We start from the raw sequence: 56,063 nt of genomic DNA on the forward strand, positions 1-56,063 counted from the left end.
GAGGGCGCCAAGTGCAGGGGGCAATTTTGCCTTGGACAAGGTGGTTGCGCACAGAGGCCTCGGCTGTTGCAGCGATGGCGCCTGCGGCCTTGCGCTGTCCAGGTCGCTACCTGGGCGCGTGAACGGTAGAATTGCCCGACCACCGCAATCCCCAGGCCCGTTTCGCCCATGAACACCCAGAGCATCATCGTCCCTAAACTTTCCACCGTACCTGTGCACGAGGCCCGCGCCCGGGCCATCCTGCGCTGGCTGGTGCGCGAAAAAGTGGTCGAGGAGCAACTGACCACCTGTGGTCGCACCGGCAATCGCATGGGCCATGCCCTGGCCGAAGGTGCGCGCAAAATCGCCCTGCACCCGGAACAACTCCCGATCGGCGTGCCGGTGAACGGCCTTGAAGTGATGCTCAAACGCTGCATCTATACGCCCACCGAGGGTTTCCTCGAAGAAGCCGGCTGCCCCGAGTGCCGGCGCGAGGTGGGCGAACCTTTGTTCGAAAGCCTGGAGGAGTGGATGCCGGGGGTGAGTGACAACTTCACCTGCCCGTTGTGCGGCTTCGAGGACGACATCAATGGCTTCATTTACCTGCAGCCATGTGCCTTTTCCAACCTGGGGTTCATCTTCAACAACTGGGGCGAGGCCGGGTTTACCCAGGCCTTTCTCGACAGCTTCGCCGACTGGCTGGACCAGCCGGTGGCGGTGGTGCAGGTAAAACTGCCAGAACGCTGACCGAAGGCCCTTATTTTGCATTGAGCGGCGCGCCGTGGATGAGTATAATGGCGCGCTTCCATTTTTCCCGCCCGGGAGCCCCCGCGATGCTGCGTATCAGCCAAGAAGCCCTGACTTTCGACGATATCCTCCTTGTACCTGGCTACTCCGAGGTACTGCCCAATGAAGTCAGTCTCAAGACCCGTTTGACTCGTGGCATCGAGCTGAACATTCCTCTGGTTTCCGCCGCCATGGATACCGTGACCGAAGCGCGCCTGGCCATCGCCATGGCCCAGGAAGGCGGCATCGGCATCATCCACAAGAACATGACCATCGAACAGCAGGCCGGCGAAGTCCGCAAGGTCAAGAAGTTCGAGGCTGGCGTGGTCAAGGACCCGATCACCATCGACGCCGACGCCACTGTGCGCGACCTGTTCGACCTGACCCGCCTGAACAACATCTCGGGTGTTCCGGTGCTGGAGAACGGCGACCTGGTCGGTATCGTCACTTCCCGTGACGTGCGCTTCGAAACCCGCCTCGATGCCAAGGTGCGCGACGTGATGACGCCCAAAGAGCGCCTGGTCACCGTGCGCGAAGGCGCCGACAAGAACGAAGTCCGCGAGCTGCTGCACAAGCACCGCCTGGAAAAAGTCCTGATCGTCGACGACAAGTTCACCCTCAAGGGCATGATGACCGTCAAGGACATCGAAAAGGCCAAGGCCTACCCGCTGGCCAGCAAGGACGACCAGGGTCGCCTGCGCGTCGGCGCTGCGGTCGGCACCGGCAAGGACACCGGCGAGCGCGTTGCCGCCCTGGTTGCCGCTGGCGTTGACGTGGTTGTCGTCGATACCGCCCACGGCCACTCCAAAGGCGTGATCGACCGTGTTCGCTGGGTCAAGGAAACCTACCCGCAAGTTCAAGTGATCGGCGGCAACATCGCCACTGGCGCTGCGGCCAAGGCCCTGGCAGAAGCCGGCGCCGACGCCGTGAAGGTCGGTATCGGCCCAGGCTCGATCTGCACCACCCGTATCGTCGCCGGTGTCGGCGTCCCGCAAATCAGTGCCATCGCCAACGTTGCCGCCGCACTGGAAGGTACGGGCGTACCTCTGATCGCCGACGGCGGCATCCGTTTCTCGGGTGACCTGTCCAAGGCCATCGTCGCCGGTGCTTCCTGCGTGATGATGGGGTCGATGTTCGCCGGTACTGAAGAGGCTCCGGGTGAAGTCGAGCTGTTCCAGGGCCGTTCCTACAAGGCCTACCGCGGCATGGGCTCGCTGGGTGCCATGGCGCAGGCGCAAGGCTCCTCCGACCGTTACTTCCAGGACTCCTCGGCCGGTGCCGAGAAGCTGGTGCCGGAAGGTATCGAAGGCCGCGTACCGTACAAGGGCGCCCTGGCCGCGATCATCCACCAGCTGATGGGCGGCCTGCGTTCGTCCATGGGCTACACCGGCAGCGCAACCATCGAAGAGATGCGCACCAAGCCGGAATTCGTGCGCATCACCGGTGCCGGCATGGCCGAGTCCCACGTGCATGACGTGCAGATCACCAAAGAAGCCCCTAATTACCGGGTCGGCTGAAGCCTCCAGTGGTAAGTAGCAAGCTCCAAGCGGTAGTTGCGTTGCAGCAGCTACCGCGTTTTCCCCGATCAACTTGCAGCTTGCAGCTAGACGCTTGCAGCTGCACCAGAGATTGAGTCATGGCCCTCGACATTCACGCTCACCGCATCCTGATCCTCGATTTCGGTTCTCAGTACACCCAGCTGATCGCCCGCCGCGTGCGTGAGATCGGTGTCTACTGCGAACTGCATCCGTTCGACATGGACGATGAAGCGATCCGCGAATTCAACCCGCGCGGCATCATCCTCGCCGGCGGCCCCGAGTCGGTCCACGAAGCCAACAGCCCGCGTGCTCCGCAGGCCGTGTTCGACCTGAACGTACCGCTGCTGGGTATCTGCTACGGCATGCAGACCATGGCCGAGCAACTGGGCGGCAAGGTCGAAGGTTCGGACCTGCGCGAGTTCGGTTATGCCCGTGTTGACGTGGTCGGCAAGAGCCGCCTGCTCGACGGCATCGAAGACCACGTCGATGGCGACGGCGTACTGGGCCTGGACGTGTGGATGAGCCACGGCGACAAGGTCACCCAGATGCCGGGCCACTTCAACATCCTGGCCAGCACCCCGAGCTGCCCGATCGCCGGCATGTTCGACGACGCGCGCGGCTACTACGGTGTGCAGTTCCACCCGGAAGTGACCCACACCAAGCAGGGCGGTCGCATCCTGTCCCGCTTCGTGCAGGACATCTGTGGCTGTGAAGCCCTGTGGACCCCTTCGAACATCGTCGAAGACGCCATCGCCCAGGTGCGTCAGCAAGTCGGCTCGGCCAACGTTCTGCTGGGCCTGTCTGGCGGTGTCGATTCCTCGGTGGTCGCTGCGCTGCTGCACCGCGCCATCGGCGACCAGCTGACCTGCGTCTTTGTCGACAACGGCCTGCTGCGCCTGCACGAAGGCGATCAGGTGATGGCCATGTTCAAAGAGAACATGGGCGTAAAAGTGATCCGTGCCGATGCCGAGAAGCAGTTCCTCGACAACCTGGAAGGCGAAGCCGACCCGGAGAAGAAGCGCAAGATCATCGGCCGTACCTTCATCGACGTGTTCGACGCCGAAGCCAGCAAACTGGAAAACATCCAGTTCCTCGCCCAGGGCACCATCTACCCGGACGTGATCGAGTCGGCCGGCGCCAAGAGCGGCAAGGCTCACGTGATCAAGTCGCACCACAACGTGGGTGGCCTGCCGGAGGAAATGAACCTCAAGCTGGTCGAACCGCTGCGTGAACTGTTCAAGGACGAAGTGCGCAAGATCGGCCTGGAACTCGGCCTGCCGTACGACATGGTCTACCGCCACCCGTTCCCGGGCCCAGGCCTGGGTGTACGGATCCTCGGTGAAGTGAAGAAGGAGTACGCCGACATTCTGCGTCGCGCCGACCACATCTTCATCGAAGAGCTGCGCAAGGCCGACTGGTACCACAAGACCAGCCAGGCGTTCGTGGTGTTCCAGCCGGTGAAGTCGGTGGGTGTCGTGGGCGACGGCCGTCGCTACGCCTGGGTCGTGGCCCTGCGTGCTGTCGAGACCGTGGACTTCATGACCGCGCGCTGGGCGCACCTGCCTTACGACCTGCTGGAGACCGTCAGCGGCCGTATCATCAACGAAATCGACGGTATCTCGCGCGTCACCTACGACGTGTCGAGCAAACCGCCGGCCACTATCGAGTGGGAATGAGTTGAGCCACGAGGGCGCCGCAAGGCGCCCTTGTTGTATCTGGGAAGGGCGATGAGCCCCCTGCGACGAGACTTCACTTAATCTTTCGCATTTGCAGGTGTATCGTATTCGCCCTTCATCGCCAGCCGTGCTGGCAGCTTGATTGCGCTCAAACGAGGTACCCGCACCGATGTCCTTCACCCGTCGACAAATGCTCAAGGGCCTCACTGGCCTGGTTGTAGTAGGCCTGGGCGCCGGAGGCGCAGCGCGGTACTGGCTGGGCAAGGTCGAGGATGAGAATGCCGGGCACGACTACGAACTGATCGCGGCGCCTCTGGAGGTCGAGCTCGTGCCTGGCTTCAAGACCGAGGCCTGGGCCTTCGGCCCGTCGGCACCCGGTACCGAGCTGCGGGTCCGCCAGGGCACCTGGTTGCGGGTGCGCTTCATCAACCACCTGCCGGTGGAAACCACCATTCACTGGCATGGCATCCGCCTGCCGCTGGAGATGGACGGTGTGCCGTATGTGTCGCAGTTGCCGGTCAAGCCCGGCGAGTACTTCGACTACAAGTTCCGCGTGCCTGACGCCGGCAGTTACTGGTATCACCCGCACGTCAGCAGCTCTGAAGAGCTCGGGCGCGGCCTGGTCGGCCCATTGATCGTCGAGGAGCGCGAGCCCACCGGTTTTTTGCATGAGCGCACGCTGAGCCTGAAGAACTGGCACGTGGACGAGCAGGGTGCCTGGCTGCCGTTCAGCATCCCCCGCGAAGCGGCGCGCAACGGCACCGCTGGCCGGCTGATCACCATCAATGGCCAGGCTGATGCGGTAACCGAATTACCGGCCGGGCAGGTTGTGCGCCTGCGTCTGCTCAACCTGGACAACACCTGGACCTATCGCCTGAACCTCAAGGGCGGTGATCACGAGGCCAGAATCTATGCCCTCGATGGCAATCCGGTCACCCCGCGTGTGCTCGATGACGAGTACTGGCTGGGGCCAGGCATGCGTATCTGTCTGGCGATCCGCATCCCCCAGGCAGGTGAAGAAATTTCCCTGCGCGATGGCTTCGTCCGCTTGGGCACGTTGCGCTCGGTGCCCAGCAATGATGCGCCCAGCGACTGGCCGCCTGCCTTGCCACCGAACCCGGTGGCCGAGCCGGACCTGGAGAATGCCGAAAAGCTGAACTTCAATTTCGAATGGGTGGGCAAGGTTTCGGTCAACACCGACAATGGCAGGCCGCCTAGCCTGTGGCAGATCAATGGTCAGGCCTGGGACATCACCGACAAGACCTGCGCCGACCGGCCGATCGCCACGCTGCAAAAAGGCAAGAGCTACATCTTCGAGTTGAAGAACATGACCCAGTACCAGCATCCGATTCACCTGCATGGCATGAGCTTCAAGGTGATTGCCTCCAACAGGCACAAGATCGTCGAGCCGTGGTTCACCGATACCTACCTGCTGGGCAAGAACGAGCGGGCCCAAGTGGCGCTGGTGGCCGATAATCCAGGTACCTGGATGTTCCACTGCCACGTCATCGACCACATGGAAACCGGCCTGATGGCCGCGATTGCGGTGGTCTGATGCGCCCACAGATCATCGATCGCAGCCATGATCAGGCGTTCATGCGCCTGGCCCTGGACCTGGCTGCACAAGGTGCAGCGCTGGGCGAGGTGCCGGTCGGGGCGGTGCTGGTGCAGCACGGCCAGGTCATCGGGCAGGGCTTCAACCGGCCTATCATCGACAGCGACCCCAGTGCCCATGCCGAAATGGTCGCCATCCGCGCGGCGGCGAAATCCGCCAGCAATTACCGGCTGCCGGGCAGCACCTTGTACGTGACCCTGGAGCCTTGCAGCATGTGCGCGGGGTTGATCGTGCATTCGCGGGTGGCGCGGGTGGTCTACGGTGCGCTGGAGCCCAAGGCGGGCATCGTGCAGAGCCAGGGGCAGTTCTTCAGCCAGGGCTTTCTGAACCATCGGGTGATGTTCGAGGGCGGGGTGCTGGCTGAAGAATGCGGGCAGATCCTCAGCGACTTCTTCAAGGCCCGGCGGGCCAAGGCCTAGCCTGTTCTGGCCGCATCGCCGGCAAACCGGTCTACAGGTGCGGCGCTACGACAAGACTGGCGCTGACCCTATGAGCACCGGCTTGCCGGCGATAGGGCCTTGAGCGTCACATCGGCGGCGACTGCTCTGCCGGCTTGTCCTTGTTCACGCCAGGCACATGCAGGCTGCCCTCGGCCACCTGGCCTTCCAACTGCGGCTGGGTCACCCAGGTGAGGATGTCGTAGTAACGGCGGATGTTGGCCACGAAATGTACCGGCTCGCCACCCCGGGCGTAACCGTACTTGGTCTGGCGGTACCACTGTTTCTGCGCCAGGCGCGGCAGCATCTTCTTCACGTCCAGCCACTTGTTCGGGTTGAGCTTTTCCCGCTTGGCCAGCGTGCGCGCGTCTTCAAGGTGGCCGCTGCCGACGTTGTACGCCGCCAGGGCGAACCAGGTGCGGTCTGGCTCCTTGATGCTGTCATCGAGCTGCTGCTTGACCAGCATGAAGTATTTGGCGCCACCTTTGATGCTCTGCCTGGGGTCCAGGCGGTTGGACACGCCCATCGCCTGGGCCGTGCGCTGGGTCAGCATCATCAGGCCGCGTACGCCGGTCTTGGACGTGACTTCCGGTTGCCACAGCGATTCCTGATAACCGATCGCGGCCAGGAGGCGCCAGTCCACCTGTTCGACCTTGGCGTAGCTCTTGAAGTATTTTTCGTACTTGGGCAGGCGCTGCTGCAAATGCTGCGCAAATGTGTAGGCGCCCACGTAACCGAGCACGTCGACGTGGCCGTAATAACGGTCTTTCAAGCGCTGCAGCGTGCCATTTTTCTGGGATTTGTCGAGGAACTCGTTGACTTCGTTCAGCAGGCTGTTGTCTTCGCCTGGGGCCACTGCCCAGCGTTGGTTGCGGGTTTCGCCAAGGTCGAAGGCTACCCGCACGTTGGGGAAGTACACCTGGTTCATCGCCAGTTCATTGGAGTCGACCAGGGTCAGGTCGATCTGCCCTTCATCGACCATGCGCAACAGGTCGACCACCTCGACCGCGTCGGACTCTTCGTATTCCAGGCCCGGATACCGCCTTTTCAATTCGGCCAGCTGGTCGGCATGGCTGCTGCCTTTGAGCACCATGATCTTCTTGCCGACCAGGCCCTGGGGGTCGGTGGGGCGCGAGCGGCCGTTGCGATAGATGACTTGAGGGGTCACTTCCAGGTAGGGATGGGAGAACCTTGCCTGGGTCTTGCGCCGTTCGCTGCTGACCAGGCCGGCCGCTGCCAGCACAGGGCCTGACGGTTTGCCCAGGTCGTCGAACAATTCGTCGAGGTTGTCGGCGGTCTCGATCTCCAGCTTCACGCCAAGATCGTCGGCGAAACGCTTGACCAGCTCGTACTCGAAGCCGGTTTCGCCGTTGCGGTCCTGGAAGTAAGTGGCCGGGCTGTTGCGGGTGATCACGCGCAGCACGCCGTCCTCCTTCACGCGCTCGAGGGTGCTGGGTTTTTCAACGCAGGCACCGAGCAACAGAAAGAGACCGGTTGCGAAAAGCCATTTGGCGCAACGCTGGCGCAAAGCAGTATGGGCGAACATAGCTTGCAGTATACGCAAAGGACGGGGGGCGCCATATCTCGACAACTGCCAGGTTGTCTGGTAGCGCGTTCTGTGATGCTGGCTCCCGGAAGCACGGCGCAAGCGGCAGGAAAAAAGCGACCTGCGCGGCACCTGTTTTTTCCTGCAGGGTGCAGCGTGCGGACTGTCGCTTTTTTTGACCCCGAAGTCCGGTTCCGCCGCCCGGCAGCATTGCCCTCTGGCGGGTGCCGCAAGCCGCGGAATTAGGCTAGAATGCACGGCCTCTAAGCACACCCCTTCCTGAGGCTGTCCCGACGATGTTGATCCTGCGCGGCGCTCCTGCCCTTTCTGCCTTTCGCCACGGTAAATTACTCGAGCAACTGAGCCAGAAAGTCCCCGCTGTTACTGGTTTGTATGCCGAATTTGCCCACTTCGCCGATGTCGACGGCGAGCTGACCGCCGACCAGCAGCAGGTGCTGGGCCGTCTGCTCAAGTACGGCCCGAGCGTGCCGGTGCAGGAGCCGACTGGCCGCCTGTTCCTGGTCGTGCCGCGCCTGGGCACCATCTCGCCTTGGGCCAGCAAGGCCAGCGACATCGCCCACAACTGCGGCCTGCAGTCGATCCAGCGCCTGGAGCGCGGCATCGCCTACTACGTTGCCGGTGAGCTGAGCGATGCCGACGCCGCCGTGGTCGCCGCCGAGCTGCATGACCGCATGACCCAGCGCGTGCTGGCCCAGCTGGAGCAGGCGAGCGACCTGTTCAGCCACGCCCAGCCCAAGCCGATGACGTCGGTCGATATCCTGGCCGGTGGCCGCGACGCGCTGGCCAAGGCCAACATCGAGCTGGGCCTGGCCCTGGCCGAAGACGAGATCGACTACCTGGTCAACGCCTTCCAGGGCCTCAAGCGCAACCCGAACGACATCGAGCTGATGATGTTCGCCCAGGCCAACTCCGAACACTGCCGGCACAAGATCTTCAACGCCAGTTGGGACATCGACGGCCAGGCTCAGGAAAAGAGCCTGTTCGGCATGATCAAGAACACCTACCAGATGCACAGCGAAGGCGTGCTGTCTGCGTACAAGGACAACGCCTCGGTGATCGTCGGCAACGTTGCCGGCCGCTTCTTCCCGAACCCTGAAACCCGCCAGTACGGCGCGGTGCAGGAGCCGGTGCACATCCTGATGAAGGTCGAGACGCACAACCACCCGACCGCCATCGCGCCGTTCTCCGGTGCCTCCACCGGCTCGGGCGGCGAAATCCGTGACGAAGGTGCTACCGGCCGTGGCGCCAAGCCCAAAGCCGGCCTGACCGGCTTCACCGTGTCTAACCTGCGTATCCCGGGCTTCGAACAGCCATGGGAGCAGGCCTACGGTAAACCTGAACGTATCGTTGACGCCCTCGACATCATGATCGAAGGCCCGCTGGGTGGCGCAGCGTTCAACAACGAATTCGGTCGCCCGGCGCTGACCGGCTACTTCCGTACCTTCGAGCAGGCCATCAACACCCCGCACGGTGAAGAAGTGCGCGGCTACCACAAGCCGATCATGCTGGCTGGCGGTATGGGCAACATCCGTGAAGACCACGTACAGAAGGGCGAAATCACCGTCGGCGCCAAGCTGATCGTGCTCGGTGGCCCGGCCATGCTGATCGGCCTGGGCGGCGGCGCCGCTTCGTCGGTGGCCACCGGTGCCAGCTCCGCAGACCTGGACTTCGCCTCGGTGCAGCGCGAAAACCCGGAAATGGAGCGTCGTTGCCAGGAGGTCATCGACCGTTGCTGGCAGTTGGGCGACAACAACCCGATCGCCTTCATCCATGACGTCGGCGCTGGTGGTATTTCCAACGCCTTCCCTGAGCTGGTGAACGACGGTGGCCGCGGTGGCCGCTTCGAACTGCGCAACGTGCCCAACGACGAGCCGGGCATGGCCCCGCACGAAATCTGGAGCAACGAATCGCAAGAGCGTTATGTGCTGGCCGTCAGCGCCGTCGACTTCGAACGCTTCCAGGCCATCTGTGAGCGCGAGCGCTGCCCGTTCGCCGTCGTTGGCGAGGCCACCGAAGAGCCGCACCTGACCGTGACCGACAGCCACTTCGGCAATACGCCGGTGGACATGCCGCTTGACGTGCTGCTGGGCAAGCCGCCGCGCATGCACCGTTCGGTCACGCGCGAAGCCGAGCTGGGCGATGATTTCGACCCGAGCAAGGTGGACCTGGACAGCGCCGTGCAGCGTGTTCTGAACCACCCGGCGGTCGCCAGCAAGAGCTTCCTGATCACCATCGGCGACCGCACCATCACCGGCCTGGTGGCCCGCGACCAGATGGTCGGCCCGTGGCAGGTTCCGGTGGCCGACTGCGCCGTCACGGCCACCAGCTTCGACGTGTACACCGGTGAAGCCATGGCCATGGGTGAGCGCACGCCGCTGGCAGTGCTCGACGCGCCTGCGTCCGGGCGCATGGCGATCGGTGAAACCCTGACCAACCTGGCTGCCGCGCAGATTGAAAAGCTGTCCGACATCAAACTGTCAGCCAACTGGATGTCCGCTGCCGGCCACCCAGGCGAAGACGCCCGTCTGTACGACACCGTCAAGGCTGTCGGCATGGAGCTGTGCCCGGAGTTGGGCCTGACCATTCCGGTCGGCAAGGACTCCATGTCGATGAAGACCAAGTGGAGTGAAGAGGGCGTCGAGAAGAGCGTCACTTCGCCAATGTCGCTGATCATCACCGGCTTCGCCCCGGTCAGTGACATCCGCAAGACCCTGACCCCGCAACTGCGCATGGACAAGGGCGAGACTGACCTGATCCTGATCGACCTGGGCCGCGGCAAGAACCGCATGGGTGCTTCGATCCTGGCCCAGACCTACGGCAAGATCGCCGCCCAGGCGCCGGACGTCGACGACGCCGAAGACCTCAAGGCGTTCTTCGCCGTGATCCAGGGCCTGAACGCCGACGGCCACCTGCTGGCCTACCACGACCGGTCCGACGGCGGCCTGCTGACCACCGTGCTGGAAATGGCCTTCGCCGGCCACTGCGGCCTCGACCTGCAACTGGACCCGCTGACCGACAACAGCAAGGACGTACCGGCCATCCTCTTCAACGAAGAGCTGGGCGCTGTCATCCAGGTTCGCCAGGATGCCACCCCGGACGTGCTGGCGCAGTTCAGTGCCGCTGGCCTGGGCGAAGGTTGCGTGGCGGTGATTGGCAAACCGGTCAACAACGCCGAGGTGTCCATCAGCCTGAACGGCCAAGTGCTGTTCGACGACGACCGCCGCATGCTGCAGCGCCAGTGGGCTGAGACCAGCTACCAGGTCCAGCGCCTGCGCGACAACGCCGACTGCGCCGACCAGGAGTTCGACGCCCTGCTCGAAGAAGACAACCCTGGCCTGTCGGTCAAGGTGGGCTACGACGTCAACGAGGACATCGCTGCGCCGTACATCAAAAAAGGCGTGCGCCCGCAAGTGGCGATCCTGCGTGAGCAGGGCGTCAACGGCCAGGTCGAGATGGCTGCCGCCTTCGACCGCGCCGGCTTCGCCGCCATCGACGTGCACATGAGCGATATTCTCGCTGGCCGCGTCGACTTCGAAGCCTTCAAGGGCCTGGTTGCCTGCGGTGGCTTCTCCTACGGTGACGTGCTGGGGGCCGGTGAAGGCTGGGCCAAGTCGGCCTTGTTCAACGCCCGTGCCCGTGATGCCTTCCAGGCCTTCTTCGAGCGTACCGACAGCTTCGCCCTGGGCGTGTGCAATGGTTGCCAGATGATGTCCAACCTTCACGAGCTGATCCCTGGCACCGAGTACTGGCCGCACTTCGTGCGCAACCGTTCGGAGCAGTTCGAAGCCCGTGTGGCCATGGTCGAGGTGCAGAAGTCCAACTCGATCTTCCTGCAGGGCATGGCGGGTTCGCGCATGCCGATCGCCATCGCCCACGGCGAAGGCCATGCCGAATTCGCCAGCGAAGAGGCACTGCTGGAAGCCGACCTGTCCGGTTGTGTGGCCCTGCGCTACGTCGACAACCACGGCAAGGTCACCGAGGCCTACCCGGCGAACCCGAACGGCTCGCCACGTGGTATCACCGGCCTGACCAGCCGCGACGGCCGCGTGACCATCATGATGCCGCACCCGGAGCGTGTGTTCCGCGCCGTGCAGAACTCCTGGCGCCCGGATGAGTGGCAGGAAGATGCCGCGCTGATGCGTATGTTCCGTAACGCGCGCGTCTGGGTGAACTAAGGCGTGTACAAGCTCGCCTTCTTCGTCCCGGCCAGCCACGTCGACGTGGTCAAGGCCGCCGTATTCGCCGCCGGTGGCGGGCGTATCGGCGACTACGACCACTGCGCCTGGCAAACCCTCGGCCAGGGCCAGTTTCGCCCGTTGGACGGCAGCCAGCCGTTCCTCGGGCAAACCGGCCAGGTCGAGGTGGTCGAGGAGTGGAAGGTGGAGCTGGTGGTGGCTGATGACCTGATCGCTCAGGTCGTCGCTGCGCTGCGGCTGAGCCATCCGTACGAGACGCCGGCCTTTGAGGTCTGGCGCCTGCTGGATTTCTGAAACCGGTGGTTTTCAGCCAAAGGGCGAAGGGCCCGCGTCCGGGCTGTTGACGATGCTCCAGAAGCTCGTATCGGTTATCTGTTCTATTTCCTCGACGTGCTTGACGACAGTCTCCAGCGCCTCCCCTATACCCTTCATTGCTTCTGCCAATTCGTCTGTCTGCAACTGCCTGAGCGTTTCGACGGACGCCCCCTGCTCGATCCGTTGTGGATTGGCGAGCGCCCAGTCCTTGACGATCTGATCGAATCGGTCGGTGTCGTAGGGGTGAACAATCATGCCCTCAGCCAATACACGGGGGTCGCCAGACGCTGCGCTGTTTTCCTGCCAGTGATCGAACATCGCTTGGCCTACGACCTTCACGGCTTCTGTTGCCAACTGTACCGCCAGGGTGTGGAAGGGATGCGTGTCGTGGTCCTTGGCCAGTTGTGAATGGGTTGCCAGGGCGCTGGCATCGCTGTTGGGGTCAGTGTCCAGCAGCGTTTGCAGGGTTGCGATGTGATCGCCTGCCCATTTGAGCAGGGGCTTCTTGATCAGGTTGGTGGCGTAGCCAATCGCCTCGTTGGGCAACTGAGCGACTTTTGTCACCTGGTTGATCCAGCGGTAGATCTCGTTTTTACGTACGTTGTCGCGGGCCTTCAGGTAGAGCTCATACGCATTGCGCAGCAGAGGATCCTCATCCTCGAGCAATATCAGCATGACCTGGTCGAAATCGCTGCGCTCGCCAGGCTCGGGCGTGGGGGATGACGCATCACCATAGAGCAAGTTGGCCAGCGGGTCGGCGACGCTACCGACGATGTCCAGAGCGCCGAACATGCCGGTGACCACAGGCCAGGCATGCCTGCTGTTTTCTCTGGCCTCGATCCCCGTGGTCCAGACCAGCACCTTGTCGTGCCCCAGTTTTTTCAAGCTGAGCTCGACAAAGTTCGAATGGGCAAAGTAGTCCTCGAGCACGTGCAAGGCCTCGCCAAAGTGGCGCATGCCCTCGGTAGTCATGCCCTCCTTCTTGGCCGCCTCCAGCTGTTTGACCATGTAGGCGATCGATCGGCGGATGTAACGTTTCATCGAACGCTTGGGCAGCACCGCATTCTGCTTGTGTTCAGGGAACACAAGGGCAGTGAAGTCTTTGTCGATGCTGCGCGGGTCGAAGGCATTGCGGTCCAGTGTGGTCGGGTTGTCGATGTGTTCGTGGGCCCGGTAGACCCCAAGCATCTGTGGGGTTACCCGGTAGTGTGCGCGGTCTTCGGGTGTCTGCTGCAGGCTATGGAATTCCTTCAGGGCAAACAGGTCGACAATGGCTGTCAGCTTCTTGCGCGAGACTCTCGGCAGTTGGCCTTTGGCGATGCTCTGAATGATTTCAGCGGTATCGACGCCTGCACCTTGCACCGGATGAACCAGTTTTGGGTCAATCAGTTGCGAGTAGTCCCGCAACCAGTTGCCGAAGTAGATGGCCTTGCGCTGGGCGCTGTCGAAGCCGGCGACCTCCAGTGCGTCCTCAATCGATTCATGGCCGAAGGATCTATGGCTGGCTTTCTTGTCGCCCCGGCCGGCACCGAATTCGTCGGTGTGGGGTGGCTCCTGGGTCGGGAACGCCACAACCAACGGTGTTTCAGTGCCTGAGTGGGTGAAGATCGCGAACGTCCTACCCGCTTCGATCGGCTCATTGTAGAAGAGCAGCGTCTGGGCAAAGGCGACCCCGAGGTTTTCTGGTGGGGGCTCGGTTGCCGGTTCGGTGCCTGCTGCGCCCTCATATCGACGAAGCAGCTTGTGAACATGCAGGGCAAAAATCTGCATCAGCGCCAACAGCAACGTGGCGGTGATCTCCGGGTTTTCAAGTGCCTGATCTATGACTTCGCGCTGTACCTGGATCTGTTCCGCGTCCGGGTCATAGGCGGTCCATGTCGGCAGGCCCGTCTCGACCCTGAATGCGGGGTTGGCCAGCGTGTCGTCAGCCAGATGCCGTTGCAACTCGACAAATACCGCAGGCGCAAAGCCGCTGCCGAACACCGACCTGAAGAGGTGGGTGAACAGCTGGGCATCGAGGGTTTTGGCGAGATTGCCCAGCTGCTCCAGGGCAAGGCTGCTGCTGAATGTGGTGTCGTCAATGACGTCTGAAGTTTCAAGGGGCTCGTTCATGGTGTTCCTCGTGATGGGATCGGATGAACAAGCAGCATGTAGACGAGGCATTACGAAGTTAACGAGGCAGCGCTACCGAATCAGCTGATGCCCCTCTCAGGTTGTCGGCCCACCCGCCTTGCTGTGGACCAGCGCGCAGGCCACCAGGCCCAGTTCGAACAGTATCCACATGGGCACCGCCAGCATCGTCTGCGAAAACACGTCCGGCGGTGTAAGAATCATCCCCACCCCAAAGCACCCAACGATCACGTAGGGCCTGCTACGGCGCAACGTGGCTACATCGGCCAGCCCCACCCACACCACGATGAACGTTGCCACCGGGATTTCGAATGCCAGGCCGAACGCCAGGAACAGCGCCATGATGAAATCCAGGTACTGGCTGATGTCCGTCATCATCGCCACGCCATCGGGCGTCACGCTGGCAAAGAAACCGAACATCATGGGGAATACCAGGTAGAACGCGAAGGCCATGCCGGCGTAGAACAGCACGATGCTCGACACCAGCAAGGGCAGGGCGATGCGCCGTTCGCGGCGGTAAAGGCCCGGTGCAAGGAAGCCCCAGGCCTGGTGCAGCAGCAGCGGCATGGCCAGGAACAGCGCGCACATCGCCGTCAGCTTGAACGGTGTGAGAAAGGGCGAGGTGACACTGGTGGCGATCATGCTGGCGCCTTCCGGGAGGAAGCGGCGCAGCGGTTCGGAAATCAGTGTGTAGAGCTGTTGGGCGAAGGGGAACAAGCCGGCGAACACTACCGCGACCAATAGCAGGCAGCGCACCAGGCGCTTGCGCAGGTCGCGCAGGTGCCCGGTGAGCGGCATGTGTGCCGCTGGGTCCAGGGCGATGCTCATGAGGTGGTCTCCCGAATGACGGTAACGGGTGCAGCGTCAGGTGCCGGTTCCGCCTTCAGGCTGATGCCCTGGCGCAGTTGCTGTTCGAGGCGCTGCAGTGGCGCGCTGTCGAGGTCGGGCATGTCGATTTCCCGTTCCATCTGCGCGCGCAGCCCCCGCATTGCCCGGCGCGCCTGGCCCAGGCCACGGCCCAGCGTACGCGCAGCGACGGGCAAGCGTTCCGGGCCAAGCACCAGCAGCGCGACGATGCCTACCAGCAGCATCTCGCTGAAGCCTACCTCGAACATCAGGCCTGCCGATCCGCGTGCGGTTGTGGGGCGGGCGAACGGGTCAGTGGCTCCTGTTGTACCTGCTGTGGTGTGGCTGCGGTGCTGGCATCGCTGTCACCGCCCATGGACTTGCGAAAGCCCTGGATCGCTTCGCCAACATCACTGCCCAGGCCCTTGAGGCGCTTGGTGCCAAACAGCAGAAACACGATCAGCAGTACGATCACCAGTTGCCAGATTCCGATGCCACCCATAACGACCACTCCTGTAAGGCCATGAAAAGAAAGGCCAATCCTGCCTCGCGCAGATGACGCGAACATGACTGCAAGGTATTTGCAATCTGCCTGCAACAACGCCCCTGTTGACTGGCGCCTTGTCTGGTAAGAGGAGTGCTGCGCCATGGGTGGCAAGCGACAGCAGGGCGCCGCACTGCTGATGGTGTTGGTGGTACTGGCGATGCTCGCGGCGGGGATGGCCTGGCTGGTGGAGGATGGGCGGCGTCAGGTCGATGACGTGCAGTTGCTGCGCCAGCGGGTACAGGTGCGGGCCATGGAACAGGCTGGCCTGGCCTATGCCGAGCAGGCCTTGCGTGACCCCGCCTGGCGGCTTAGCCCGCTGTTCTGGCAGGCGCTGCGGGGGCAACCGCTGAAATACGACTTTGGCGCCGGCCAGGCACAGCTGCGGGTGTACGACCAGCACACCTGTTTCAACGTCAATGCGTTGCTGGGGGATGACGGTGAACGTGCCGAACGCCAGCTACGGCGTTTGCTGGGTGACAACATGGCCGCCCAGCGTCTGGTCGACGCCTTGGCGGACTGGCTCGACAGCGACAGCGATGCGCGCCTGCAGGGGGCCGAAAGTGCCCAGTATCTGCGCCAGCAGCCACCTCGTCTGGCGGCCAACCAGCCGATGCTCGATACCAGTGAGTTGAACCTGCTGCTCGAACCAGATGCCTCGCGCCAGCGCCGTTATCCAATGTTGTGTGCGTTGCCGCAGACCACCGGCTGGCGCCTGAATGCCAATGCCGTAGGGCTGGAGCATCTGCCATTGCTCGAAGCGCTTTATGAAGGGCGGTATCCCCGTTCGTTGCTCAGCCGCATCGTCAGTGGTCGGCCGGCGTCGGGCTATGTAGATGCTGCGGCATTGCGCCAGGCGCTGGGGGCGGTGGACGACGAAACATTCGAGCGGTTGAGCGAGGGGTTGCTGCTCAACAGTGGGCATTTTCAGTTGCAGCTTTCGTTCGAAGAACAGGGCAGGACGATACGCAGCGCGTTTGAGCTGGAGGCGGTGGGGGTGGTGCAGTGGCATGCACGGGTGCCGGCGCAGCAGGTGCGGGTGAAGAGTCGGGCGCCGATGGTCTGGTGATCATGTTCAATGGCTGCCGTGCAGCCCATCGCCGGCAAGCCGACTCCCACCCCGACCGCGCAGTTTCTTCAGGCCTGCGCTTTACCTATTGAAGCGACCGCCTTGCGCAATTTCTAAAAGCCGGCGCGACCATGTGGGGGCAACTGTCTTGCTCAACTTCTAAAAGTTGGCGCGCTCCCGGTGGGAGCCGGCTTGCCTGCGATTGGGCCGCAAAGCGGCCCTGATGCACAAGCCGATCAGGCAGTCCCGATTTCCCCGCCATCATCACGCTGGATCACCACGGTCGAAGCTCTCGGCCGTACCGTGGTCCCGGCCGGGGTCACATCGGTGGCCTTGTCGGTGTAAGGCCAGTTCTGCGGGTGCTGGATGTTGACGAACATCGACTTGTTGTCCGGGCTGAAGGCAATGCCGGTCACCTCGCAGCCGTTAGGCCCGACGAAGAAGCGACGTAAATCCACCTGGTTCTGGGCATTGACCGGTATCTGTTTGCCAGTGGCATCCACCAGGTCGGTAGGGATCACCGCCAGCACCTGATCATTGGTGTAATCGGTGACCGTGCTCTCGCCGTTGTCCGTCTCGAACCACAACACGCCACGGCTATCGAAGCTCATGCCGTCAGGGCTGGCGAACTGGTTGAGCTCGGTCAGGCCCGAGCGGTTGATATCGGCGGTACCGGCAGCGTTGGCGCCGAACACGAAGATGTCCCAGGTGAAGCTCAGGTGATCGTCGCTGTCGTGCCAGCGGATGATGTGGCCGTGGCGGTTCGGGCCACGCGGGTTGGCCGCATCGACTTTGTCCGGAGTGCGCGCGCTGTTGTTGGTCAGCGTCAGGTAGACATCGCCATTGAGCGGGTGGACCGCTGTCCATTCCGGGCGGTCCATCGGCGTTGCACCCACTGCATCGCCCGCCCCGCGGGTGTTGAGGATGATGCCTGCCAGGTTACCGTACAGCGCCCCGAGGGTGCTGCCGCCAGTGGTGGCGGTGGCCACGTCGAGCAGAATCCACTCGCCTGTGCCGTCTGCATTGAAGCGGGCCACGTAGAGGTTGCCCTGGTCCATGTACTTGGCGCCGGTGGCCAGGCGGTCGGCCGGGGTTGCGTCGGCGGCATCCCACAGCGCGGTGGAGACGAACTTGTACAGGTACTCGTTGTTGGAGTCGTCGCCCATGTACCAGACCAGCGGTTTACCGGCCACCGCCAGGCCCGGGCAGCAGCCCTCGTGGCGGAAGCGGCCGAGCGCGGTACGCTTGGTGGCCAAGGTGCTGCTGTTGTACGGATCGATCTCGACGATGTAGCCATAGGTGCTGGCTTCGTTGCGGTAGTCGTCGGTGGCGCTGGCCCCTTTGATGGTCACGTCGAAGCGGGCGAACTCATCGCTTTGTTCGGTGCTGTCACCGGCAGCGGTCTCCCACTTGTACTGGCCGCTGGAGGTGCCGACGCCGATGCGTCGCTGGTCTTCCGGGCGAGTGTCTTTGTTGACGAAGATGCCAGGCCAGTTCTCTTCGCAGGTCAGGTAAGTGCCCCACGGGGTGTAGCCGTTGCCGCAGTTGTTGTTGGTGCCGCGGCAGTGGGTACCGTCAGCCGAGTACTTGGTCTTGACGTGGTCGGTACCACGCATGGGGCCGGTGATTTCCATGCGTGAGGCGGTCGTGAAGCGGCGGTTGAGCGGGTCGTTGTCGACCACCTGCCAGCGCCCGTTGAGCTTCTGCAGGCGCACCACGCCAGCACCGTGGGCGTTGATTTCCTTGCGCACTTCTTCGGCCGGGCGATTGCCGCTGGCGTCGGTGGTCGGGCCGTTGGGATGCAGGGCGGCGGCATCGATGTATTCGAAGTTGATCGCCAGCAGGCCGTCTTCGGAGCTGCCATTGATAGGGAAGAAATGCATGCCGTCATGGTGCATGCCCATGGCGTTGGCCTGGTCGCTGGAGGTATTGCTGCCGTCCGACTTCCACGGGTTGCCGTTGCTGTTGATCGGCGTGCCCCACGGTGCCAGCACGTAGGCGCTGTAGCCTGCGGCGACGACACAGGCATCGGTGCGTGAGCCCGCGATGGACTGGAAGCCCAGTGCCAGTTTCGGTACTTCAGGTTCGGTAACCGGCGGCTCGGTTGCCGGGTCATCGTTGTCGGAATCGCCACTGTCGAAGCAGCCGGTCAGGCCGGTACCGGCAATCATGGCGATAGCGGCACCCAGGCTGCCACGCATCACGCTGCGACGGCTTAGGTAGGCGTCCATGACGCTGGCCATCGGCAGGTTGCCACTGTGGTTGCGGTCCAGGTTGTCGCCGGTTTCTCGACTCATCAGGGTGTCCTTGTATTGGCTGAGTTGGAGGAAACCGCGACTTTAGAGCGCAAAGATGATGATTCTTTGGCAGAAATATTAACGTCGCTTTAAAACTTTAAGTTCTTATCGCTTGGCCAGACAGAACAATCTGGAATGGTTGTCGGATTTCTGCCATCAAACTGTAATGCCAACGCCGCAACATCCGGGGCCGAGAAAGAACTCGATAAGGATGGCGGGCCCGATGGTAAGCAGTGTGTACAGGCGCGAGATGATCAGATGGATGGGTGTCGGTGCCCTGGCACCGTTGCTCGGTGCCTGTTCTGCATTCCCGGGCCAGCGCGGCGGCAATGCCAGCCTGGACCTGTTGTACGTCGCCGACACCCTCGATGCGCGCCAGCCCGGCCGGCCCGTGGTGCCGGCAACGCGCCTGGGCCCGGTCAGCCACCTGGGCCGGGCACCGTGGATGACCGGCGCCAGCGCCAGCGCGGCTCACCCTGAACTCGCGCCTTTGCTCGATGCCAGCCAGGCGGCCAGCGTGCAACTGGGTGGCTATGCCGTGCTCGCGGCCCTGTTGGAACAACTGCGCGCCGAGGCGGGGCCGGGCAATAGCCTGACCCTCGAGAATGGCCAGGGCTGGAACGGAAGTGGCCTGGCCTATCTGACCCAGGGCGAGAGCGGTGTGCAGGGTAGCCAACTCTTGGGTAGCGAAGCCCGTGTGAGCAGTGATGAGCGCGTGCTCTGGCCACAGCGCAGCGCCGCGCTTTACCACCAGTCTTCGGCGATGACGCTTGCTGCAGGCATTGCCGATGAACAACGCAAAACCTTGGGCCTGGAGCCTTTGCACGTCTTCGAGCGCGGCGGTGCACGCATCGCCGTGGTGGGCGTCACCGACCCTTACGCCCAGGACCAGAAAGCCTCGCTCAAGCAGTGGTACCAATCGCTGCTGCCGACCTTCGAGCAGGCCCGCCGCGAAGCGGACCTGGTGGTGGCGCTAGCGGATGTCGGCACCGGCCCAGGCCTGTGGCTGGCCGAGCGCGTGGCGCAGATCGATGTGCTGCTCTGCGCGCGGGGCCAGGACCTGTGGCCCACACCGGTACAGGCGACCCAGGCCAGTGGCCGGCGCATACCGGTGTTGTTTGCCGGTTGCCGGGGCAGCGGTGCGTTCCGCCTGCGTTGCCAACAGGTCGCTGGGCAATGGCAGTTCGATGGGCGTTTTGTTCCGGCAGTGGCCCAGCAACTCTCAGCCGCAGCGCAGTTGCGCGCCAGCCAGTTGCAGGCCGAGTTGCGTCAGCAGCGTGCAGGCCATGCAGCGTGGCTCGACCAGCCGCTTGCGCTTGCGCCCCAGGCGCTGTGGCGTCGCGACACCCGTGGCGGCAGTTGGGACGCGTTGCTGCACCAGGCCCTGGCCGATGACAGCAGTATGCCGGTGCTGTTGCCGGGCCTTCGCTATGACTACCCATTGGCCGCTGGCGAGGCCATCACGCGCGAGCACCTGATCAGCCTCACCGGTGGCTACCCGGCACCGGTGGTCGAGGCGCCGGCCCGGCAGGTCGAGCAGGTGCTGGAAAACGCGGCCGAGCAACTGTTCGGTGACCCTTTGCTGCTGGACAACAGCCAGGACCTGCCCCGCTGGCAGAGCCAGGCCTGGGGGGTGAGCTACAGCCCACAAGGTAAACGCATCACTGGCCTGGAGCCGGTGCAGGGCCTGTGCCGCACCTTTGGCCTGCAATTCGAGCAGCAGGCGGGTGAGCCGTTGTGGCAGCGGGTCGAGGCCTGGCTCGGGCGACAGCGGCCGGGTTGGCAACTGGCGGCCTTGCAGGTACCGCAGGTGCGCTACGTGCAAGGCCACCCAGGCTGGCACCCACGGCAGCTGGTGTCATGACACTCGCCGCTCGCCTGATGACCGGCAGCCTGCTCACGCTGGCCGGGTGGCTTGCCGCCCAATGCGTACTGCAACTGGCGCGTCAGCCGCAACCGGCCAGCGCCCCGGTCACCCTCGACGCGCCGCTGCCGGGGTTGCTGGTCGGCCATTGGCAGGCCCCAGGCGACGATGACTCGATTGCGCTCACCCGCTTGCCATTGCAGTACCTCGGCGGCCTCAAGGCACAGCCGTTGTCGGCCAGCGTCGTGGTGCTGCGCTATGGCCAGCAGGTGCGTACCTTGGGCCGTGGCCAGCGCCTGGCACCAGGGATCGTATTGCAGGACATCGACGCCGATGGCCTGATTTTCGACAACCAGGGGCGGCGCGAACGCTTGCCCTGGCCGCCACGCCCCGTCGTGACCGGCTTCAAGCGGCAAGGATGAACGATGCGGGTGAAATATTGCGTGGCCGCTGCCTTGGCCCTGGCCCTGTCTGCGGCCTGGGCAGAGGAACCGGAAACCTTCGATGACAACGGCACACCGCTTTACGAGGTGAACTTCGTCGACACCGAGCTGGGCGAGTTCATCGACAGCGTGTCGCGCATCACCGGCACCACCTTCATCGTCGACCCGCGGGTCAAAGGCAAGGTCACGGTGCGTACCGTCGACCGCCACGATGCCGATGCCATCTACGATATCTTTCTTGCCCAGCTGCGTGCCCAAGGCTATGCCGCGGTCGATCTGCCCAATGGCAGCGTGAAGATCGTCCCCGACCAGGCCGCGCGCCTTGAGCCGGTGCCGGTGGAGGCCGCCGGCAAGCCCAGCGAAGGCAGCGATGGCGTGGCCACCCGCGTATTCAATGTGCGTAACGCCGCCAGCGAGCAGATGCTCGGTATTCTCAAGCCGCTGATCGACCCCCGTGTCGGTGTGATCACCCCTTATCCTGCGGCAAACCTGCTGGTGGTCACTGATTGGCGCAGCAACCTCGAACGCATCGACAGCCTGTTGCGCCAGCTGGACCAGGTCAGTGACGAACCCCTGAAGGTCATGCCGCTGCGCCATGCCAGCGCCGCCGATACCGCCCAGTTGCTGACCCGCCTGTTGGCCCGCGAGCAGGGCGCAGATAGCACCCAGGTGGTGGCTGACCCGCGCAGCAATGCCTTGCTGGTACGTGGCAGCACCGACCGTGTGCGAGCCTTGTTGGGCCAGCTCGATCAGCCCAGTGAAAACCGGCACAGCAGCAACACCCAGGTGATCTACCTGCGCCATGCCAATGCTGGCGAGGTGGTGAAGGTGCTGCGCGGGTTGAGCCAGGAAGGCGTCGTGCCCAGCGAGGGAACAGGCGAGGGCGAGGCCAAGGACCAGCCGGTGATGGCCGCCGCCAGCGATTCGGGCATACGCCTGGAGTACGAGGAGGGCACCAATGCCGTTGTCATGGTCGGCCCCGACAGCGAACTGGCCGCCTACCGCTCCATCGTCGAGCAGTTGGACATTCGCCGCGCCCAGGTAGTGGTCGAAGCTATCATCGCCGAAGTGTCCGACAGCCGCGCCCAGGAGCTTGGCGTGCAATGGCTGTTCGCCGACGAAAAGTTCGGCGCTGGCATCGTCAACTTCGGCAGCAACGGGGTGAACATCGCCAACATCGCGGGCGCCGCCGCCAGTGGCGACAACGAAGCGCTGGGCGACCTGCTGTCGGCCACCACAGGCGTGACGGCCGGTATCGGCCACTTCGGCGGTGGCTTCAACTTCGCCATGCTGATCAACGCACTGAAGGGCAAGAGCGGCTTCAACCTCTTGTCCACGCCAACCCTGCTGACCCTGGACAACGCCGAAGCATCGATCCTGGTCGGCCAGGAAGTGCCCTTCGTCACCGGCTCCGTGACGCAGAACAACGCCAACCCCTACCAGACCATCGAGCGCAAGGAAGTAGGGGTGAAGCTGCGCATAAAACCGCAGATCAATATCGATAACAGCGTACGCCTGGATATCGTTCAGGAAGTCTCATCGATCGCCGACTCCAGCGCCGCCAGCGACGTGATCACCAACAAGCGCGAGATCAAGACCAAGGTCATGGTCGAGGACAATGGCCTGGTGATCCTTGGCGGGCTGATCAGCGATGAGCTGAGCACCAGCGATCAACGTGTACCGTTTCTCGGTGATATTCCAGGGCTGGGCCGGCTGTTCCGGTCCGAGGCCAGCAAGAACACCAAGCAGAACCTGATGGTTTTCATCCGCCCGCGGATCCTGCGTGACGGGCCGAGCCTGGCGGGGTTGAGCGAAGACAAGTACCGCACCCTGCAGCAGACCACGCCGCTCAAGCTGCCAGGCCTTGCGCAGGACGGCCAGCTGCTGCGGGTGTTCCCCGCCAGCCGCGCACGCCTGGACGGGGGGGACTGGTGATGTTGCCCTATCGCCTTGCGCGTCAGGCCGGGCTGGCCATGGCCCCGACCGAGGCTGGCTGGCAGTTGTGGCTGCGCCGCGATGCCGACAGTAACCAGCTGCAGGAGCTGCTGCGTGTGCACGGCCAGCCCGTGGCCCTGCACTACCTGGAAGCTGCGGCGTTCGACGAACGCCTCGGGCAGTTGTATCAGGCCGGGGATGCCGCCACCGAAGCACTGATCGAAGGCATCGGCGAACAGGTCGACCTGGACAGCCTGATGAGCGAGATGCCGCGCATCGAGGACCTGCTCGAAAGCGATGATGAAGCGCCGGTAATCCGCCTGATCAACGGCCTGTTCGGCCAGGCCCTGCGCCTGCGCGCTTCGGACATCCATATCGAGACCTTCGAGCAGAGCCTGGTGGTGCGGCTGCGTGTCGACGGCCACCTGCGCGAGGTGTTGCGCCCGCCACGCGCGTTGTCGGCCATGCTGGTGTCGCGGATCAAGGTCATGGCGCGCCTGGACATCGCCGAGAAACGCCAGCCCCAGGACGGCCGTATCACCTTGCGCGCCGCCGGGCGTGAGGTGGACGTGCGCGTCTCGACCTTGCCCGGCATCCACGGCGAGCGCGTGGTCATGCGTGTGCTCGACAAACAGGCCAGCTTGCTGGCGTTGGACAACCTGGGCATGCCCCCGGCAGTACTGCGCGGCCTGCGCAGCTGCCTGACAAGGCCAAACGGCATCGTGCTGTCCACCGGGCCGACCGGGTCGGGCAAGACCACCACCCTGTACGCCAGCCTCAACAGCCTCAATGACGGCAGCCGCAATATCCTCACCGTGGAGGACCCGGTGGAATACGCCATCGCCGGCATCGGCCAGACGGCCATCAACCCGCGCGCCGGGCTGACCTTCGCCAGCGGCCTGCGTGCCATCCTGCGCCAGGACCCGGATGTGATCATGCTCGGCGAAATCCGCGACCAGGAAACTGCGCAGATCGCCGTGCAGGCGAGCCTCACCGGCCACCTGGTACTGTCGACGTTGCACACCAACAGCGCAGTGGGCGCGGTCACCCGCTTGCGCGACATGGGCGTCGAGCCGTTCCTGATCGCATCGTGCCTGCGCGGTGTACTGGCCCAGCGCCTGGTGCGGCGGTTGTGCCATTGCGCCGTGGCGCAGCCCCTGCAGCCGGCCGAACGTGCGCTGTGGCCTGAGCTGGCGGCGCTGGGCAGCAGTTACCACGCGGTGGGCTGCGAGCAGTGCCAGGGCACTGGCTATATCGGCCGTTTGGGCCTGTACGAATTCATCGAACTGGACGCCGGTCTCATCGGCCTGCTGTATGACGGCGCCAGTGAACTGGCCATGCAGGACTACCTGGCCGAGCGCCGCCAGAGCCTGGTGGCGATGGCCAGTGACTGCCTGGCCCGCGGCGAGACCAGCCTGGCCGAAGTACTGCGTGTGGTGCAGGGCTGACCCATGCCGACCTTTCGTTACCAGGCCGTTGATCTGGCCGGCAAGACCCACAAAGCCAGCCTGCAGGCCGATAGCGAACGCCACGCACGCCAGTTGCTGCGCGAGCAGGGTTTGTTCCCCCGCCAGTTGCAGCGCTTGGAAAACGGTGCCCGACAGCCTCGCCGACAACGCTTGAGCCGTGCCCAGCTGTGTGAGCTGACACGCCAGCTGGCGACCTTGACCGGCGCGGGCATCCCCCTGGTCGATGCCTTGGCGACGCTTGAACGCCAGTTGCGTCAGCCAGCCCTGCACGGGGTGCTGGTGGCTGTGCGTGGCTCGCTCGCCGAAGGCCTCGGCCTGGCCCGCAGCCTGGCCCGCCAGGGCGCGCCTTTCACCGGCCTGTACTGCGCGCTGGTCGAAGCCGGTGAGCGCTCGGGGCGGTTGGCCCAGGTGCTTACCCGGCTTGCAGACCACCTTGAACAGGTACAGCGCCAGCAGCACAAGGCGCGGACCGCACTGATCTACCCCTGCGTGCTGATGGGGGTGTCGCTGGCGGTGGTGATCGGCCTGATGACCTTCGTCGTACCCAAGCTCACCGAACAGTTTGCCCATGCCGGGCAGAGCCTGCCGCTGATCACCTCCTTGCTGATCGGCCTGAGCCAGGGCCTGGTGCACGCCGGCCCCTGGCTGCTGGGGCTGGCTGCCCTCACGTCGCTGCTGGCCAGCTGGTTGCTGCGCAAGCCGCACTGGTGCCTGCGCCGCGACGACCTGCTGTTGCGCCTGCCGCGCGCAGGCGGGCTGTTGCAGGTGCTGGAAAGTGCCCGCCTGGCGCGCAGCCTGGCGATCCTCACCAGCAGCGGCGTCGCGCTGCTCGAAGCCTTGCAGGTGGCCACTGAAACCGTCGGCAACCGGCGCATCCGCCTGGCCATGGAGCAGGTGCGCCAGCAGGTGCAGGGCGGCACCAGCCTGCACCGGGCGCTGGACGCCTGCCAGCAGTTCCCGCCCTTGCTGGTGAACATGGTCGGCAGTGGCGAGGCCAGCGGCACCTTGGCCGACATGCTCGAGCGGGTGGCCGACGACCAGGAGCGTGGCTTTGCCCGCCAGGTGGATACGGCCATGGCGCTTTTCGAACCCCTGATGATCCTGGTGATGGGCGCCGTCGTGCTGTTCATCGTGCTGGCGGTGCTGCTGCCGATCATGCAACTCAACCAGGGCCTGCAACTGTAGATGACTAGGAGCAACCCCATGCAGCATCGACGCAAGCGCCAACACGGCTTCACCCTGATGGAAATCATGGTGGTGATTTTCATCATCGGCCTGCTGATCGCCGTGGTCGCGCCCAGCGTGCTGGGCAACCAGGACAAGGCCATGCGGCAGAAAGTCATGGCCGACCTGAGCACGCTCGAGCAGGCGCTGGACATGTACCGGCTGGACAACCTGCGCTTTCCCAGCAATGAGCAAGGCCTGGCTGCGCTGGTGAAAAAACCGGCCCAGGAGCCGCTGCCGCGTGCCTGGCGCAGCGATGGTTATGTACGCCGCCTGCCGGATGACCCGTGGGGCACCCCGTATCAGTACCGTATGCCTGGCGAGCATGGCCGGGTCGATGTGTATTCGTTGGGTGCCGATGGTGTGCCGGGCGGCGAAGGCCAGGACGCCGACCTGGGCAACTGGGCGCTGTGAGCGATGCGCCTGCAGCGCGGTTTCAGCCTGCTCGAATTGCTGGTGGTGCTGGCCATTGCCGGCCTCATGACCGGGCTTGCCGTGGCCTGGCTGGACAGCGGCAAGGCCAGCGTCGATCAGGCGTTGCAGCGGCTGGCTGCGCAGGTCCGCTCCCAGGCTGCGCTGGCCCGGCATGCCGGGCAACTGCGCGGGTTGCGCTGGACCGGCCAGCGCCCAGAGTTCGTGCGGCGTGAGCGCGAGGGTTGGGTGGTCGAACCCGCGAGCGTTGGGGACTGGCCCAAAGGGCTGCGCCCTGACTGGCCGGCCAGCCTGCAGCCGCCTCTGCAGTTCACGCCGCAAGGGTGGGCTCAACCGGGTTCGGTGCGCTGGCACTGGGCGGGCGGCAGTCAGCGCTGGGCGTGGGGGCGTAACGGCCAGTTGCGTGTGGGGCTGGAACCATGAAGCGCAGGCAACAGGGCTTCACCCTGCTGGAGGTGACCGTGGCCCTGGCGATTGCCGCCGTGCTGGCGGTGATCACCAGCCAGGTTCTGCGCCAGCGCCTGGCCGTTCAGGACAGTGTGCAATGGCATCGCCTTGGCGTGCTGTGCGCTCGCGAGCTGCAAGCACGCTTTGCCGTGGAGCAGTACTGGCCGGCCAGCAACCAGCCCAGTGGTGTGTTGAACCAGGGCGGGCGGGCGTGCCACTGGCAGCTGCAGCTGCGCCGTACCGGTGTGCGCGACCTGCGTCGCGGCGAGATGCAACTGTATGCCGACCGCGATCAGCGCCTGCCGCTGGGCCAGTACACGGTTTTTCTGGAGCGTCCATGAAGCGGCGGCAGGCAGGCTTGACCCTGATCGAACTGATGGTGGCCATGGCCTTGACCGCGCTGCTTGGGGTCATGCTCGCAGCGCTGGTCAATGGCTGGCTCAAGGTTCGCGAGCGGCTGCAGGTGACGGGCCAGGAGAACAGTGTGCTGGAGTTCTGCCTGGCCCTGGAGCGGCGCTTCGACAGCCCGGTATTGCGCCGGGTGTATGAGCAACGCCTGCCACTGGCCAGCCGCTGGCTCGACTGGCAGCCCGACCGCCAGCAGTTGCTCTGGGTGGCAGCCACGGCTGTGCCTGAGGCCGAAGGTGGCTCGCGCCTGCAGCGCCAACGCCTGCGCTTCGACGCCCGTGAGCAGCGCCTGATACTGGAAACCTCGGCAGACTTGTACGCGGCCAGCGAACCCCGTTGGGTCATGCGTGAGCAACTGCAGCAGGTCAGTGCGTTGAATGTGTTTTATCACCAGGGAGGCCGCTGGCTGCCCTGGCCTTCTGATCAACCCGCGCACCCCGGCCGGGGTGTGCGCGTGCAATTGCAGCGCGACGGAGCCCCCTATGTCTGCACCTTCACGCTCCCCTGGGGGCGTTCATGAAGCTTGAATGGCGTCGACGTGTGCCAGCGCGGCCATGGTTGCTGCTGCGCCCGGGCGTCGTCTGGGACTGGCTGTTGGTCGAAAACGGTGTGGCCCAACGGCAAGGGCAGGGCGAGCCCCCGGCGAACCTGGGCGCACGGGTAGCGCTGATCATCCCGGGCGAGCGGTGCAGCCAGTTTCAGCTGGCCGCACCGCCAGGCCTCAAACGTGACGAGTGGCCCATGCTGCTGGAAGACCACTTGCTGGAGAACGCCGAACAGGTGCAGTGCGCTTGCCTCGCTCGCCAGGCAGGGCAGTTGCGCCTGTTGGCGGTAGCGCGGGCAGCGCTGGAGGGATGGCGTGGGCAGTGCAGCCAATGGGGGCTTGAGATCGAGCGCTGTTGGGCCGAGTTCCAGCTGTTGCCCACGCCTGAGCCCGGGACGGGCTGGCAGTGGCAGCGCGCACCTGGCTTGTGCCTGTACCTGGGGCACAGCGAAGAGGGGCATGCCCATTGGCTGGCCTGGCCTGACGCGCTGGGTGAGGTGCCGCAGCAGCCCTGGGGTAGCCTGCGTAATGCCAGCCAGGTCGGGCGCTGGCCAGGTACCCTGGCGCCGCTCGACACCCTCCCAAGCCTGTTCCAGCGCACCCGTCAGGCACGCTCCGCGCCCCGTATGCCTGCCCTGCCGCGTGGGCTTGTTGTCGCCTGCCTGGTGCTGGCCGTGGTGTGGTGCGGGCTATGGGCGGGCCAGCAATGGCGGCAGGTGCACACCTGGCGCGCGCAGGTGCTGGCCGTCACCGGCGCCCAGGCCAGCCCTGGGCAAGCGGCGCAGGCCCTCAAGCGCCTGCGCGAAAGCGAGCTGCAACAGCACCTGCGCGAGCGCCAGCTTCAAGACCTGCAGGCACGTCTGCAGGCCTGGCTGCATGAGCACCCAGGCTGGCGCTTGCAAGCGGTGCGCTTTGACGGCCAGCGCTGGCACCTGCGCCTGCAGGGCGAGGGGGGCGAGCCGCCCTGGCACGAAATGGCCAGCGCCGCCGCAGCGGCGGTGCAGGTACTGAGCGCTGCACCCTCGGCACACGTGGTTTTCGATCTGGGAGCGCCAACATGACCCGCGAGTGGTTTGAGCGTCATCGAATGTTGCTTGCCGGGTGCCTGATCGGCGTTCTGCTGGCGTTGCTGGCCCTGCGTCAGGGTGTGTCGCAATGGCGCGAGCTCAGCCAGTGGCATGGGCTGGCAGTGCAGGCCGCCGCCTTCCACAGCGGCCCAGCCGTGAGCCTGGAGCGGCTGCGCCAGTCTGCCCAGGCCCGGCGCATCGACGTGGCCGAGGTCGAGGTGCAAGGCAAGGTGTGGCAGCTGCGCGGCCTGGTGGCCGATGAGCAGGTGTTGCAGCGCTGGCTGCAGGCGTTGCGCGCAGAGGGGGCTCAACCGCTGCAGTGGGGCTTGGAGCAGGATGCCAAAGGCCTGCGTTTCGACGTGGTGGTGCAGCCATGAGCAGCCGTGGTCTGCTGTGGGCCGGGCTGGTGTTCAGCCTGACGTTGCTGGTGTATTTGCCGGCATCCTGGGTTGCACTGGGCTTTGGCCTGCCGATGCAGGGGGTCAGCGGCAGCCTGTGGCAGGGCCAGGCGCAGCAGATCGGGCCTGTCGGGCCGGTGCGCTGGGCGTTGCAGCCGTGGCGCTTGCAGGCCAACGCACAGCTGGGCTTTCAGGGCCAGGGCTGGCAGTTGCAGGCTGAAGGCTGGCCATGGCGCTGGCGGATGCACGTGACCGCAGAGGCTCCCCAGGTGAGTGTGCAGACCGCCTACCGCCTGGCCGGGCAGTGGCAGGGCACGCTGCGCCTGCAAGGCGCGGGGCGGCAGTGCCGTACCAGCGAAGGCCGCATCGCGGTCACTGACCTGGCTTTGAGCGAACCTTGGTCGCTGGGGTTGGGGCAGGGCTGGGTAGAAATGGATTGCCGCACAGGCTGGCGCCTGCATGGGCAGCTGATACAACAGCGTGAGCATCGGTTGGCGCTGGATGCAGACCTTCTGGGGCGCCAGGCAGTGATAGCGGCCGAACTGCAGCCAGACGCCGCACTTACACCGCTGCTGCGTGCTGCTCGGCTGCTGGGGCCGCAGGCATTGACGGGGCAACGGAAGTGGCGTTGGTAAGCAGCGGTTGCCGGGCAGCTCATGCCCCTGTCGCCGGTTTGCCGGCGACAGGGGCTCTGGGTCAGTTGGCGTTGCCTTCAACCCCCGCAGCCCATTGCTCACTGCGGCTATGCCCACTGGTGCGTAGCAGGCCTAAGTCCAGTGCATTTTCGCCGTCTGCGGCGCCTTTGCCTTTGCTGATCTGGGCAATGGCGGTACCCAGGTCTACCGGCGAATTCGACGCATCGATCGATACATCGCGGCGGTAATCATTGCCGCTCAGCGTTTGCTGGGTCACCGCGCTGGCGGTGAGTGTGACGTCACCCATGGCCGATTGCACGCGTGCGCCCGTCAGGTGAGCGTCACCACCCACCGCAAGGTCTACCCCTTCGCTGCCCTTGAGCGTCGTCTGCTGGGCAACGCCATCACGCTGAACATGCGACACATCGAGACTGAAGGTTGGCGAAACGCCCGGGTCTACTTTGGCCAGGGCAGAACCTGCTTTTTCCCTGACCTTGCCTCCCAGCGGCCCCGCGACGGCCGTGGCAGCGTTCACATAGCCCTGCGGGTTTTGCTCTTTGCTCAGCCGTGCATCGCCGTTTACGGTCAGGGTATCGACGCTGTCCTTGCGGCTGGCGATGCGCAGGTCGCCATCGATTGCGCCGCTGATGCGCCCGGCCTCCAGGCTCACGCCTTCGATGCGGGTATCGCCGCGGCTTTGCAGGCCGATACGCTCGGCGCGCAGGTTGCCGGCGTTCCAGATCAGGTTGTCGCGTTTGTCCAGGTCGACCCGGGCACGCCCATGCAGCCCAAGGGTGTCGGTGTCGCCCTTGGACGTGTTGAAACCGGCGCCAGCGGTGATGTCCAGGTTGTCGTGGCGCTCGACAGTGGATGACGCTTCGACCAGCACACCGCCCTTGGCGGCGTCGATGTCGATGTACTCGGCCGATGCCTGCAGGCCCGCCAGGTGCACAGCGATGTCCTCGCGAGCGCGGCTGCCGAGGGTCAGTTTGCCCGCGCTTTGCAACTGCGCATCGATTGCCTGGCGAGCATCCTCGTTCTTCTTGCCGTGGTTGAAGTGGCCCCCGATGGCGCCACCTTGGGTGGTGCCGGTCTTCACGGCCAGCTCCAGGCCGCCGCCCAGGCCCCCGCCGGTGGCCTGTTGGGTATTGCTCGCAGCCTTGATGTGCAAGCGGCCAGCGCTTTGCAGGAGGGTGTCACCGACCTTGGCCTCGCGGCTGCCGATACGCGTGCCTTCGAGCAGCATGTCGCCCCCGCTGGACAGGCGCACTTGGCCTTTGCCGTCGATCTGCGCCACCTGGGCATGGGTTTGGGTTGCCTGCTCCCAGGCATGGTTGAGATAGCCCCGGCCGTCGACGCCAGTGCTGCCCGGGCGGTTGCCGACCTTGGCCCAGGCGTTGCCATCGAGCTGGCGTGAGCGCTGTTGGGTGTGGTCGGTGGCTTGGGGCAGTGACAGGGTACCGGCACTCTGGATCAGCACATCACCTTCACCGCCCTCGATGCGCGTGCCTTCGTAGCGGCCATCGCTGCCCAGCTGAACCTGAATACCCTGTTGCCCATACAGGCTGCCCGGCACTGCAGTGCGGGCGACCGCCTGTTTGTCCTGCGAGCCGCCCTTGCCGGAAACGCGTACGTTCAGGTCACTCCCCGAACTGGTATCCACGCGCAGGTCGCCACCGTAGGACAGGCGCTGGAGGCTATCCTCCCGGGTGTTTTCGGCGGCGCGCAGTTGGTGGTGCTGTGCGTCGACCTGCAGGGCGCCGGCGTTGGCGCGCCAAACGGTGCCCTGGTCAGCGAGGGTATCGGCCTTGACCTTCACGCTTGCCCCTGCCAGTTCGCTCACCTGGGCAAAGCCACGGCGCTGGTTTTCCAAGCGCTTGAGGTGGTCGAGGGTCATGTCGCCGCCACCGCTCGGTGCCACCATTGCGTCTTCGGGCGAGGCCTGCTGGAAGCGCGCTGCTTCTTCACCCTGGACCAAGCGTTCGATCGGCCGGGTCACGTCACGGTACTCCAGGCTGGCGCCGAGGCTGCCTGACCCGTCATTGCGTTGCACTTCACGGTCATGGGTGTCCTGCACGGCACGGTTGTCGATGCGTTTGGCAGTGATCTCGAGGGTGTTGCCTGCGTTGGCGCTTGCCGCTTCGGTGATCAATTCGTCGGCGCTGAGCTTCAGGTCGCCGCTGGCCTGCAAACGGGTGCGTTGCGTCTTGCTGTCGCGTTCGGTGATGACTTCGTTGTTGCGATGGCCTTCGAACAGGCTGCCTAGCCGGTCGATACCGCCAGTCACCTTCAGGCCGCCGCCGCTGTGGGTAGAGCCGCTGGACGACTCGCGCTCGTTGCGTGTCGCGCCAAGGGTCAGCTGTTTGGCCTGCACGTCCAGGTCGCCGGCTTTGGCCTGTACGTTGGAGCCGTTGACCTGCAGGTGCGCGCCGCTGTTCAGGCCAACCGTAGCGCCCGTCAATTCGCTGGCCACCTGCGATGTTTCACGCTGTTGGCCTGTGGTGGTGACCACTTCGTAAGCGACGCCTGCGGCGTACTGGCGCGACTCGGGCTTGCCGTCTTCGGCCGTTTCGGTCTGTTTGGCGCTGGCCGTGAAACCGCGTCGCTGGCTGCTTGTTCGGCTTTCATCGCGTGACGGTGTGCTGCCAATCGACAGGCCGCCCTTGGCCTCGACCTGCAGATGCCCGCCGGCCGTCACTTTCGAACCCTGGATACGCAATTCTTCAGCACTGGCCAGCCGCAGGTTGCTGGCAGAGCTGACGTCACTGCTCAACACCTGCTGCTTGTGTTGCATGCGCTCGCGATCGTTGCCGATCAGGCCGAACAGCTTGCTGTTGCTGTCGCGCTCGGTGGCAACGGTGCTGGCGTGGTCTGCCTCGATCGCCAAGGCGCCTTTGTCGCTGTGCAGCACCGCGTCTTGGGCGCCGTGGACGTTGCTGCCCTTGATGCTCACCTGTTCGGCCGCAACCTTCAGCTTGGCATCGGCCGTGACCGCGCTGCCGGCCAGGCGCTGCCCTTGGGTATCGTTGCCCTTGCGGCCACCAAAGAAAGTGCCCGATACCAGGTCGCCTCTGTAGTTGCGGCCTGTGCCCTGCTCCTGCAGCGCCGTAGTGCCGATGTCGACGTTCCTGGCAGTGATGTCCAGGTCGGCACGGCTGTGCAGCTTGCTACCTTGCACGGTAAGGGTGTCATTGGCCTTGACCGTCATGCGCGCGGCATTGAGCGTGCTGCCTTGTGCCGACTCCTGGTACTGGCTGGTATCACTGTCGCCGCGCCACAGGTCTTTGCGGTGGCGTACCTGCTCCTCGATACGTTGGCTGGTGGTGCCAGCGGCAATGCCCAGGTCGGCAGCGCTGTCGAGCGTCAGGTCGCCGCCTGCAGCCACGTCGGCTGCCACCAGGCGCATGTCGGCGCCGGACTTCAACAGCACGCTGTCACTGGCTTGCAGCTGTGTGCCGCGCACGTGCTGGTCGGTGGTGGTTCGTTCGCGTTGGTAGGTCTCGCGGGTGATGAACAAAAACTTCTTGTTCCAGCTTTCCTGCTCGCGGGCGATGCTCTGGCGGCTTTCGGCGTCCAGGGTGAGCTTCTTGCCTGCCTTTATCTCGATGCGCTCGGCCTTGCCGTCGACGGCGCCAAGGCGCAGGTCATCGGCGGCGGTGAGTTGCAAGGCGCCGTGGTCGGTGGTCAGTTCCCCTGGCTGGTCTGCATGGCCGCTGACCTGCAGCGCGCCGGCAGACTGCAGGGTGATGCCCTGGTCGGCCTTGAGCTGCACCGGCCCCACCCGCACCCCCGCGCCCTCGGCAGTGCTGACGACACGAATGCGCCCGGCGCGCATGGCGCCGAAGAGGTTGGCGTCGATGCTCGACGGCGTATCCGGCAGGTGCTCGATGACCTGCCCATCGTCGTGGCGCAGGCGGTTACGACCAACGGTGACGTTGAGGTCGCCCTGGGCCAGGAGTACGCCTTTGCTGTCGAGCTGTGGCGCGATCAGGTCAAGCGCACCTTCGGCATTGCGCTGCCCGCCTGCGAGCACTTGCAGAGTGCCGCTGGCATTGAGGGTGTTGAGGTGTTTGAGCTGTTCGTCCTGCAACTCCGGCGTACCGACCAGGAACCCGGCCCGGGTGGTGTTGATGAAGCTCCCGCCGTTGAGGGTGATGCCGTTCGGGTTGGCCAGGATGTAATCGGCCGGGCGGCCGAAGATCTCCTGTGGGCCCTCGATCAGCGAGGCGTTGCGGCTGATCACCTCGTTGAGGATGGTCGAGGCTGCGTGGCCCTGGAACTGGGGGTTGGCCGCCAGCGCGCCGGCCAGTTGCGACTGCCCGGCCTGGAGCGCGTTGTTCAATACCACGCCGGGGCGGGCGACGTTGTAATCGAGGAACTGGTTGTGCGACAGGCCGCTGGCATTGGGCGCGACGATGTCGATAACCGGTACGCCATGGTTGTTGTTGATGAGCGGTGTACCCCCAGGGCCGATGGCCGCCTCCAGGCCGTTCTGGGCCAGCGCACTGGTGGAGGCGAGCAGGGCGAGAAAAATGGCCCAGCGCAAGGTATCGGGACGGATAGCGGGTATCTGCGAGCGTGTAAGCATGTTCTCGTTCTCTTTGTTGTGGGTCAGTCAGATGTTCAGGGCCCACTCAACTACCCAGAATCCGGGTTCGAGCATCGGGCGGTGCAGGTCGCTGGCATAGAGGGCGCGCTGATAGTCCAGGCGCAGACGGCTGTGCGGCAGGGTCACTTCGATACCCGCCGTGGCACCTGCCAGCCGGCGCGGCGAAGCGCCTTGCGCCAGCCGTTCCCAGCCCAGGTCCAGGCCCAGGTAGGGGCGCACCGTAGCCGGTGTGGCCCAGGGCAGTGGCAGCGGTTGGCTGAAGGTATTGCGCCAGGCGGCGGCGCTGGCGCCACTGTAGGTACGCAGGCGAAAGCCACGCACGGCCGAATCGTCGCTCAACAACATCTGCTCGACGGCCGGCAAGGCATCGGTGCTGTACTGCAGGCCAAGCTCGCTTTGCCAGCGCCACGGCCAGTTCGCAGGGCCCTGGCGCAGGTGCAGCAGGCTGGCGCGGTATTTTCGATAGTCGGGCTTTGGCGCTGTCGCGTGCCTGGCGGGTTGCTCGGCACCCAGCCAGTGGGTGCCTTGGGCGACGCCGATGTAGGCGTGCCACAGGCCGTGGTCCAGCCAGAGCAGGTTGAGCCCGGCCTCCACGCTGGTCAGGGTGGGGCTCTGCAGGCCGATGACGGCAGAGCCGGCGCGGTTGATCAGGCGTTTGCGGTCCAGCCGGGCGCTGGCGCTGAGCATGCCGTACTGGTTGCGCCAGAGCATGCGCTCGGCGCTGACGCTCTGGTAGCTGCTGCTGCCGTTGCTGTCGTACCGCCCCTGCGGAATCGGCGCGTTGTAGCGCAGCTGGCCGACATTCAGCGTGAAGGTCCATGGGCCGTAGGGCAGGCTGTAGTAGAGGGCGACGCCCTGGCTGCGCCCCGGCGCATCGATGACCGTGGTCGACAGCGACAGGCGCAGGTCGTCGTTCAGGCCCAAGGGGCTGTCCACGCCAAGGCCGAGGTTCAGGCGGTGACGCCCGGTCAACGGGCTGCCCCGGTTATCGAAGCGGCTGTCCAGGTGCCAGCGTGAAGCCACGTGGCGAGGCTGCAGCAGCACCCGCGTGCCGCCCTGCAGTTCGCCTGGTAGCAGGTCGACACTGAGCTCGTAGGCGCGCAGGCGGTTGAGCTGGTCCAGCCCCTGCTCGAGGTCTGGCAGGTACAGGGGGTTGCCCAGCAGATCGGGGAATGCGTTGTGCAGGGAAAGCGGCAGCTCGGCATCCAGCTCGATCGATTCGACGAAGCCTTCGATGATGACGATATCCAGCGGCGCATCATGTGCTGGTGCTTGCCGCAAGTAGGGGCGGCTGGCCGGGTAACCGGCGAGCACGTAGCGCTGGGTGATGGCCTTGAGCACGCGATTGATGTCGGCGATGCCCATGCAGGGTTTTGTCAGTGCCTGGATGGCCGGCTCAAGGGCCTGTGCCGAAAGCTGCCGGTTGCCGGCCAGACGAACGCCGGTGATCGCCCAGCAGTGGCTGTCGCGGTGTGGGTTCGGCGGGAGGGGGGCGTCGGGTTGCGCCGCTGGAGGGCGTTGCCAGCGCTGCAGCCGTTGCTGCTGCTCGAACTGGCGCAGTGTGCGCTGTTGATCCCGCAGTTGCAGGCTGGCAGGGTCGTCCGCCAATGCTTGTGGCAGGGCCAGCAAGCTGGTCATGCAGCAGGCAAGCAGCCTGCTGGCGATGTGGCGGTATCGGGATGGCATTGGGGATCCCCGCAAATGGCGTACGGCCTGCGTACTCGTTTGCGTGGATGCTAAAAATTTTGCCAGTCGATTGGATGCAGTCTGCTACCTACACTGCGGTAGGGCAGATGCTTGATTGAAGTGGGAAGGTTCCTACAGCATCAACCGGAATGCCGGACTATCAGGGCCGAATCTCGATCAATGTGCCGTCTGGTACCAGGTCCCAGACCTCGCGCATGTCCGAGTTGCGCATGGCGATACAGCCATCGGTCCAGTCAAGCGTATGGAAATACCATTCGGGATACTCGTCGTTGATCGGGGTGCCGTGGATCATGATCATGCTGCCGGCGCTCCAGCCTTCGCGTGTGGCACGGGCGGCGTCGCTGATGTTCGGGTAGGTGATGTGCATGGACAGGTTGAAACGGTCGCTTTGCTTGCGCCAGTCCAGCCAGTACAGGCCCTCGGGGGTTTTCTTGTCGCCCTCGCGCTGCTTGGCGCCCTTGGGCTGCTTGCCCAGCGAAATACGGTAGGTTTTCAGCGGTTCGCCACGGCTGATCAGTTGCAGGCGGCGCTCGGACTTGATCACCAGCACCTTGTCGATCAGCGGCTGCATGGCTGCCTGCGATTGCGATGTTGCTGGCAAAGGCGGCTGCGGCTTGCGAATGATGGTTTCGGTGAAGGCCGCCTGGGACACCGAGGTAACGCAAAGGCAGAAAAGGGCAAACAACCAGCGCATGAAGCGGTACCTGCAAGCTTAAGTGGTGGGCGAAACGTTCATCGGTGGCAGGTACTCATGGCCTATGGGGTAATGCTGCCCGATGCGGTCGCGATAATAGCATTCTAGTGTGCGTGTGACGGTCCGGAAAGCCAGCTCGCCCCACGGTATTTCGTGTTCGTCGAACAACCGCACCTCCAGGCTTTCGGTGCCGATGTCGAAGTCCAGGTCGGCCAGCTCGGCGCGGAAGAACACATGCACCTGGTTGATGTGCGGCAGGTCGAACAACTGGTACAGGGCCATCGCGCCGACCCGGGCGCAGGCTTCTTCGACAGTTTCACGGCGGGCGGCCTGGTCCAGTGTTTCGCCGTTCTCCATGAAGCCGGCGGGCAAGGTCCAGAAGCCGCGGCGGGGCTCGATGGCTCGCCGGCACAGCAGCACCTGGCTGCCCCACACCGGCAACACCCCGGCAACGATGTTCGGGTTCTGGTAGTGAATGGTCTGGCAATGATCGCAGACATACCGCGGGCGGCTGTCGCCTTCGGGTATCCGCTGAATGACCGGCTGGCCGCACGCGCTGCAGAATTTCATGCTGTTCTTCCCTTGAGCCCAGGCTATCTTGGCGCGCCAGGCATGCCTGCCGCAAGCGTACAGGGCTTGGGTGCTTCGCGGCTTTGGTGCATCATGCAGGGCAGGCCTTGGAAACGAGAGTGCGCAATGCTGGACGAGCTACTTCGCCGAATGAGCAACCACCAACCAGCTTCACTGGAAACCGACCGACGGTTCCCCGAGGCTGCGGTACTTTTGCCCATTACCCGCAGCGAAGCGCCCGAACTGGTCTTGACCCTGCGTGCCAAGGGCCTTTCCACCCATGGCGGCGAAGTCGCCTTCCCCGGTGGCCGGCGCGACCCGGAAGACCCCGACCTGGTGTTCACCGCGCTGCGCGAGGCCGAAGAAGAGATCGGCCTGCCGCCAGGCCTGGTGGAAGTACTCGGCCCCCTGAGCCCGCTGATTTCCCTGCATGGGCTGAAAGTGACGCCATTCGTCGGGGTTATCCCCGATTTCGTCGAATACCGCGCCAATGATGCAGAGATCGCGGCAGTATTCAGCGTGCCGCTCGAATTCTTCCGCCAGGACCCGCGTGACCACACCCACCGTATCGATTACCAGGGCCGCAGCTGGTATGTGCCCAGCTATCGATATGGCGAATACAAGATCTGGGGGCTGTCGGCGATCATGATCGTCGAACTGGTCAACTTGCTGTATGACGCAGGCATCAGCCTGCATCAGCCCCCCGAGCGTTATGTAGAGATCTGAACGGCGCCCCCCTTCGCCGCTGATACCCTGAGGAGCGAGAATGAAATACCGCCTGGGCGACCTGCGGGTCGAGAGCCATGCCACCAGTTGGGCCGCCCCCAATGCCATGCTGATTGGCAAGGTGCGCCTGCAGGCGCGCGCCAGTGTGTGGTTCGGCGCGGTGCTGCGCGGTGACAACGAGTTGATCGACATCGGCGAGGACAGCAACGTCCAGGACGGTACCGTGATGCATACCGACATGGGTTCGCCGCTGACCTTGGGCAAGGGCGTGACCATCGGCCACAACGCCATGCTGCATGGCTGCACGGTTGGCGACTACAGCCTGGTCGGCATCAATGCGGTGATCCTCAACGGTGCGCGCATCGGCAAGCACTGCATCATCGGCGCCAATGCGCTGATCCCCGAGGGCAAGGAAATCCCCGATGGTTCGCTGGTAATGGGTTCGCCTGGCAAGGTCGTGCGCGAGCTCACCGAGCAGCAAAAACGCATGCTCGAGGCCAGCGCCGCGCACTATGTGCACAACGCCCAGCGCTATGCGCGGGACTTGGAGGTGGACGATGAGTGAGGTGATCGCCACTGAGCGCCCGGTCGCTTCGCCCTGCGTGAGCATCTGCGCGCTGGACGAGCAGGATGTGTGCACCGGGTGCCAGCGTACCGTGGCAGAGATCGGCCGTTGGGGGCGGATGGACAATACCGAACGCCGGGCGGTGCTCAAGCGTTGCCACGAGCGGGCGGTGGCTGCCGGATTGATCATGTAAGCGCTGCGGTTGACTCGAAAATCAGGTAATCTGTGCCGCTTGCCGGACGGTCACTGCCCATGTTCTTTCTAATCGCTTACATCAGCAGCGTTGTACTGATCAACTTTGCCTTTTCCAGCGCCCCGCATCTGGACGTGATCTGGTCCGCCTGGGGCGGGCTGGTGTTCATCCTGCGTGACATGGTGCAGACCCGCTACGGCCATGGCGCGCTGATCGCCATGCTGCTGGCCCTGGTGCTGTCGTACGTGACGTCCGAGCCGGCCATTGCCCTGGCCAGTGCCACTGCGTTCTTCGTCTCCGAGCTGATCGACTGGCTGGTGTTCAGCATTACCCGGCGCCCCTTGCGTGACCGCTTGTGGTTGAGCTCGGCACTGAGCATCCCGGTCGATACCTTCATTTTCTTCGGCATGATCGGTGCCCTGACACCGGCCGTGATCGGCACCGCAATGGCCTCCAAGTTCGCCGGCGTGACTGCGGTGTGGCTGGCCATGGCATTTCGTGCGCGGCGGGCTGCCGTGGCCGGCTGATGGTGTAGAATACCGGTCCTTTTTCAGCGGGCGGCGCTAAGACTGGCGCGGCCCCGGACGCCTTCGAGGACCTGAAATGACCCGTATCGGAACCCCATTGTCGCCTACCGCGACCCGTGTACTGCTCTGCGGCTGTGGCGAGCTGGGCAAGGAAGTGGTGATCGAGCTGCAGCGCCTGGGCGTCGAAGTGATCGCCGTGGACCGCTACGCCAACGCACCGGCCATGCAGGTCGCGCACCGCAGCCACGTGGTCAACATGCTCGATGGTGTCGCCCTGCGCGCCATTATCGAGGCTGAAAAACCGCATTACATCGTCCCCGAAATCGAAGCCATCGCCACCGCTACGCTGGTCGAGCTGGAGAACGAAGGGTTCAACGTCGTGCCGACCGCCCGCGCCACCCAGCTGACCATGAACCGCGAGGGCATTCGCCGCCTGGCGGCCGAAGAGCTGGACCTGCCAACTTCGCCGTACCACTTCGCCGACACCTTTGAAGACTACGCCAAGGCTGTGGCCGATGTCGGTTACCCGTGCGTGGTCAAGCCGGTGATGAGTTCGTCCGGCAAGGGCCAGAGCCTGCTGCGCAGCGATGCCGACCTGCAGAAGTCGTGGGACTACGCTCAGGAGGGTGGCCGCGCCGGCAAGGGCCGCGTGATCATCGAAGGCTTCATCGACTTCGACTACGAGATCACCCTGCTGACCGTGCGCCATGTTGGCGGCACCACGTATCTTGCGCCAGTCGGCCACCGTCAGGAGAAGGGCGACTATCAGGAGTCGTGGCAGCCCCAGGCGATGAGCCCGAAAGCCTTGGCCGAGTCGCAGCGTGTGGCGAAGGCGGTCACCGATGCGTTGGGCGGCCGTGGTTTGTTCGGCGTCGAGCTGTTCGTCAAGGGCGATCAGGTGTGGTTCAGCGAAGTCTCGCCACGCCCGCACGATACGGGCCTGGTCACTCTGATTTCCCAGGACCTCTCGCAGTTCGCGCTGCATGCCCGTGCCATTCTGGGCCTGCCGATCCCGGTGGTACGCCAGTTCGGCCCTAGCGCTTCGGCGGTGATCCTGCCTGAAGGCCAGTCGCAGCAGACCAGCTTCGCCAACCTCGGCGCAGCGTTGAGCGAGCCGGATACTGCGATCCGCCTGTTCGGTAAGCCGGAAATCAACGGCCAGCGCCGCATGGGTGTGTGCCTGGCACGTGATGAGTCGATCGAAGCGGCGCGCGCCAAGGCGACCCGCGCGGCGCAGGCGGTCAAGGTCGAGTTCTAAGCTTTGAGCTGCAAGCTGCAAGCTGCAAGCTCCAAGCTCCAAGGGGATGCCTTTGCTTGCAGCTTGAGGCTTGAAGCTTGCAGCTTCAAGCCTTCAAAGCTCCGTGTGGCGGGTCTCTTTCAGGCACAGCACAGCGATCAGGCTGATTACCGCCGCAACCGATACATACCCACCCACCCAGCTCAGCCCGCCCATGCTCACCAGCTTCTGAGCAAAGAACGGCGCCGCCGAAGCCCCGACGATGCCGCCCAGGTTATACGCCGCCGATGCGCCGGTGTAACGCACGTGAGTAGGGAACAGCTCTGGCAGCAATGCGCCCATCGGTGCGAACGTCACGCCCATCAGAAACAGCTCGATGGCCAGGAACAACGCAACACCTGTGGTCGAGCCAGAGGTCAGCAAAGGCTCCATGGTGAAGCCCGAGGCCACCGCCAGCAGGCCGCCGACGATCAGCACCGGCTTGCGCCCGTAACGGTCGCTGAGCCAGGCCGACAGCGGCGTGGCCAGGGCCATGAAGACCACGGCCAAGCACAGCAGGCCAAGGAAGGTCTCGCGGCTGTAGCCCAACGTCGTGACGCCGTAGCTCAGCGAGAATACCGTCGAGATGTAGAACAGCGCATAGCACACCACCATGGCCGCGGCCCCCAGCAGTGTCGGCAGCCAGTACTTGCTGAACAGGTCCACCACCGGCATTTTCACCCGCTCGTGGCGGGCCACGGCCTTGGCGAACACCGGGCTTTCTTCAAGCTTGAGGCGTACGTACAGGCCTACCAGCACCAGCGCGGCACTGAGCAGGAACGGAATGCGCCAGCCCCACTCACGGAACTGCTCGTCGCTGAGCAGCAGGGCCAAGGTCAGGAACAGGCCGTTGGCCGCCAGGAAGCCGATCGAAGGGCCTAGCTGCGGGAACATCCCGAACCAGGCACGCTTGCCCGCCGGCGCGTTCTCGGTGGCCAGCAACGCCGCACCACCCCATTCCCCGCCCAGGCCAAGGCCCTGGCCGAAGCGCAGCAGGCACAGGATGATCGGTGCCCACACACCGATGCTGTCGTAGCCTGGCAGCACGCCTATCAGCGTGGTGGATACCCCCATCAGCAGCAGCGAGGCGACCAGCGTCGACTTGCGCCCGATGCGGTCACCGAAGTGCCCGAACAGTGCGGAACCCAGCGGGCGGGCGAGGAAGGCGATGCCGAAGGTAAGAAAGGCCGCCAGCATCTGCGCGGTGCCCGACCCCGAAGGGAAGAACACGGGCCCGATCACCAGCGCAGCGGCAGTGGCATAAACGTAGAAATCGTAGAACTCGATGGCGGTGCCGATGAAACTGGCAGTGGCGACCCGCGCGGGGGAGTTGACCGGCGCGTCAGGCGCCTGGGCATACGTGCTACTGGTTGTCATTAAGTAGGTCCCTAACAGTCTGGTCGTGCTCCATGGGCTTTGCCCGCGAAGGTTTCCGCCGGCCAATAAAGGGCAGGTACGGTTCGCGGACGCCGGAGCGTATTGTTCTTGTGCGCCCGACTGACGATAGCCCAAGGGGGATAGGGGCGGGAGCGGGCACTGTTCAGGGTGTTGAAGCAGGACCGCAGGGCGCATCAGTGGGGCGCGCTGGCCGTGAGGCGCCGGGTGCGGGTAGCGGGCGGGACGGCAGGGCTGGGTAAGCGTGACCCGAGTATAGCTAGCGGGTCACGGTCCACACCAGTACCTTGCTGGCGCAATTGTCCTCTGTTTCGAGGATTTCCAGGCGATAGCGGCCGATCTTCAGGCACACAGCGCTTTCCGGGATGCTTTCCAAGGCCTCGGTGACCAAGCCGTTCAGGGTCTTCGGCCCACCGTCGCTGGGCAGGTGCCAGCCCAGGGTGCGGTTGATTTCGCGCAGCGAAGCGGCGCCCTCGATGACGAAGGTGCCATCGGGCTGTGGGTGAACATGGGGGTTGTCGAGGCTGTGCTCTTCCTCGAACTCGCCGACGATCTCTTCGAGTATGTCTTCCAGCGTGACGATACCCAGTACCTCACCGTATTCGTCTACCACCACGCCTAGCCGGCGCTGCTGCTTGTGGAAGTTCAGCAGCTGCAATTGCAGTGGCGTGCTTTCGGGGACGAAGTAGGGCTCGTAGCAGGCATCGTGGAGTTTCTCCAGCGTCAGCTCGGCCTTGGGCAGCAGGTGGCTGATCAGCTTGGTGTTCAGGATGGCTTCGACCTGGTTGATATCGTTGTGATACACCGGCAGGCGCGTGTGGCGGCTGAGGATCAACTGCTCGATGATGCGCTCGATTGGCTCGTCGAGGTTGATGCCGTCGACCTCGTTGCGCGGCACCAGAATGTCGTTGACGGTGACCTTGTTCAGCGAGTGCAGGCCATCGAGCAGGCCGTGGCGCGGCATGTCGTGGTCTTCATCGTCGCTGAAGTCATCATCTGCCTGCGGGTGCAGGGCCACTGCGGTGGGCGGCACGCGAAACGGCCGCAACAGCAGCCTGGCGCAGCCGTCCAGCAGGCAGGCCAAGGGTTGCAGCAGCGCCAATGGCAGCTTCAGCAGGCTGACGCCCAGGCTGATGAAGGCCTGCGGATTGCGCCGCGCCAGGCGCCGCGGCAGGTACTCGGCAAAAATCAGCAAGCCAGCGGTGGCGGCCAGGCCTGCCAGCCAGAAACCGTGCTCGCCGTTGAAGCGTTGGCCCATCAGGCAGGCCAGGCCCAGCACCAGAAGCTTGCCCGCGCTGGCACACAGTACCAGGGCCTGGGCTGGTAATACGGGGTGCTCGTCATGACCGGGGCGTAACGAGCCGTTGAGCTGCAGGCGGGCGGCATCTACCGCGCTAAACAGCGCCGACCACAGCAGCGCCAGTGCCAGAGTGCCGAGTAGCGGAGCGTACGGCAGGGTGTCCATGGGCGACCGTCAGATATGCAGGATGAATTCGCGAACCAGCTTGCTGCCGAAATAGGCCAGCATCAGCAGGCAGAAACCGGCCAGCGTCCAGCGGATCGCCTTGTGGCCACGCCAGCCCAGGCGGGTGCGCCCCCACAGCAGTACGCTGAAGACGATCCAGGCCACGCAGGCCAGCAGGGTTTTGTGCACCAGGTGCTGGGCAAAGAGGTTGTCCAGGAACAGCCAGCCGGAGATCAGCGACAGCGACAACAGGCACCAGCCCGCCCAAAGGAAGCCGAACAGCAGGCTTTCCATCGTCTGCAACGGTGGGAAGTTGCGGATCAGCCCGGAAGGGTGCTTGTTTTTCAGCTGGTGGTCCTGCAGCAGCAGGAGCAGCGACTGGAACACCGCGATGGTGAACAGCCCATAGGCCAGGATCGACAGCAGGATATGGGCGAGAATCCCCGGCTCTTCATCGATCAGCGGAACGGTGCCGGGTGGGGCGAACTGGGCCAGCAGGGCCGTGATGGCGCCGAGCGGGAACAGCAGCACCAACAGGTTTTCCACCGGTATGCGCAGGCAGGCCAGCAGGGTCAGGGTAATGACCGCCACGGCGATCAGGCTGGCGGCGCTGAAGAAGTCCAGGCTCAGCCCCAGCGGGGTGATCAGTTGAAAGAACAGTGCGCCGCTCTGGGCGATCACGGCGAGGGCGCCGAGCAGGCCGAGCAGCCGTTTGTCGGCTTTGTTCGACTGGGCCAGGCGCGAACCCTGATAAACGGTCGCCGCTATATATAGGCCGGCGGCGATCAGGTTGGGGATGAGGCTGGGTGAGGAGACCATAAGTCCTGGTGGGCAAGCCTTAAAGAAACGGAGTTTGGCATAGATCGCGCTGGGGGGGCTAGTGAGCTGCAAGCTTCAAGCTGCACGCCGCAAACGAAGGCAGATGCGTGTGGGGAGGGGATTTTCTGATGGTTCGCGGCTTGCGCCTTGCAGCTTCAAAGGTGCCGCCGGGAAGCTGAGGTGTGCGCCGCCGCCGCTCTTCGCTATAATCGCCGCCTTGCTGTGCCCAGCGCGTGTGCATATTCATCTGGGCGCCTGACAAACCTCGGCTTTTACTTGGCCTGAAAGGATCACCATGTTCGAAAACCTGACCGACCGCCTGTCACAGACGCTGCGCCATGTCACCGGCAAGGCCAAGCTGACTGAAGACAACATCAAGGATACGTTGCGCGAAGTGCGCATGGCCCTGCTCGAGGCCGACGTTGCCCTGCCGGTGGTCAAGGATTTTGTCAACAGCGTGAAAGAACGCGCCGTCGGCACCGAGGTGTCGCGCAGCCTGACCCCGGGCCAGGCGTTCGTGAAGATCGTCCAGGCCGAGCTGGAAAGCCTGATGGGCGCGGCCAACGAGGACCTCGCGCTCAATGCTGCCCCGCCTGCCGTGGTGCTGATGGCCGGCTTGCAGGGTGCGGGCAAGACCACCACCGCCGGCAAGCTGGCGCGCTTCCTCAAGGAGCGCAAGAAGAAAAGCGTGATGGTCGTTTCGGCCGACGTTTACCGCCCGGCAGCCATCAAGCAGCTGGAAACGCTGGCCAACGACATCGGTGTGACCTTCTTCCCGTCCGATATCAGCCAGAAGCCTGTCGCCATTGCCGAAGCGGCGATCCGCGAGGCCAAGCTCAAGTTCATCGACGTGGTCATCGTCGACACCGCCGGCCGTTTGCACATCGACGCCGACATGATGGACGAGATCAAGGCGTTGCATGCTTCGGTCAAGCCGGTCGAGACCCTGTTCGTGGTCGATGCCATGACCGGCCAGGACGCCGCCAATACCGCCAAGGCCTTCGGTGAAGCCCTGCCGCTGACCGGCGTGGTGCTGACCAAGGTCGACGGTGATGCCCGTGGCGGTGCTGCGCTTTCGGTGCGTGCCATCACCGGCAAGCCGATCAAGTTCATCGGTATGGGTGAGAAAACCGAGGCGCTCGAGCCCTTCCACCCGGACCGTGTGGCATCGCGCATCCTCGGCATGGGTGACGTGCTCAGCCTGATCGAGCAGGCCGAGCAGACCATCGACAAGGCCAAGGCCGACAAGCTGGCCAAGAAACTGAAGAAGGGCAAGGGCTTCGACCTCGAAGACTTCCGCGATCAGCTGCTACAGATGAAGAACATGGGCGGCCTGGGCGGCCTGATGGACAAGCTGCCGAGCATCGGCGGGGTGAACCTGTCGCAGATGGGCAATGCCCAGGGCGCGGCCGAGAAGCAGTTCAAGCAGATGGAGGCGATCATCAACTCCATGACCCCGGCCGAGCGTCGCGACCCTGACCTGATCAGCGGTTCGCGCAAGCGCCGGATCGCCCTGGGTTCTGGTACCCAGGTGCAGGATATCGGGCGGCTGATCAAGCAGCACAAGCAGATGCAGAAGATGATGAAGAAATTCTCCGCCAAGGGCGGCATGGCCAAGATGATGCGCGGCCTGGGCGGGATGCTGCCGGGTGGCGGCATGCCTAAGCTGTAACCCTTATTCCGGGCGCTTGTCTTTTGCAGGATGAGCGCTCAGAACCCCCGCTGCGGCGGGGCAACGGCCACGCAATCCGTGGCTCAACCGGCAAATCTGGACGGCAGGGCGAGGCCTTGTCGAAAAAGTCATTTGCAAATGTCCGTGTATTCCCCGAGAATATGCGGCCTTTTGGGCACCCGTGTGCCTATTTGGCATTCAGATTTGCAGCACCGACTATAGGAACGATGTTCACATGGTAACCATCCGTCTTGCCCGTGGCGGCTCGAAAAAGCGCCCTTTCTACCACCTGACCGTGACCAACTCGCGTAACGCCCGTGACGGCCGTTTCGTTGAGCGCGTAGGTTTCTTCAACCCGATCGCTGCTGGCGCTGAAGTCAAGCTGTCGGTCAACCAAGAGCGCGTCAGCTACTGGCTGAGCCAAGGCGCACAGCCGTCTGAGCGTGTTGCTCAGCTGCTGAAGGACGCTGCCAAGGCCGCTGCCTGAGCAATATGAACGCGACGCCAGAAAAGGCTGACGACCTCATCGTCGTTGGCAAGATTTTTTCGGTTCACGGCGTTCGCGGCGAGGTGAAGGTGTATTCCTTTACCGATCCGATTGAAAACCTGTTGGATTATCCACGCTGGACGCTTCGGCACGAAGGCAAGGTAAAGCAGGTCGAGCTGGTCAGCGGTCGTGGCTCCCAAAAGGGCCTGGTCGTTAAACTGAAAGGCCTCGATGATCGTGATGAAGCGCGTCTTCTGAGCGGCTACGAAATCTGCATTGCGCGGAGCCTTTTGCCCAACCTGGCCGCAGACGAGTACTACTGGTACCAGCTGCAGGGCCTGAAGGTCATCAACCAGGACGAACAGCTGTTCGGCAAGGTCGATCACCTGTTGGAGACCGGTGCGAACGATGTCATGGTGGTCAAGCCCTGCGCAGGCAGCCTGGATGATCGCGAGCGTCTGTTGCCCTATACGGGGCAATGTGTGCTGGCAATCGACCTGGAAGCAGGCGTGATGCGGGTTGAATGGGACGCGGACTTCTAAACGATGGGTAACCTTCGCGTAGACGTCATCACGTTGTTCCCCGAGATGTTCTCGGCCATCACGGAGTACGGCATTACCAGCCGCGCGGTAAAACAGGGGTTGCTTCAGGTGACCTGCTGGAACCCGCGGGACTACACCACAGATCGCCACCACACGGTGGATGATCGGCCGTTTGGCGGTGGCCCGGGCATGGTGATGAAAATCAAGCCTCTGGAAGACGCCCTGGTTAGCGCCAGGCAAGCGACCGGAGCATCGGCAAAGGTGATTTACCTTTCGCCGCAAGGCCGCAAGCTGACTCAGCAAGCGGTCAAAGGCCTGGCCGAACAGGAATCGCTGATCCTGATCGCCGGTCGTTATGAAGGCATCGACGAGCGTTTTATCGAAGCTCATGTCGATGAGGAGTGGTCGATTGGCGACTATGTGCTTTCCGGTGGCGAGCTGCCGGCCATGGTACTGATCGATGCGGTTACACGGCTGCTGCCCGGAGCTTTAGGGCATGTGGACTCGGCGGAGGAAGACTCCTTCACCGACGGTCTGCTCGATTGCCCGCACTACACCCGACCTGAGGTGTATGCGGATCAGCGTGTTCCCGACGTGTTGCTAAGTGGCAACCATGCACACATCCGGCGTTGGAGGATGAAGCAGTCCCTTGGTAGGACCTTCGAACGACGCGCCGATCTTCTGGAAAGTCGCTCGCTTTCTGGAGAAGAGAAGAAGCTGCTCGAGGAATATCTCCGCGAGCGGGACGATAGTTAAACGTATCGATGGTGGATCACGTATCCATCTTAGGAGCACAGCATGACCAACAAGATCATCCAGCAGCTCGAAGCCGAGCAGATGAGCAAGGAAATCCCGACCTTCGCACCAGGCGACACCATCGTCGTTCAGGTTAAAGTGAAGGAAGGTGAGCGTTCCCGTCTGCAGGCGTTCGAAGGCGTCGTTATCGCCAAGCGTAACCGTGGCCTGAACAGCGCCTTCACCGTGCGCAAAATCTCCAGCGGCGTTGGCGTTGAGCGTACCTTCCAGACCTACAGCCCGCAGATCGACAGCCTGGCCGTGAAACGTCGTGGTGACGTGCGTAAAGCCAAGCTGTACTACCTGCGCGACCTGTCCGGCAAAGCCGCTCGCATCAAGGAAAAACTGTCCTGAGTACAGTTTGCCCGGTGGCTCTGGCCGCCTAGCGAGAAAAAAGCAGCCTTCGGGCTGCTTTTTTGCGTTTTGAAACCCGAAAGAAGTGACGGACATGACCAGCCGAGACCAGGAAATTCAGCGCCGCACCGAGTTGTCGGTGACCCGCGTGACCAAAGCGGTATTCCCCAGCACCACCAACCACCACAACACCTTGTTCGGCGGCACTGCGCTGGCCTGGATGGACGAAGTGTCGTTCATCGCCGCTACGCGCTTTTGCCGGTTGCCGCTGGTGACCGTCTCCACCGACCGCATTGACTTCAAGCACCCGATCCCGGCGGGCACTATCGTCGAGCTGGTGGGCACGGTGATCAAGGTCGGAAACACCAGCCTGCAGGTTCAAGTGGACGTATTCGTCGAGAACATGTACCTGGATGGGCGCGAGCGTGCGATCCATGGTGTGTTCAGCTTTGTCGCCATCGACGAGGACAAGCGCCCGGTGCCGGTGTTGCCACAGGCCTGAGGGCTCAACCCGGCGCGGCAGTCGTCTCGGTGACGGGGGCCGGTTCTACCAGTGCTACCAAGGTCCAGCCAGGTTGCGGCGCAAGCGGGTTCTCCGGGCTTGATACATGCACCCAGCCCTGGGTATCCCGGGCAAACAGCAGATGTGCGCGCTCGCCATGCAGCGCCTGGTAATTGCCCCAGTCGAAGCCCTCGGTCAGGGTGGTGCTGTACAGCTCCGCGCCATGATGCAGGCGATTGGCCATTTGCTGGTAGGTCATCGGGCTGGAGCCCAGCAGTTGGCCGCGGTGCTCTTCGCTGGCCCGGTGTTTGTCGCTGCGCTGCTTCTCCAGGCCGCTGGCCAGCACATACAAACGGCCGTGGCCGAAGTCATGGCGAAAGCGCGCACAGGCCAAGGCGTTGATTTCCCCAGCAGGTGACAGCCCTAGCAGGTGGCCGAGGCCTACCAGGTCCAGGTGCGCGTCGGCATGTTGCGAAGCCGGGTTGCCAAAGTAGGTCGGCAGCCCCTCCATGCGTGCCGCACGAATGTTTTCCCAGCTCGAGTCGGTCAGCAACACACGGCAACCCAGTTGTTGCAGAGCCTTGCCGAGGGTGCGTGCAGGCTCGTTGGCGCCGACGATGAGAAAACCGCTGGGCGCAGGCTCCGCCACTTTCAGCAGGCGCGCCAGGGGGCGCGCCGTCGCGCTCTGCAGCACGACCGTGCCGATGATCACTGCGAAGGTGAGCGGCACCAGCAGCAGCGCGTCCTGATGCCCGGCCTCATCCAGGCGGATGGCGAATATCGCCGACACTGCGGCGGCTACGATGCCGCGCGGTGCGATCCAGGCCAGCAGCGCCCGTTCCCGCCAGTTCAGCGTGGACCCCAGCGTTGACAGCAAGACATTCAACGGCCGCGCCACCAGCTGGATCACCAGCAGCAGTGCCAGTACGGCCGGGCCCAGCCCCAGCAGGGCGTGCAGGTCGAGCCGTGCGGCCAGCAGGATGAACAGGCCAGAGATCAGCAGTACGCTGAGGTTCTCCTTGAAGTGCAGGATCTGCCGTACATCCACGCCACGCATGTTGGCCAGCCACATGCCCATGACCGTCACCGCCAGCAGCCCGGACTCGTGAACGATCTGGTTGGCGGCGATGAAAATACCCAGTACGGCAGCCAGCGACGCCAGGTTGTGCAGGTATTCCGGCAGCCATTGCTCGCGCATGATCTGCCCCAGTAGCCAGCCGCCGGCGGCGCCCAGGGCGCTGCCGCAGAAGATCACCCCGGCAAAGGTGCCCAGGCTCTGGCTCAGGCCATCGCCATCGGCGCTGGCGATGATGAAGCTGTACACCACGACGGCGAGCAGGGCACCGATCGGGTCGATGACGATGCCTTCCCAACGCAGGATGTTGGCAATGGTCGCCTTGGGCCGTACCACGCGCAGCATCGGTACGATGACCGTAGGGCCTGTGACCAGGGTCAAGGTGCCGAACAGGATTGCCAGCGGCCAGTCGAACGCCAGCAGCCAGTGCGTGGCCAGGGCGATCACCAGCCAGGTCGACAGGGCGCCGACGGTGACCAGTCGGTGCACCACGCTGCCGATCTCCCGCCATTGCGAGAGGTGCAGGGTCAGGCTGCCTTCGAACAGGATCAGTGCCACCGCCAGTGACACCAGAGGCATCAGCAACGGGCCGAACAGCGCTTGCGGGTCGAGCCAGCCGAGCAACGGCCCCAGCGTTATGCCGGCCAGCAGCAGAAAGAGAATGGCTGGAAGCTTCAGGCGCCAGGCCAGCCACTGGCAGGCGAGGGCGGCGGCACCGATACCGCCCACACTAAGAAGGATCTGCTGTTCGTTCATGTGGGCTCCCTATGCCGGCGTTGTTATGAAAGACTAAGCGTCATTTCGTCGTTTGCCACCGAGTTTTCATGCCTGCCCTTGACCACCCCTTGATCGACCAGTTCCTTGATGCCCTGTGGCTGGAAAAAGGCCTTTCAGACAACACTCGCCAGTCCTATCGCAGTGACCTGGCGCTGTTCAATGGCTGGCTGCAGGATCACGGCCTGGCCTTGCCTGAGGCCGGTCGGGAGCTGATCCTCGATCACCTGGCCTGGCGCCTGGATCAGGGTTACAAACCCCGTTCTACAGCGCGTTTTCTCTCCGGTCTGCGTGGCTTTTTTCGCTACTTGCTGCGGGAAAAGCTCATTGCCGTCGACCCGACCCTGCAGATAGAAATGCCGCAGCTGGGCAAGCCCTTGCCCAAGTCGCTGTCGGAAGCCGACGTCGAGGCCCTGTTGCAGGCCCCTGACCTTGGCGAAGCCATTGGCCAGCGCGACCGCGCCATGCTTGAGGTGCTGTATGCCTGTGGTCTGCGCGTTACCGAACTGGTCAGCCTTGCCCTGGACCAGGTGAACCTGCGCCAGGGCGTGCTCCGGGTGATGGGCAAGGGCAGCAAGGAGCGCCTGGTGCCCATGGGCGAAGAGGCGGTGCTGTGGCTGCAGCGCTATCTGCGCGACGGGCGCGCCGAGCTGCTCAGCGGGCGCCCGAGCGATGTGTTGTTCCCCAGCTTGCGCGGGGAGCAGATGACCCGCCAGACGTTCTGGCACCGCATCAAGCATCACGCGCGGGTAGCCGGTATCGACAAGCCCCTGTCGCCGCACACCTTGCGTCACGCCTTCGCCACTCATCTGCTCAACCACGGTGCCGACCTGCGCGTGGTGCAGATGCTGCTGGGGCACAGCGATCTGTCGACCACGCAAATCTATACCCATGTGGCCAAGGCCCGCCTGCAGCAACTGCACGCACAGCACCACCCACGTGGATGAATGATTTTCATGTTCCGCCGGCCGGTACTCGCAGACCCCTTCACCGGTAGCGTGTTGTGGTAGGCTTGGGCGGTTTGCACCAAGGGCCGCACGGTCGCCGCGTTTTTCCGCAGGTGACGCCCCTCGGCCCCTGTCCGCCTTCAGGAGTTCCCATGCGCGTGACCCAGATGTTCGCCGCCGCCGCGTTGGCGCTGGCCAGTACCTTTGCCGTTGCCGCGGCGACCGACAGCAATGCCGCTGCCGAGCAGGCGATTCGCAAGTCGTTGCAGAACCTTGAGCTGGAAGTGCCGGTCGAGAGCGTGGCCAGCAGCCCGCTCAACGGCCTGTATGAAGTCAAGCTGCAGGGCGGCCGTGTGCTGTACGCCAGCGCCGATGGCCAGTTCGTCATGCAGGGCTACCTGTACCAGATCCAGGACGGCAAGCCGGTCAACCTGACCGAGAAGACCGAACGCCAAGGGGTCGCCAAGCTCATCAATGGCATTCCAGCCGCCGAGATGGTGGTTTATCCTGCAAAGGGCCAGACCAAGTCGCACATCACCGTATTCACCGACACCACCTGCCCGTATTGCCACAAGCTGCACGCCGAAGTGCCAGAGCTCAACCGTCGCGGTATCGAAGTGCGCTATGTCGCCTTCCCGCGCCAGGGGCTCGGCTCGCCGGGTGACGAGCAGCTGCAGGCCGTGTGGTGCTCCAGTGACCGCCGCGCAGCGCTGGACAAGATGATCGACGGCAAGGAAATCAAGGCCGCCAAATGCACCAACCCGGTCGGCAAGCAGTTCCAGTTGGGCCAGTCGATCGGCGTCAACGGCACGCCGGCGATCGTGCTCGAAAATGGCCAGGTGATTCCAGGTTATCAACCGGCACCGCAAGTGGCCAAACTGGCCCTGGCCGGCCAACAGCAGGCCGCCAAGTAAAATCATTCAGTACGCCGTCGTCATGGGGTGACGGCATGTTTCACGGTCGGCGCAGGTGCCGGCCGTTCAATGGGGAGTTCACAGTGAAACCGGTCAAAGTAGGCATCTGTGGGTTGGGGACCGTCGGTGGCGGAACCTTCAATGTACTTCAGCGCAACGCCGAGGAGATTGCCCGCCGTGCCGGGCGCGGTATTGAAGTGGCACAGATCGCCATGCGCTCGCCTAACCCGAACTGCCAGATTACCGGTACCCCCATTACCGCTGATGTGTTCGACGTTGCGAGCAACCCGGAGATCGACATTGTCATCGAGCTGATCGGTGGCTACACCATCGCCCGCGACCTGGTGCTCAAGGCCATCGACAACGGCAAGCACGTGGTCACCGCCAACAAGGCGCTGATCGCCGTACACGGCAACGAAATCTTCGCCAAGGCCCGTGAGAAGGGCGTGATCGTGGCCTTCGAAGCCGCAGTGGCAGGTGGCATCCCGGTGATCAAGGCGATCCGCGAAGGCCTGTCGGCCAACCGCATCAACTGGCTGGCCGGGATCATCAACGGCACCGGCAACTTCATCCTCACCGAGATGCGTGAAAAAGGCCGCGCCTTCCCCGACGTGCTGGCCGAAGCGCAGGCGCTGGGTTATGCCGAAGCCGACCCGACCTTCGACGTCGAAGGTATCGATGCCGCGCACAAGCTGACCATCCTGGCATCCATCGCCTTTGGTATCCCGCTGCAGTTCGACAAGGCCTACACCGAAGGCATCACCCAGCTGACCACCGCCGATGTGAACTACGCCGAAGCCCTGGGCTACCGCATCAAGCACCTGGGTGTGGCCCGCCGCACTGCAGAAGGCATCGAGCTGCGCGTGCACCCGACGCTGATCCCGAGCGACCGTCTTATCGCCAACGTCAATGGCGTGATGAACGCCGTGATGGTCAATGGCGATGCGGCAGGCTCCACCCTTTACTACGGCGCCGGCGCCGGCATGGAGCCCACCGCCTCCTCGGTGGTCGCCGACCTGGTCGACGTTGTCCGCGCCATGACCAGCGACCCTGAAAACCGCGTACCGCACCTGGCCTTCCAGCCGGATTCGCTGTCGGCGCACCCGATCCTGCCGATCGACGCCTGCCAGAGCGCCTACTACCTGCGTATCCAGGCCAAGGATCACCCCGGCGTGCTGGCCCAGGTGGCGAGCATCCTCTCGGAGCGCGGCATCAACATCGAGTCGATCATGCAGAAGGAAGCCGAGGAACAGGACGGCCTGGTGCCGATGATCCTGCTGACCCACCGTGTGGTCGAAAAGAGCATCAACGACGCCATCGTCGCTCTGGAAGCATTGCAGGACGTGGTCGGCAAGGTCGTGCGCATCCGCGTCGAACAGCTCAACTAAGCGGCAAGCTTCAAGCTGCAAGCTGCAAGAAAAAGCAGTTCGGTGTTGAGGCTTTTAACAGTTTAAATTTGCGGCAAGGGCAGTGCAGGGCGTAAGAGAAATGCCGATCGGCTTTTTCTTGCAACTCGCAGCTTGCCGCTCAAACCGAAGGTTTGCATATGCGCTATATCAGCACCCGCGGCCAGGCACCGGCCCTGAATTTCGAAGACGTCCTGCTGGCTGGCCTGGCCAGCGATGGCGGCCTGTACGTGCCAGAGAACCTCCCACGCTTCACCCAGGAAGAAATCGCTTCCTGGGCGGGCCTGCCGTATCACGAGCTGGCTTTCCGTGTGATGCGCCCGTTCGTCGAGGGCAGCATTGCCGACGCCGACTTCAAGAAGATCCTGGAAGAGACCTACGGCGAATTCGCCCACGCCGCGGTCGCTCCGCTGCGCCAGCTGAACAGCAACGAGTGGGTTCTTGAGTTGTTCCACGGGCCGACGCTGGCCTTCAAGGACTTCGCCCTGCAGCTGCTCGGGCGCCTGCTCGATCACGTGCTGGCCAAGCGCAACGAGCGCGTGGTGATCATCGGCGCGACCAGCGGCGACACCGGCTCTGCCGCGATCGAAGGCTGCCGCCGCTGCGACAACGTCGACATCTTCATCCTTCACCCGCACCAGCGCGTGTCGGAGGTTCAGCGCCGCCAGATGACCACCATCTTCGGCGACAACATCCACAACATCGCCATCGAAGGCAACTTCGATGACTGCCAGGAGATGGTCAAGGCCAGCTTCGCCGACCAGTCGTTCCTCAAAGGCACCCGCCTGGTCGCGGTCAACTCGATCAACTGGGCGCGGATCATGGCCCAGATCGTTTACTACTTCCACGCTGCCCTGCAGCTCGGCGGCCCGGCGCGTTCGGTGGCGTTCTCGGTGCCGACCGGCAACTTTGGCGACATCTTCGCCGGCTACCTGGCACGCAACATGGGCCTGCCGGTCAGCCAGCTGGTGGTTGCCACCAACCGCAACGACATCCTGCACCGCTTCATGAGCGGCAACCAGTACGTCAAGGAAACCCTGCACGCGACCTTGTCGCCGTCGATGGACATCATGGTCTCGTCCAACTTCGAGCGCTTGTTGTTCGACCTCCATGGTCGCAACGGCGCGGCTATCGGCGAATTGATGGCCAACTTCAAGCAGGGTGGCGGTTTCAGCGTCGACCAGGACCGCTGGACCGAGGCGCGCAAGCTGTTCGATTCGCTGGCCGTCAGCGACGAGCAGACCTGCCAGACCATCGCCGAGGTCTTCGCCAGCACAGGTGAAGTACTCGACCCGCATACCGCGATCGGCGTGAAGGCCGCGCGCGAATGCCGTCGCAGCCTGGATACCCCGATGGTGGTGCTGGGCACCGCGCACCCGGTCAAGTTCCCGGAGGCCGTGGAGAAGGCGGGCGTCGGCAAGGCGCTGGAGCTGCCTGCGCACCTGAGCGACCTGTTCGGCCGAGAGGAGCGCTGCACGGTTCTGGCCAACGACCTCAAGGCCGTCCAGGCCTTCGTCAGCCAGCACGGTAACCGCGGCAAGCCGCTTTAATCGTGATGAAGGGGGCCGCTGCGCGGCCCCGCTTTTAGACTTTTCCCTGGTTTTATTCAGATTTTTCCTATGTAAAACGCGTTAAGCGCTGCATACAGTGGCCCGTCCTTCCCTCAGGAGTGGCTCATGCATCAGCCCTACGTGTTGATTCACCAGGCTCGGCCTTCCCACCAGATTCTCCTGCATCAGGCGTGCAATGCCCTGGGCGTTTTCGACGTGCGCATCACCCATGATCTGCTTGACCTCAATGCCTGCCTTGCACGCAAGCGCGGTGCCGACCTGCTGATCCTCGACCATTCGATGAAAGGCGGCCAGGCCTTGCTCGAACGTCTGCAGCGCAACCGCTGTTCACGCGCCTTGCTTTTCGTCGGCTGTGCCAGCGAGCACCGTCCCAACCTTGCCGAGCAAGCACGCGAGCGTGGCCTCTGGGTGCTGGCCGATTTGCCGTGGCCGCTGCCGGTGCGGCGCTGGCAACAGGCCTTGCAGCGTATTCAAACGTTCACATCCCCCACGCATGCTCATTGAAACAGCTCAAGCGTAACGAACTTTCCGTTGCGCTTGCTGGTCAGTTTCTTCATAGACCACCACGCAGCGAGTGATCCGGATGGAAAGAATCTGCAGACTGCTTAATGATGCAC

At 63.9% G+C, this 56,063-nt stretch carries 51 protein-coding genes (1 of these 51 only partly in view); 37 read left to right on the forward strand and 14 right to left on the reverse strand.

What is annotated here, in order from left to right:
- Positions 1 to 168: 168 nt before the first annotated feature.
- The 5 genes from ACIPZC_RS08650 (at position 169) to tadA (ending at position 6,013) form a co-directional block, all read left to right on the forward strand.
- Positions 169 to 726, forward strand: a complete 558-nt coding sequence (locus tag ACIPZC_RS08650; protein ID WP_241804298.1) for a sugar ABC transporter ATPase — start codon at positions 169 to 171, stop codon at positions 724 to 726.
- A gap of 86 nt (positions 727 to 812) precedes the next feature.
- Complete coding sequence (gene guaB / locus ACIPZC_RS08655) at positions 813 to 2,282, forward strand: IMP dehydrogenase (protein ID WP_267818412.1); 1,470 nt, start codon at positions 813 to 815, stop codon at positions 2,280 to 2,282.
- A gap of 119 nt (positions 2,283 to 2,401) precedes the next feature.
- A complete protein-coding gene (guaA, locus tag ACIPZC_RS08660; RefSeq protein ID WP_400626215.1) occupies positions 2,402 to 3,979 on the forward strand; it encodes a glutamine-hydrolyzing GMP synthase in 1,578 nt (525 codons plus the stop codon).
- A gap of 169 nt (positions 3,980 to 4,148) precedes the next feature.
- The gene (locus ACIPZC_RS08665; RefSeq protein ID WP_400626217.1) at positions 4,149 to 5,534 is read left to right on the forward strand and encodes a multicopper oxidase family protein; all 1,386 of its coding nucleotides are present in this window, start codon (positions 4,149 to 4,151) and stop codon (positions 5,532 to 5,534) included.
- On the forward strand, positions 5,534 to 6,013 hold the full coding sequence (gene tadA, locus ACIPZC_RS08670) for a tRNA adenosine(34) deaminase TadA (protein ID WP_241804302.1): 480 nt from the start codon (positions 5,534 to 5,536) through the stop codon (positions 6,011 to 6,013). The genes ACIPZC_RS08665 and tadA overlap by 1 nt, the downstream gene beginning before the upstream one ends.
- A 106-nt stretch (positions 6,014 to 6,119) precedes the next feature.
- Here the strand turns inward: tadA and mltF are convergent, their stop codons facing one another.
- Positions 6,120 to 7,577: a membrane-bound lytic murein transglycosylase MltF gene (gene mltF / locus ACIPZC_RS08675; protein ID WP_400626219.1), complete on the reverse strand. Its 1,458-nt coding sequence runs from the start codon at positions 7,575 to 7,577 to the stop codon at positions 6,120 to 6,122.
- Between the two features lie 296 nt (positions 7,578 to 7,873).
- Here mltF and purL point away from each other — a divergent pair, with 296 nt between their 5' ends.
- Positions 7,874 to 11,773 (forward strand): phosphoribosylformylglycinamidine synthase, encoded by a 3,900-nt coding sequence (purL, locus tag ACIPZC_RS08680; RefSeq protein WP_267818404.1) that lies wholly within the window; start codon positions 7,874 to 7,876, stop codon positions 11,771 to 11,773.
- A gap of 3 nt (positions 11,774 to 11,776) precedes the next feature.
- Positions 11,777 to 12,088 carry an NGG1p interacting factor NIF3 gene (locus ACIPZC_RS08685; RefSeq protein ID WP_241804305.1) on the forward strand — a complete coding sequence of 104 codons (312 nt, stop codon included), beginning with the start codon at positions 11,777 to 11,779 and terminating at the stop codon, positions 12,086 to 12,088.
- 12 nt (positions 12,089 to 12,100) lie between these two features.
- Here the strand turns inward: ACIPZC_RS08685 and ACIPZC_RS08690 are convergent, their stop codons facing one another.
- The 4 genes from ACIPZC_RS08690 to tatA form a co-directional block, all read right to left on the reverse strand.
- On the reverse strand, positions 12,101 to 14,221 hold the full coding sequence (locus ACIPZC_RS08690; protein ID WP_400626222.1) for an HET-C-related protein: 2,121 nt from the start codon (positions 14,219 to 14,221) through the stop codon (positions 12,101 to 12,103).
- A gap of 96 nt (positions 14,222 to 14,317) precedes the next feature.
- Positions 14,318 to 15,067 carry a twin-arginine translocase subunit TatC gene (tatC, locus tag ACIPZC_RS08695; RefSeq protein WP_241804307.1) on the reverse strand — a complete coding sequence of 250 codons (750 nt, stop codon included), beginning with the start codon at positions 15,065 to 15,067 and terminating at the stop codon, positions 14,318 to 14,320.
- A complete protein-coding gene (tatB, locus tag ACIPZC_RS08700) occupies positions 15,064 to 15,354 on the reverse strand; it encodes a Sec-independent protein translocase protein TatB (RefSeq protein WP_241804308.1) in 291 nt (96 codons plus the stop codon). Before tatB ends, tatC begins: the two co-directional genes overlap by 4 nt.
- Positions 15,354 to 15,587, reverse strand: a complete 234-nt coding sequence (gene tatA, locus ACIPZC_RS08705; RefSeq protein WP_267818397.1) for a twin-arginine translocase TatA/TatE family subunit — start codon at positions 15,585 to 15,587, stop codon at positions 15,354 to 15,356. The genes tatB and tatA overlap by 1 nt, the downstream gene beginning before the upstream one ends.
- Positions 15,588 to 15,732: 145 nt before the next feature.
- Between tatA and gspK the strand changes: the two genes are divergently transcribed.
- On the forward strand, positions 15,733 to 16,698 hold the full coding sequence (gene gspK, locus ACIPZC_RS08710; RefSeq protein ID WP_400626225.1) for a type II secretion system minor pseudopilin GspK: 966 nt from the start codon (positions 15,733 to 15,735) through the stop codon (positions 16,696 to 16,698).
- Positions 16,699 to 16,934: 236 nt separating this feature from the next.
- Here the strand turns inward: gspK and ACIPZC_RS08715 are convergent, their stop codons facing one another.
- Entirely contained in the window at positions 16,935 to 18,995 is a 2,061-nt protein-coding gene (locus ACIPZC_RS08715) for a PhoX family protein (RefSeq protein WP_400626227.1), read from the reverse strand.
- A gap of 223 nt (positions 18,996 to 19,218) precedes the next feature.
- On the opposite strand from ACIPZC_RS08715, the gene ACIPZC_RS08720 reads away from it, so the two are divergent.
- The 12 genes from ACIPZC_RS08720 to gspN are packed head-to-tail and all read left to right on the forward strand — an operon-like array spanning position 19,219 to position 29,861.
- A complete protein-coding gene (locus ACIPZC_RS08720; RefSeq protein ID WP_400626229.1) occupies positions 19,219 to 20,859 on the forward strand; it encodes a lipoprotein UxpA in 1,641 nt (546 codons plus the stop codon).
- Entirely contained in the window at positions 20,856 to 21,281 is a 426-nt protein-coding gene (locus ACIPZC_RS08725; protein WP_400626231.1) for a pilus assembly protein PilZ, read from the forward strand. Before ACIPZC_RS08720 ends, ACIPZC_RS08725 begins: the two co-directional genes overlap by 4 nt.
- A gap of 3 nt (positions 21,282 to 21,284) precedes the next feature.
- Positions 21,285 to 23,237: a type II secretion system secretin GspD gene (gene gspD / locus ACIPZC_RS08730; protein WP_400626233.1), complete on the forward strand. Its 1,953-nt coding sequence runs from the start codon at positions 21,285 to 21,287 to the stop codon at positions 23,235 to 23,237.
- Positions 23,237 to 24,685 (forward strand): GspE/PulE family protein, encoded by a 1,449-nt coding sequence (locus ACIPZC_RS08735; protein ID WP_267818387.1) that lies wholly within the window; start codon positions 23,237 to 23,239, stop codon positions 24,683 to 24,685. Before gspD ends, ACIPZC_RS08735 begins: the two co-directional genes overlap by 1 nt.
- Positions 24,686 to 24,688: 3 nt before the next feature.
- The gene (gene gspF / locus ACIPZC_RS08740) at positions 24,689 to 25,891 is read left to right on the forward strand and encodes a type II secretion system inner membrane protein GspF (protein ID WP_241804316.1); all 1,203 of its coding nucleotides are present in this window, start codon (positions 24,689 to 24,691) and stop codon (positions 25,889 to 25,891) included.
- An 18-nt stretch (positions 25,892 to 25,909) separates the two neighbouring features.
- Positions 25,910 to 26,344: a type II secretion system major pseudopilin GspG gene (gspG, locus tag ACIPZC_RS08745; protein ID WP_241804317.1), complete on the forward strand. Its 435-nt coding sequence runs from the start codon at positions 25,910 to 25,912 to the stop codon at positions 26,342 to 26,344.
- Positions 26,345 to 26,347: 3 nt separating this feature from the next.
- On the forward strand, positions 26,348 to 26,785 hold the full coding sequence (gspH, locus tag ACIPZC_RS08750) for a type II secretion system minor pseudopilin GspH (protein ID WP_400626236.1): 438 nt from the start codon (positions 26,348 to 26,350) through the stop codon (positions 26,783 to 26,785).
- A complete protein-coding gene (locus tag ACIPZC_RS08755; RefSeq protein WP_241804319.1) occupies positions 26,782 to 27,150 on the forward strand; it encodes a type II secretion system protein GspI in 369 nt (122 codons plus the stop codon). The genes gspH and ACIPZC_RS08755 overlap by 4 nt, the downstream gene beginning before the upstream one ends.
- Positions 27,147 to 27,737 carry a type II secretion system protein J gene (locus ACIPZC_RS08760; RefSeq protein ID WP_400626239.1) on the forward strand — a complete coding sequence of 197 codons (591 nt, stop codon included), beginning with the start codon at positions 27,147 to 27,149 and terminating at the stop codon, positions 27,735 to 27,737. Before ACIPZC_RS08755 ends, ACIPZC_RS08760 begins: the two co-directional genes overlap by 4 nt.
- Entirely contained in the window at positions 27,734 to 28,822 is a 1,089-nt protein-coding gene (locus tag ACIPZC_RS08765) for a GspL/Epsl periplasmic domain-containing protein (RefSeq protein ID WP_400626241.1), read from the forward strand. The genes ACIPZC_RS08760 and ACIPZC_RS08765 overlap by 4 nt, the downstream gene beginning before the upstream one ends.
- Positions 28,819 to 29,205, forward strand: a complete 387-nt coding sequence (gene gspM / locus ACIPZC_RS08770) for a type II secretion system protein GspM (RefSeq protein WP_400626243.1) — start codon at positions 28,819 to 28,821, stop codon at positions 29,203 to 29,205. Before ACIPZC_RS08765 ends, gspM begins: the two co-directional genes overlap by 4 nt.
- The gene (gene gspN / locus ACIPZC_RS08775) at positions 29,202 to 29,861 is read left to right on the forward strand and encodes a type II secretion system protein N (protein ID WP_400626245.1); all 660 of its coding nucleotides are present in this window, start codon (positions 29,202 to 29,204) and stop codon (positions 29,859 to 29,861) included. The genes gspM and gspN overlap by 4 nt, the downstream gene beginning before the upstream one ends.
- 61 nt (positions 29,862 to 29,922) lie before the next feature.
- Here the strand turns inward: gspN and ACIPZC_RS08780 are convergent, their stop codons facing one another.
- The 4 genes from ACIPZC_RS08780 to ACIPZC_RS08795 form a co-directional block, all read right to left on the reverse strand.
- On the reverse strand, positions 29,923 to 34,449 hold the full coding sequence (locus ACIPZC_RS08780; RefSeq protein ID WP_400626247.1) for a hemagglutinin repeat-containing protein: 4,527 nt from the start codon (positions 34,447 to 34,449) through the stop codon (positions 29,923 to 29,925).
- Between the two features lie 27 nt (positions 34,450 to 34,476).
- The gene (locus ACIPZC_RS08785; RefSeq protein ID WP_400626249.1) at positions 34,477 to 36,156 is read right to left on the reverse strand and encodes a ShlB/FhaC/HecB family hemolysin secretion/activation protein; all 1,680 of its coding nucleotides are present in this window, start codon (positions 36,154 to 36,156) and stop codon (positions 34,477 to 34,479) included.
- 160 nt (positions 36,157 to 36,316) lie between these two features.
- A complete protein-coding gene (locus ACIPZC_RS08790) occupies positions 36,317 to 36,871 on the reverse strand; it encodes a murein L,D-transpeptidase family protein (protein ID WP_241804326.1) in 555 nt (184 codons plus the stop codon).
- 18 nt (positions 36,872 to 36,889) lie between these two features.
- A complete protein-coding gene (locus ACIPZC_RS08795; protein WP_241804327.1) occupies positions 36,890 to 37,441 on the reverse strand; it encodes an NUDIX hydrolase in 552 nt (183 codons plus the stop codon).
- 126 nt (positions 37,442 to 37,567) lie between these two features.
- Here ACIPZC_RS08795 and ACIPZC_RS08800 point away from each other — a divergent pair, with 126 nt between their 5' ends.
- The 5 genes from ACIPZC_RS08800 (at position 37,568) to purT (ending at position 40,710) form a co-directional block, all read left to right on the forward strand.
- Positions 37,568 to 38,167, forward strand: a complete 600-nt coding sequence (locus ACIPZC_RS08800; RefSeq protein WP_241804328.1) for a CoA pyrophosphatase — start codon at positions 37,568 to 37,570, stop codon at positions 38,165 to 38,167.
- A 40-nt stretch (positions 38,168 to 38,207) separates the two neighbouring features.
- Complete coding sequence (locus ACIPZC_RS08805; protein ID WP_400626252.1) at positions 38,208 to 38,732, forward strand: gamma carbonic anhydrase family protein; 525 nt, start codon at positions 38,208 to 38,210, stop codon at positions 38,730 to 38,732.
- Positions 38,725 to 38,925: a DUF1289 domain-containing protein gene (locus ACIPZC_RS08810; protein WP_267818359.1), complete on the forward strand. Its 201-nt coding sequence runs from the start codon at positions 38,725 to 38,727 to the stop codon at positions 38,923 to 38,925. Before ACIPZC_RS08805 ends, ACIPZC_RS08810 begins: the two co-directional genes overlap by 8 nt.
- A 59-nt stretch (positions 38,926 to 38,984) precedes the next feature.
- Positions 38,985 to 39,452 carry a VUT family protein gene (locus tag ACIPZC_RS08815; protein WP_174142354.1) on the forward strand — a complete coding sequence of 156 codons (468 nt, stop codon included), beginning with the start codon at positions 38,985 to 38,987 and terminating at the stop codon, positions 39,450 to 39,452.
- A gap of 76 nt (positions 39,453 to 39,528) precedes the next feature.
- Positions 39,529 to 40,710, forward strand: a complete 1,182-nt coding sequence (gene purT / locus ACIPZC_RS08820; RefSeq protein ID WP_241804331.1) for a formate-dependent phosphoribosylglycinamide formyltransferase — start codon at positions 39,529 to 39,531, stop codon at positions 40,708 to 40,710.
- 93 nt (positions 40,711 to 40,803) lie between these two features.
- Here purT and ACIPZC_RS08825 read toward each other — a convergent pair whose 3' ends face one another.
- The 3 genes from ACIPZC_RS08825 to ACIPZC_RS08835 all read right to left on the reverse strand — a co-directional run bounded on the left by ACIPZC_RS08825 (position 40,804) and on the right by ACIPZC_RS08835 (position 44,407).
- Entirely contained in the window at positions 40,804 to 42,105 is a 1,302-nt protein-coding gene (locus ACIPZC_RS08825) for an MFS transporter (protein WP_400626255.1), read from the reverse strand.
- A gap of 277 nt (positions 42,106 to 42,382) precedes the next feature.
- Positions 42,383 to 43,588: a transporter associated domain-containing protein gene (locus ACIPZC_RS08830; RefSeq protein ID WP_400626257.1), complete on the reverse strand. Its 1,206-nt coding sequence runs from the start codon at positions 43,586 to 43,588 to the stop codon at positions 42,383 to 42,385.
- Positions 43,589 to 43,597: 9 nt separating this feature from the next.
- Entirely contained in the window at positions 43,598 to 44,407 is an 810-nt protein-coding gene (locus ACIPZC_RS08835) for an inner membrane protein YpjD (RefSeq protein ID WP_241804334.1), read from the reverse strand.
- A gap of 295 nt (positions 44,408 to 44,702) precedes the next feature.
- Here ACIPZC_RS08835 and ffh point away from each other — a divergent pair, with 295 nt between their 5' ends.
- The 6 genes from ffh to ACIPZC_RS08865 all read left to right on the forward strand — a co-directional run bounded on the left by ffh (position 44,703) and on the right by ACIPZC_RS08865 (position 48,759).
- Positions 44,703 to 46,079, forward strand: a complete 1,377-nt coding sequence (gene ffh / locus ACIPZC_RS08840; RefSeq protein ID WP_241804335.1) for a signal recognition particle protein — start codon at positions 44,703 to 44,705, stop codon at positions 46,077 to 46,079.
- 235 nt (positions 46,080 to 46,314) lie between these two features.
- Positions 46,315 to 46,566, forward strand: a complete 252-nt coding sequence (rpsP, locus tag ACIPZC_RS08845; protein ID WP_012315971.1) for a 30S ribosomal protein S16 — start codon at positions 46,315 to 46,317, stop codon at positions 46,564 to 46,566.
- 5 nt (positions 46,567 to 46,571) lie between these two features.
- Positions 46,572 to 47,108, forward strand: coding sequence for a ribosome maturation factor RimM (rimM, locus tag ACIPZC_RS08850; protein WP_400626260.1), 537 nt, complete (start codon positions 46,572 to 46,574; stop codon positions 47,106 to 47,108).
- 3 nt (positions 47,109 to 47,111) lie between these two features.
- The gene (trmD, locus tag ACIPZC_RS08855; protein ID WP_008094486.1) at positions 47,112 to 47,864 is read left to right on the forward strand and encodes a tRNA (guanosine(37)-N1)-methyltransferase TrmD; all 753 of its coding nucleotides are present in this window, start codon (positions 47,112 to 47,114) and stop codon (positions 47,862 to 47,864) included.
- A 42-nt stretch (positions 47,865 to 47,906) separates the two neighbouring features.
- A complete protein-coding gene (gene rplS / locus ACIPZC_RS08860; protein WP_008094487.1) occupies positions 47,907 to 48,257 on the forward strand; it encodes a 50S ribosomal protein L19 in 351 nt (116 codons plus the stop codon).
- A gap of 94 nt (positions 48,258 to 48,351) precedes the next feature.
- Positions 48,352 to 48,759, forward strand: a complete 408-nt coding sequence (locus ACIPZC_RS08865) for an acyl-CoA thioesterase (RefSeq protein ID WP_267818343.1) — start codon at positions 48,352 to 48,354, stop codon at positions 48,757 to 48,759.
- Between the two features lie 4 nt (positions 48,760 to 48,763).
- Here the strand turns inward: ACIPZC_RS08865 and ACIPZC_RS08870 are convergent, their stop codons facing one another.
- Positions 48,764 to 50,590, reverse strand: a complete 1,827-nt coding sequence (locus tag ACIPZC_RS08870) for a cation:proton antiporter (RefSeq protein ID WP_400626263.1) — start codon at positions 50,588 to 50,590, stop codon at positions 48,764 to 48,766.
- 68 nt (positions 50,591 to 50,658) lie between these two features.
- On the opposite strand from ACIPZC_RS08870, the gene xerD reads away from it, so the two are divergent.
- The 6 genes from xerD to ACIPZC_RS08900 all read left to right on the forward strand — a co-directional run.
- Positions 50,659 to 51,555, forward strand: coding sequence for a site-specific tyrosine recombinase XerD (xerD, locus tag ACIPZC_RS08875; protein WP_400626265.1), 897 nt, complete (start codon positions 50,659 to 50,661; stop codon positions 51,553 to 51,555).
- A 152-nt stretch (positions 51,556 to 51,707) separates the two neighbouring features.
- A complete protein-coding gene (gene dsbC, locus ACIPZC_RS08880) occupies positions 51,708 to 52,469 on the forward strand; it encodes a bifunctional protein-disulfide isomerase/oxidoreductase DsbC (RefSeq protein ID WP_267818339.1) in 762 nt (253 codons plus the stop codon).
- An 83-nt stretch (positions 52,470 to 52,552) separates the two neighbouring features.
- Positions 52,553 to 53,857: a homoserine dehydrogenase gene (locus ACIPZC_RS08885; protein ID WP_241804341.1), complete on the forward strand. Its 1,305-nt coding sequence runs from the start codon at positions 52,553 to 52,555 to the stop codon at positions 53,855 to 53,857.
- A gap of 158 nt (positions 53,858 to 54,015) precedes the next feature.
- Positions 54,016 to 55,425 carry a threonine synthase gene (thrC, locus tag ACIPZC_RS08890; RefSeq protein ID WP_241804342.1) on the forward strand — a complete coding sequence of 470 codons (1,410 nt, stop codon included), beginning with the start codon at positions 54,016 to 54,018 and terminating at the stop codon, positions 55,423 to 55,425.
- A 126-nt stretch (positions 55,426 to 55,551) separates the two neighbouring features.
- Entirely contained in the window at positions 55,552 to 55,950 is a 399-nt protein-coding gene (locus ACIPZC_RS08895) for a histidine kinase (protein WP_400626268.1), read from the forward strand.
- A gap of 79 nt (positions 55,951 to 56,029) precedes the next feature.
- Positions 56,030 to 56,063, forward strand: the 5' end (the start) of a protein-coding gene (locus tag ACIPZC_RS08900; RefSeq protein WP_241804344.1) for a DUF3509 domain-containing protein. 248 nt of this gene lie beyond the right edge of the window; only the first 34 of its 282 coding nucleotides appear in the window; it begins with the start codon at positions 56,030 to 56,032; its stop codon lies off the right edge, out of view.

It is taken from the genome of Pseudomonas sp. NPDC089743, from assembly GCF_044748785.1.
GTDB classification, from domain to species: domain Bacteria; phylum Pseudomonadota; class Gammaproteobacteria; order Pseudomonadales; family Pseudomonadaceae; genus Aquipseudomonas; species Aquipseudomonas putida_X.

Excerpts from the sequence above, each read along its gene's own strand:
- ACIPZC_RS08650 (WP_241804298.1), top strand. The coding sequence starts at position 169 with ATGAACACCCAGAGCATCATCGTCCCTAAACTTTCCACCGTACCTGTG.
- guaB (WP_267818412.1), top strand. The coding sequence starts at position 813 with ATGCTGCGTATCAGCCAAGAAGCCCTGACTTTCGACGATATCCTCCTT.
- guaA (WP_400626215.1), top strand. The coding sequence starts at position 2,402 with ATGGCCCTCGACATTCACGCTCACCGCATCCTGATCCTCGATTTCGGT.
- ACIPZC_RS08665 (WP_400626217.1), top strand. The coding sequence starts at position 4,149 with ATGTCCTTCACCCGTCGACAAATGCTCAAGGGCCTCACTGGCCTGGTT.
- tadA (WP_241804302.1), top strand. The coding sequence starts at position 5,534 with ATGCGCCCACAGATCATCGATCGCAGCCATGATCAGGCGTTCATGCGC.
- mltF (WP_400626219.1), bottom strand. The coding sequence starts at position 7,577 with ATGTTCGCCCATACTGCTTTGCGCCAGCGTTGCGCCAAATGGCTTTTC.
- purL (WP_267818404.1), top strand. The coding sequence starts at position 7,874 with ATGTTGATCCTGCGCGGCGCTCCTGCCCTTTCTGCCTTTCGCCACGGT.
- ACIPZC_RS08690 (WP_400626222.1), bottom strand. The coding sequence starts at position 14,221 with ATGAACGAGCCCCTTGAAACTTCAGACGTCATTGACGACACCACATTC.
- tatC (WP_241804307.1), bottom strand. The coding sequence starts at position 15,067 with ATGAGCATCGCCCTGGACCCAGCGGCACACATGCCGCTCACCGGGCAC.
- tatB (WP_241804308.1), bottom strand. The coding sequence starts at position 15,354 with ATGTTCGAGGTAGGCTTCAGCGAGATGCTGCTGGTAGGCATCGTCGCG.
- tatA (WP_267818397.1), bottom strand. The coding sequence starts at position 15,587 with ATGGGTGGCATCGGAATCTGGCAACTGGTGATCGTACTGCTGATCGTG.
- gspK (WP_400626225.1), top strand. The coding sequence starts at position 15,733 with ATGGGTGGCAAGCGACAGCAGGGCGCCGCACTGCTGATGGTGTTGGTG.
- ACIPZC_RS08715 (WP_400626227.1), bottom strand. The coding sequence starts at position 18,995 with ATGAGTCGAGAAACCGGCGACAACCTGGACCGCAACCACAGTGGCAAC.
- ACIPZC_RS08720 (WP_400626229.1), top strand. The coding sequence starts at position 19,219 with ATGGTAAGCAGTGTGTACAGGCGCGAGATGATCAGATGGATGGGTGTC.
- ACIPZC_RS08725 (WP_400626231.1), top strand. The coding sequence starts at position 20,856 with ATGACACTCGCCGCTCGCCTGATGACCGGCAGCCTGCTCACGCTGGCC.
- gspD (WP_400626233.1), top strand. The coding sequence starts at position 21,285 with ATGCGGGTGAAATATTGCGTGGCCGCTGCCTTGGCCCTGGCCCTGTCT.
- ACIPZC_RS08735 (WP_267818387.1), top strand. The coding sequence starts at position 23,237 with ATGTTGCCCTATCGCCTTGCGCGTCAGGCCGGGCTGGCCATGGCCCCG.
- gspF (WP_241804316.1), top strand. The coding sequence starts at position 24,689 with ATGCCGACCTTTCGTTACCAGGCCGTTGATCTGGCCGGCAAGACCCAC.
- gspG (WP_241804317.1), top strand. The coding sequence starts at position 25,910 with ATGCAGCATCGACGCAAGCGCCAACACGGCTTCACCCTGATGGAAATC.
- gspH (WP_400626236.1), top strand. The coding sequence starts at position 26,348 with ATGCGCCTGCAGCGCGGTTTCAGCCTGCTCGAATTGCTGGTGGTGCTG.
- ACIPZC_RS08755 (WP_241804319.1), top strand. The coding sequence starts at position 26,782 with ATGAAGCGCAGGCAACAGGGCTTCACCCTGCTGGAGGTGACCGTGGCC.
- ACIPZC_RS08760 (WP_400626239.1), top strand. The coding sequence starts at position 27,147 with ATGAAGCGGCGGCAGGCAGGCTTGACCCTGATCGAACTGATGGTGGCC.
- ACIPZC_RS08765 (WP_400626241.1), top strand. The coding sequence starts at position 27,734 with ATGAAGCTTGAATGGCGTCGACGTGTGCCAGCGCGGCCATGGTTGCTG.
- gspM (WP_400626243.1), top strand. The coding sequence starts at position 28,819 with ATGACCCGCGAGTGGTTTGAGCGTCATCGAATGTTGCTTGCCGGGTGC.
- gspN (WP_400626245.1), top strand. The coding sequence starts at position 29,202 with ATGAGCAGCCGTGGTCTGCTGTGGGCCGGGCTGGTGTTCAGCCTGACG.
- ACIPZC_RS08780 (WP_400626247.1), bottom strand. The coding sequence starts at position 34,449 with ATGCTTACACGCTCGCAGATACCCGCTATCCGTCCCGATACCTTGCGC.
- ACIPZC_RS08785 (WP_400626249.1), bottom strand. The coding sequence starts at position 36,156 with ATGCCATCCCGATACCGCCACATCGCCAGCAGGCTGCTTGCCTGCTGC.
- ACIPZC_RS08790 (WP_241804326.1), bottom strand. The coding sequence starts at position 36,871 with ATGCGCTGGTTGTTTGCCCTTTTCTGCCTTTGCGTTACCTCGGTGTCC.
- ACIPZC_RS08795 (WP_241804327.1), bottom strand. The coding sequence starts at position 37,441 with ATGAAATTCTGCAGCGCGTGCGGCCAGCCGGTCATTCAGCGGATACCC.
- ACIPZC_RS08800 (WP_241804328.1), top strand. The coding sequence starts at position 37,568 with ATGCTGGACGAGCTACTTCGCCGAATGAGCAACCACCAACCAGCTTCA.
- ACIPZC_RS08805 (WP_400626252.1), top strand. The coding sequence starts at position 38,208 with ATGAAATACCGCCTGGGCGACCTGCGGGTCGAGAGCCATGCCACCAGT.
- ACIPZC_RS08810 (WP_267818359.1), top strand. The coding sequence starts at position 38,725 with ATGAGTGAGGTGATCGCCACTGAGCGCCCGGTCGCTTCGCCCTGCGTG.
- ACIPZC_RS08815 (WP_174142354.1), top strand. The coding sequence starts at position 38,985 with ATGTTCTTTCTAATCGCTTACATCAGCAGCGTTGTACTGATCAACTTT.
- purT (WP_241804331.1), top strand. The coding sequence starts at position 39,529 with ATGACCCGTATCGGAACCCCATTGTCGCCTACCGCGACCCGTGTACTG.
- ACIPZC_RS08825 (WP_400626255.1), bottom strand. The coding sequence starts at position 42,105 with ATGACAACCAGTAGCACGTATGCCCAGGCGCCTGACGCGCCGGTCAAC.
- ACIPZC_RS08830 (WP_400626257.1), bottom strand. The coding sequence starts at position 43,588 with ATGGACACCCTGCCGTACGCTCCGCTACTCGGCACTCTGGCACTGGCG.
- ACIPZC_RS08835 (WP_241804334.1), bottom strand. The coding sequence starts at position 44,407 with ATGGTCTCCTCACCCAGCCTCATCCCCAACCTGATCGCCGCCGGCCTA.
- ffh (WP_241804335.1), top strand. The coding sequence starts at position 44,703 with ATGTTCGAAAACCTGACCGACCGCCTGTCACAGACGCTGCGCCATGTC.
- rpsP (WP_012315971.1), top strand. The coding sequence starts at position 46,315 with ATGGTAACCATCCGTCTTGCCCGTGGCGGCTCGAAAAAGCGCCCTTTC.
- rimM (WP_400626260.1), top strand. The coding sequence starts at position 46,572 with ATGAACGCGACGCCAGAAAAGGCTGACGACCTCATCGTCGTTGGCAAG.
- trmD (WP_008094486.1), top strand. The coding sequence starts at position 47,112 with ATGGGTAACCTTCGCGTAGACGTCATCACGTTGTTCCCCGAGATGTTC.
- rplS (WP_008094487.1), top strand. The coding sequence starts at position 47,907 with ATGACCAACAAGATCATCCAGCAGCTCGAAGCCGAGCAGATGAGCAAG.
- ACIPZC_RS08865 (WP_267818343.1), top strand. The coding sequence starts at position 48,352 with ATGACCAGCCGAGACCAGGAAATTCAGCGCCGCACCGAGTTGTCGGTG.
- ACIPZC_RS08870 (WP_400626263.1), bottom strand. The coding sequence starts at position 50,590 with ATGAACGAACAGCAGATCCTTCTTAGTGTGGGCGGTATCGGTGCCGCC.
- xerD (WP_400626265.1), top strand. The coding sequence starts at position 50,659 with ATGCCTGCCCTTGACCACCCCTTGATCGACCAGTTCCTTGATGCCCTG.
- dsbC (WP_267818339.1), top strand. The coding sequence starts at position 51,708 with ATGCGCGTGACCCAGATGTTCGCCGCCGCCGCGTTGGCGCTGGCCAGT.
- thrC (WP_241804342.1), top strand. The coding sequence starts at position 54,016 with ATGCGCTATATCAGCACCCGCGGCCAGGCACCGGCCCTGAATTTCGAA.
- ACIPZC_RS08895 (WP_400626268.1), top strand. The coding sequence starts at position 55,552 with ATGCATCAGCCCTACGTGTTGATTCACCAGGCTCGGCCTTCCCACCAG.